Genomic DNA, 53481 nt, shown 5'->3' on the forward strand with positions numbered 1-53481 from the left:
GGCTGCTCAGGTCGGAAGCACCGCTGACGGTAACGACGCCGGCTTTTTGCAGATCGGCCGGTTGAGCGTTGACCAGTTCGGCGGCGAAGCTGCCGAAGGAGACGGAGGCTAGTGCGATGGCGGCGATGGTCATTTTCAGGTTTTTCATGGTCTTATTTCCTATCTGTGTTCTTTACGATGTTTGTTTTGTAAGGTCGTTAAATTAATTAACGATCGATAATTTAATGTTAGATGCCGGTTTGACGGATTGCAAGTATTTTTTTAATGCTCGTTAATTAATTTTTTTTGATGCCCTGGCATCGGGAGCAGAATTTCTCGCGATCCGCTGGTTTAATATCTTGTTATTGATAGATTTCTGCGGTGCCATGCAGCTGGTTGTTACCGCCGGCGCCGATGATGCGGAAGGATTTGGCACCCGCCTGATCGGCTTTGGCGGCCAGGCTGCTTTCCAGCGAGGTCAGATCGGATGCGCCGCTGACGGTGATGACGCCCACTTTCTGCTGGTCTGCCGGTTGGTTCTGGACTAAATCGGCGGCGAAGCTGCCGAAGGAAACGCTGGCCAGAGTGAGAGCTGCTAAGGTTAATTTTAAGTTTTTCATAATGTTAATTCCTTTCCGATAACGGTGAATAGAGGGTTTTAATCCGCTTCGCTAAATTATCTTAACGATCGATAACTAAATGCTAATCGGTTCTCGACGAAGGCGCAATATTTTTTTATAATGATCGTTAATTTATTTGTGCTAACCCTGCCGTGGAGCGGGATAGGAGAGGAACGATGAGCATCAATGAAGAGGTTTGCGGCAAGAAAAGCCGCGGCAGACCGAAACAATTTGATCGCGACCGGGCGCTGGAAAGCGCGCTCGATCTGTTCTGGCGGCACGGTTATGAAGCCACCTCGCTGGCCGATCTGGTGGAAGTGACCGGCGCCAAGGCGCCGACGCTGTATGCGGAATTCGGCAACAAGGAAGGAATGTTCCGCGCGGCGGTGGAACGCTATCTGCAAAAATACACCACCTGCACCAACCAACTGTTGGAGCAGGATCTGCCGGTGGCCGAGATCGTCGAGGCCTACGTGCGCTCTTCCGTCGAAGTGTTTACCGACCCCGATACGCCGTCAGGCTGCTTTATGGTGTGCGCCTCGGCCGCGCTGTCGTCCGCGTCCGACGACGTCGCCCAGATGCTGCGCAGGAAACATCATGCGCAGGAAGCGGCGCTGAAGGCCTGCTTCGATCGCAAGGTGCAGCAGGGCGAACTGCTGGCGAAAACCGACACCACGCTGCTGGCGAAATACGTGATTTGCACCATTGAAGGCATGTCGGTGCAGGCGCGCGAAGGGGCAAGCCGGAGCGATCTGCTGCGGTTGCTGGAGGCGTTGATGCTGGTGTGGCCGCGGCTCAGCCAGATCGGCAATAAGGTGTAACAACCGGCCCGGCTTTTACCGGGCCGTGTAACCGATTATTGATTGACCGGGATCACCGCGCCCTGATATTTCTCGCGGATAAAGTCCTGAATCGGTTTGGAGTGCAGCACCTTCACCAGCGCCACGATCTCCGGCTTGTTCACGTCGGCCTGGTGCACGGTGATGATGTTGGCGTACGGGTTGTTTTCGCCGCTTTCGACCGCGATCGGATCTTTGGTCGGGTTCAGCCCGGCGTCGATGGCGTAGTTGGCGTTGATCACCACCGCATCACCTTCGTCGTTGTTGTACATCTGCGGCAGCAGCGCGCCCTCAACGTTGGCCTGGAATTTCAGGTGTTTCGGGTTTTCCACCACGTCGGTGATGCGCGCGTCCACTTTGCTCACCCCCGGCTTCAGCTTGATCACGCCTTCCCGTTCAAAAATAGACAGGATGCGGCCTTCTTCCGCCACCGCGTCGCGCATGATGATTTTGCCGTTTTCCGGCAGATCTTTCAGGCTCTTGTACTTCTTCGAGTAGATGCCGATAGGCTCAATATGGATCGCGCCGGCGCTGACGAAGTCGTAGCTCTTGTCGTCGGCGTGGTCTTTCAGCACCGAGTTCAGATAAGGCACGTGCTGGAAGTAGTTGGCGTCGATGTCGCGGCTGGCCAAGGCGGTGTTCGGCAGGATGTAGTCCTGGAAGCGCTTGATCTGCAGGTCGATGCCTTCCTTCGCCAGTATCGGCTTGGCCTGTTCGAGGATCTCGGCGTGCGGCACGTTGGAGGCGCCGACCACCAGCTTGGTCGCCGCGGCGGCGCCGTAAGAGGCGAGGGTGGCGACGGAGGCGAAAGCCAACATCAGTAGGTGCTTTTTCATCATCATTTTCCTTGGTTAATTAACGTTTATCGAGCGTTCTTGTCAGGGTGTCGCCGATGAACTGAATGACGAAAACGATCAGCAGAATCGTCAGCGTCGCCACCAGCGTCACATCACTGTGGTTGCGTTGAAACCCTTCCAGATAGGCCAGGTTGCCCAGGCCGCCGGCGCCGATCACCCCGGCCATCGCGGTGTAGCTCACCAGCGCGATCAGGGTGACGGTGATGCCGGAAACCAGCGCCGGCGAGCTTTCCGGCAGCAATACGCGGAAAATCAGGGTGCGGTTTTTGGCGCCCATCGAGCGCGCCGCTTCGATCACCCCTTTGTCGACCTCGCGCAGCGCGATCTCCACCAGCCGGGCGTAGAACGGCGCCGCGCCGACGATCAGCGCCGGCAGGGCCGCATCCGCGCCGAGAATGGTGCCGATCAGCGATTTGGTAAACGGGATCAGCAGCACGATCAGAATGATGAACGGAATGGAGCGGAAGACGTTGACCAACACGGAGATCAGCGAGTAGACCGCCCGGTTCTGCCACAGCTGGCCCTTCGAGGTTAAAAACAGCAGCACGCCGAGCACGATGCCCAGCACCAGCGTGGCTAAACCGGCGATGCCGGTCATGTACAGCGTTTCCCAGGTGGCGTCCCACAGTTGGTCCAGACGCAGGTGGGGGAACAGGGATTCAATCATGTTGGATAACCTCGACGGCGATATCTCTTTCGTGCAGCAGGCTGAGCATGTCGGCGACTTGTTGTTCGTTGCCTTCGGCGTGAATGTACAGTTCGCCGAACGAACCGTTGAGGGTGTGGCTGATCTTGCCGTGCAGAATGTTGATGGTCAGGGCGTAGCGCCGGATCACTTCAGAGATCACCGCCTGATGGGTTTGCACGCCCATGAAGGTCAGCTTGAAAATCGCCCCCGGCAGATGAGCGGTGAGCAGCGGGTTGAAGCTCTCTTCGGTATCCGCATACTGCGACACCTGTTTGACGAACTGCCGGGTGATCGGTTGCTGTGGCCGGGTGAACACGTCGAGCACCGGGCCTTCTTCGACGATGCGGCCGTTTTCCATCACCGCCACGCGGTGGCAGATTTTGCGCACCACGTGCATCTCGTGGGTGATCAGCACGATGGTCAATTTCAGCTGGCGGTTGATGTCCAGCAGCAGGTCGAGAATGGCGTCGGTGGTCTGCGGGTCGAGCGCCGAGGTGGCCTCGTCGCACAGCAGCACGCTCGGGTTATTGGCCAGCGCGCGGGCGATGCCGACGCGCTGTTTCTGGCCGCCGCTGAGCTGCGAAGGGTAGGCGTCTTCACGCCCCTGCAGGCCGACCAGCGCGATCAGTTCCGCCACGCGCGGCGCAATCTGCGCCTTGGGCACGCCGGCGATCTGCATGGAAAATGCGATGTTTTGGCTGACGGTGCGCGACCACAGCAGGTTGAAGTGCTGAAACACCATGCTGATTTTCAGGCGCGCCTGGCGCAGATGGCTGCCTTTGGCGCGGGCGATATCGAAGCCGCCTACGTCAATGCGGCCGCTGGTGGGCGTTTCCAGGCCGTTAAGCAGGCGGATGAGCGTGCTTTTGCCGGCGCCGCTGTAGCCGATGATGCCGTAAATTTGCCCGGCCTCTACCGCCAGACTGACGTTGTCTACCGCCACGACGCGGCCCTGTGTGCTGTCAAAAGTTTTGCAAACGTTCGAAAGAACGATCATAGCGAAGCGGATCCTTATCGATACATCACAGCATTCCGTCCAGAGCGCGGTGCGCCGGACAGGGATCGTTCGGCTTTTCGGCGGGCACAACCCGGCGGGGAGTGGCGGACGGAACCTCTGTTGCGGGTGAATACCGGGCAATCCTACCGAGGGTTTATAGTGACAGGAAGAATGTAAATTCTATTACTTATTCTGATTTGATATATAAAACGGCGGGTGAAACAGGGGGGGAGAAAACCGGCCGCAGGGCGGCCGGCGGGAGGGCTAGCGTTTGTCCAGCTTCATGTGCAGCAGCGGGAACGGGTTGCCCTGGCCGTCGAGCGGCGAGCGGCCGGTGATGACAAACCCGTAGTGGCGATAGAAACCGCTGGCCTGCGGATTTTGCTCGTTCACGTCCAGCTGCAGCTCATCGTGCAGCGTTTCCGCATGGGTGAGCAGCGCTTTGCCCACCCCTTTGCCGCGCTGATCGGCGTCGATAAACAGCATCTCCACCTTGTTGCCGTTCAGGCCGATAAAGCCGCAGGGATGCCCCGGCTGCTCTTCGGCCACCCAAACGTTGACCGCCGGCAGGTAGTCGTTCAGCACCAGCGGGAACAGCTGTGCGATGTTGTCTTCGGTTAAAAAATGGTGAGTGGCGCGCACCGAACGCAGCCAGATATCTGCCAATTGCGCGTTGTCTTCCGCCGCGCGTGCTCTGATGGTAATCATCGAACTCTCTGCTATCTAAGTTGGAGGAAAAAAACTAGATAGAGGTTTTGTGGGGTTAGTGCCGAATTAACGTGGGTTAACGCCCTGCAAAGCGCCTCTGCAGTGGATCGAATAGGCCCGCCTTTCTGCCGGCGGTATAATAACTGTAATTCAGTAAGTTAATGCTTTCAACCGCCGCAGGGCGCAATGGGGCGCCCGCCGCGTGATACACTGGCCGCTGAATGAGCGAGAGGGCAGCAGGATGGAAACGGTGCGCGCAGCGATAGAAAAACAGGTGCTCAGCCTGACCGGGCTGGCGCTCGGCGGCGTCGATTTTGAGAACCCGCCGGGCGATCCGGGCTTGTTCGGCCCGCAGTCGGTCATTTGGCAGGTTCACCGCGATTTCACCCCGATGCTGTGCGGCGGCGTCAGCGCCTTGCTGCTGCAGATGCTGCACCCGCTGGCGCTGGCCGGGGTGTGGGATCACTCCAACTTCCGCGACGATATGATTGGCCGCCTGCGCCGCACCAGCCAGTTCGTGTCGGTCACCACCTTCGGCCCGACCGCCGAGGCGGAGCGGCTGATTGCCAAAGTCAAAGCCATCCATCTGCGGGTGACCGGCGTCGGCAGCGACGGCACGCCTTATGCCGCCAGCGATCCGGCGCTGCTGACCTGGGTGCACGTCGCGGAGAGCAGCCGTTTTCTGGCCAGCCACCTGCGCTACCGCAACCCCCATCTTTCCCGCGATTTGCAGGATCAATACTACCGCGAAGCGGCGCGCGTGGCCGCCGCGCTGGGGGCGACAGCAATTCCTCAGTCCTGCGCGGAGGTCGAAGAGTACCTGCAGGCGATGCGGCCGCAGCTGATCTGCGATGAACGCACGCAAGAGGTGGCGCGCATTCTGCTGAAGGCGCCGGCGCCGAGCGCATTGGCGCGCCCGCTCGGCGGGGTGGTGATGCAGGCGGGCATCGATCTGTTGCCCGATTGGGCGCAGCGGCAGTTCGGTTTTCATCCGGGCGCGCTGCGGCGGCGGCTGGTGCGAACGGGCGCCGCAGGCCTCGGCAAGGTGCTGGGCGCGTCGATGCGCAACGGCTCCTATCAGCGCGCGGTGCGGCGCATCACTCAGCCGTCATGAGCCACAGCCGCTATAATTAGTCTTTGTTTATCTTCGTTTACGGCCGCTTTTGAGACTTTTACGGGTGATCCGGCCAGTAATGCGTTTTACACTTGGGGGCAAAACCACATTCCATTTTTGGCGCGCAGCCGATTCTGCCGCGCCCTGACCCTATTGAGGTGATATGAACGAGTCATACGTACTTGCTGAAGTCAGCAATGAGAACCAGACGCTGGTTGCGGTGGTTCAGCAAGGGAGCAGGGCAGCCTATTTTTATATCTATCCCGCCGAAGCCTACAGCGATCGCTATCAGGTGCGCGCCTGCTGGCTGCGCAACCTGGCCGCCGCGCCGCTGCAGGAAGATCGCGCCGCGCTGGAACAAGGGCAGCCGCCGATGCTGGCGGCGGAGTATTGCCGCAACCTGGAAGGCGAAGCGCCGCTGAACCCGGAAGGGCTGATGGTGGTGTGGAGCGAAAGCGACGACGGCGCGGCCCTGTGGTATTACGGCCAACTGCTGGCGGTGATCCCCGGCTGGAGCCTGTATATCGACCATTCGGTGTGCTATTCCGCCAGCTGCATCAAGGAGAGCCCGCTGGCCTATCCGCTCGGCTCGGCCTCGACCAACACCCAGTATGCGCAGGCGGAGAGCACCCGCCAGTTCTGGCGCAGCTGGCAGCGTGAAGAGGGCAACCCGTGGCCGAAGATGCAGCGCGATTTTCAGGCGCGCTATGAGTCGCATTTCGGCCCTTCGGTGAAGTACTACGCCATCGATCAGGGCAAGTGGCCGCCGATGGCCATCACCCAGCACGAGCGCGACGGCATCTATTACTTCCTCACCATGGGGGTCAGCATCCGGCCGATGCCGTGGGTGGAGATCCTGTTCAACGACGAGGCTTCGCGCTATCGCCGTATGGAGATGGCGATCGCCATCGACAGCCAATACATGACCGAAGACAACGCGGTGCAGATGGCCAGCGCGCTGGCCGGTTTCGCGCATGCGCCGTGGGCGCGGCTGACCTGGATCGGCGAAGGGCATACGCTGGAGTCCGACGTGGCGCCGCTGGGCTACGAAGGCTATATTTTATCGTCGTCCTTCTACCCGCATAACGCGCACCTGACTCTGCCGCAGCAGTACGGCGATCCGGTGAACCTGTTTTGGGCCAGCCCGGTGTTTACCGCTGAGCGCCAGCTGGCGCACGCCACGCCGAACGGCGGGCACGATCTGGTGAACCGGCTGTGCGAGCAGGGCGTCGACCATATTTTCCGCCCGCGCCAGCCGGTGTGCTGACGCCACTTATCTTCTCTTCGGGAGCCGCCATGACCAGCGCGCTGTTGATTATCGATGTGCAGGAAGGATTGTTTACGCCGCCGCCGGCGGATGCCGCGGGCACCGTTGCGCGTATCAACCAACTGAGCGAGCGCGCCCGCCGGGCGGGCGTGCCGGTTGTCGTGATTCAGCACCATACGCCGGACGACGAACTGCCGCACGGCAGCGCCGCCTGGCAAGTGCTCGCGGCGCTGAAGGTGGCGCCGGGCGATCATCGGGTGGATAAAACCACGCCGGACTCGTTCCTGCGCACCTTACTGGGTGCGTTGCTGATCGCCAACGGCGTATCGCAGCTGGTGGTTTGCGGCTACTCCACGCCGTTTTGCATCGACACCACGGTGCGCAGCGCGGCGGCGCACGGCTATCCGGTGACGCTGGCGGCTGATGCCCACACCTGCCACGACAAACCCTATGCCGACGGTCTGCTGATCCGCACCCACCATAACGAGACGCTGTCGAATATCGACAGCTTCGGCGTGCCGATCCGTGCCGTGCCCACGGCGGACATCGTGTTCTGAGAACGGAAAAACGGGGGCTAACGCCCCCGTTCGTTATTTCAGGCCCGCCCGCCGCGCCGCCACCTTGGCCAGCGCCGCCCAGTCCAGATCCGCATCCCCCTGCGCCATCGCGTCGAGGAAGTTGTCTTTCAGCACCCCGGCGAACGGCATCGGCGTATGGCTGTCGGCGCCGGCGGCCAGCGCCAGCCCGACGTCCTTCAGCCCCAGCGCCAGCCGGAACCCGGCGGGGGAATACTTCTCGGCGGCGATCAGCGCGCCATAGCCCTGATAGGCCGGGGCGGCGAAGACGGTGCCGCCCAGCATCTGCAGGTAGTCGGCGCCGGACACGCCGTAGTTGCGCACCAGCGCGCTGCCTTCCGCCATCGCTTCAATGGCGCTGGCCAGCGTAAAGTTGGTGGCGATTTTGACCACGTTGGCCTGCGCCGGATCGGCGCCGAAGTGCCAGGTTTTCTGGCCGAGGGCATCGAACAGCGGCTGCGCTTGCTTCAGCCGCTCGCTATCGCCGGCCGCCAGAATATTCAGCTTGCCGGCGGCGGCCACGTCGACCCGCCCCAGCACCGGCGCGGCGAGATAGCCGATGCCGTGTTCCGCATGCAGCGCCGTCAAACGCTTGGCGAGTTCGACCGAGATGGTCGCCATATTGATATGCAGCGCGCCCGGTTTCATCCGTTGCAGCAACCCGCTGTCGACCACCACCTGTTGCGTGGCGGCATCGTCGGCCAGCATGGTGATCAGCACGTCGGCATCGGCCAGCTGTTCCGGCCGTTCTGCCTGCCGCGCGCCGGCGCTCACCAGCGGCTGCGCCGCCTGCGGCGAGCGGTTCCATACCGTTAAGGTGAAGCCCGCTTGCAACAGGTTCGCCGCCATGGCGCTGCCCATCCCACCCAGTCCGGCAAATCCGATCTTCATCATGCGCTCCTTTTTCAGGTTGAAGGTTTTACCCTAGCGCGCCAGGGCAGGAACGCAAATGCCGGAGTGTAACGCCGTCTTACGCGCTATTGACGCGTTGCCGCTGCGGGTATACCTTGATGCCATGAATATATCGATGCACTCCACCCACAATCAGTCATGGTGGCGCCTCTTCTGAGGCGGCACGAGTATTCACATCTCTTATTAATGCCGCCGGTTTGGCGGCATTATTTTTTGTGGCGTTGATCCGGCGGTCTACAGACCTTCAGGAGCACTGTCATGAGCTACACCATTCTTACCGGCGATCGCGCCACCGGCCCACTGCATTTAGGCCACTTCGTCGGCTCGCTGCGCCAGCGCGTCGAACTGCAGCACCAGCATAACCAAACGGTGATGGTGGCGGATCTGCAGGGCCTGACCGACAACGGTAACAACCCGCAAAAAATCAGCGCCAACGTGCTCAACGTCGTGGCCGACTATCTGGCGGTGGGCATCGATCCGCACAAGACCACGATCTGCCTGCAGTCGGCGCTGCCGGCGTTGGCCGAGCTGACGATGTACTACCTCAACCTGGTCAGCGTGGCGCGGCTGGAGCGCAACCCGACGGTGAAAAACGAAATCGCCGAGAAGGATTTCGCCCGCAGCCTGCCGGCCGGTTTTTTGATTTATCCGGTCAGCCAGGCGGCGGACATCACCGCCTTTGGCGCCACCCACGTGCCGGTCGGCGAGGATCAGCTGCCGATGCTGGAGCAAACCAATGAGATCGTGCGGCGTTTCAACCACATCGTCGGCCAACCGATATTAACGGAGTGCCGGCCGTTGTTGAGCAACGTCGGGCGTCTGCCGGGGCTGGACGGGCAGGGCAAGATGTCGAAATCACGCGGCAACGCCATTCAGCTTGGCGCCGGCGCCGACGAGGTGCACAAGGCGGTGATGAGCATGTTCACCGACCCCGGCCATCTCAACGTCAGCGATCCCGGCCGGGTGGAGGGCAACATGGTGTTCACCTACCTGGACGCCTTCTGCGAAGACGCCGCGCTGGTGGCGGATCTGAAGGCGCATTACCGCCGCGGCGGGTTGGGGGACGTGAAAATCAAACGGCTGCTGGAGGATTGCCTGCAGAGCCTGCTTGAGCCGATCCGCACCCGCCGCGCCGAATTCATCGCCGATAAAGGCGAGCTGACGCGCATCCTGCAGCACGGCACCCGCCGCGCGCATCAGGTCAGCCAGCAGACGCTGCAACAGGTCAAGACGGCGCTGGGGCTGGACTTCTTCACCCTGGCGTGAGGCGAACGCCGGGGCGGCACGCGTCACGCTCCGGCCATAAAACCATCATCCCACCGTCATAAACTTATCCGTTAATAGGTGCCCATAATGATTAGCCACTGAAACCAGAGAAATCATATGGCTCAGGCACTGTTAAAATTGGCACAGCACGACTTTCCAGGGCAGCACGCCGCCGCATCCCGCAAAGTATTATCGGTAAAGGGACTCGGCAAGGCCTACAAAGCGCAGCAGCGCGTGCTGGATGACATCAATTTCGATCTGCACGCCGGCGAATTCGTGGCGGTGATCGGCCGCTCCGGCGCGGGCAAGTCCACGCTGCTGCACACCCTGAACGGCACCATTCCTTCCAGCTGCGGCGAGATGCTGCACTTCGAAGACGATGGCGCGGCGCAGGATATCGCCCAGCTGGCCGGCCGCCAGATGCGCCAGTGGCGCGCGCGCTGCGGCATGATCTTCCAGGACTTCTGCCTGGTGCCGCGGCTGGACGTGATGACCAACGTGCTGCTGGGCCGTCTGAGCCACACTTCCACTCTGAAATCCTTCTTCAAACTGTTCGATGACGCCGACCGCGCTCGCGCCATCGAGCTGTTGCAGTGGCTCAACATGCTGCCGCACGCGCTGCAGCGCGCCGAGAACCTCTCCGGCGGCCAGATGCAGCGCGTCGCCATCTGCCGCGCGCTGATGCAAAACCCGCAAATCCTGCTGGCCGATGAGCCGGTGGCGTCGCTCGATCCGAAAAACACCCGCCGCATCATGGACGCGCTGCAAAAAATCAGCGAAGACGGCATCGCGGTGATGGTGAACCTGCACTCGGTCGAACTGGTGAAAGAGTATTGCTCGCGGGTGATCGGCATCGCCCACGGGAAGATCGTGTTTGACGGGCATCCTTCGCAACTGAACGAACGGATCCTGCACCAGCTGTATGGCGAAGAAGCCAATCAGATCCATTGAAGCACTTTTGACCTTTACCCTTTACACACAAGGCACACCTAATGAAAAAAGTATTGAGTCTGACCACCCTGATGGCCGGCGCGATGATGGTATTTAATGCTGCCGCAGCGGATGCGCCGAAAGAGCTGAACCTGGGCATTCTCGGCGGCCAGAACGCCACCCAGCAGATCGGCGATAACCAGTGCGTGAAGCAGTTCCTGGACAAAGAGCTGAACGTCGATACCAAGCTGCGCAACTCGTCCGACTATTCCGGCGTGATCCAGGGCCTGCTGGGCGGCAAGATTGACCTGGTGCTGAGCATGTCTCCGTCGTCGTTCGCCTCGGTCTACATCAAGGATCCGAAAGCGGTGGACATCGTCGGCATCGCGGTCGACGACGTCGACCAGTCGCGCGGCTACCACTCGGTGGTGGTGGTGAAGGCCGGCAGCCCCTACCAGAAACTGGAAGACCTGAAAGGCAAGGCTATCGGCTTCGCCGATCCGGATTCCACCTCCGGCTTCCTGATCCCGAACCAGGCGTTTAAAAAGCTGTTCGGCGGCACGGTCGACAACAAATACAACAACACCTTCTCCAGCGTCACCTTCTCCGGCGGCCACGAGCAGGACATCCTCGGCGTGCTGAACGGCCAGTTCGAAGGCGCGGTGACCTGGGCGTCGATGATCGGCGACTACAACACCGGCTACACCAGCGGCGCGTTCACCCGCATGATCCGCATGGATCACCCGGACCTGATGAAACAGATCCGCATCATCTGGCAGTCGCCGCTGATCCCGAACGGCCCGATCCTGGTGAGCAACTCGCTGCCGGCCGACTTCAAGGCCAAAGTGGTCACCGCCATCAAGAAGCTGGATAAAGACGATCACCAGTGCTTTATCAAAGCGATGGGCGGCAAGCAGCACATCGGCGACACCACCCTGGCGGAATACCAGACCATCATCGATATGAAGCGCGAGCTGACCAAAGGCGACCGTTAATTCCCGGCTGCCCTGGCCGTCAGAATGAAGGGGTTCAGCGTGCTGAGCCCCTTGTTCCATAAAGATGGAAGACCTCTTTTGAATACCGATTTCGCACACTATTACCAACGGATCCGCAGCAAGCAAAAGCGCGAAGCGCTGCTGTGGTCGCTCGGGCTGGTGGCGCTGTACCTGGGCGCCGGCAACCTCGCCGAGTTCAACCTGCACACCGTCTGGGTGTCTATTCCGCACTTCTTCGACTACCTGGCCGAAACCATTCCGACGCTGCACTGGCCTTTGCTGTTCGCCGACGGGCGCACCGAGGGCTCGCTGGCCTACTGGGGTTACCGCCTGAATATCCAGCTGCCGCTGATCTGGGAGACCCTGCAGCTGGCGCTGGCGGCGACCATTTTCTCGGTGCTGGTGGCGACCGTGCTGGCGTTTCTGGCGGCCGGCAACACCTATACCCCGGCCTCGGTGCGGCTGGCGATCCGCACGCTGGTGGCGTTCTTGCGCACCATGCCGGAGCTGGCGTGGGCGGTGATGTTCGTGATGGCGTTCGGCATCGGCGCTATTCCCGGCTTCCTGGCGCTGGCGCTGCACACCATCGGCAGCCTGACCAAGCTGTTCTACGAATCGATCGAAACCGCCTCCAACAAACCGGTGCGTGGGCTGGCGGCCTGCGGCGCCACGCCGCTGCAGCGCATGCGCTTCGGCCTGTGGCCGCAGGTGAAGCCGGTGTTTCTTTCCTACAGCTTCATGCGGCTGGAGATCAACTTCCGCCAGTCGACCATTTTGGGGCTGGTGGGGGCGGGCGGCATCGGCCAGGAGCTGATGACCAACATTAAACTCGACCGCTACGATCAGGTCAGCATGACGCTGCTGTTGATTATCGTAGTGGTTTCCGTGCTCGACTATGTGTCGGGCGAGCTGCGCAAGCGCGTGGTGGAGGGGGCAAAATGATAGCGGGCACTCCGGCGTCGGCGGAAACGCTGCGCCAGTTGAAACAGCAGCATCCGGCGATCTTCGCGCAGCAGGGGCGCTACCTGCGCACCGTCGGCCTGATAGCATTGGCGATCGTGCTGTACTACGTGTTCTTCTTCCTGGTGTTCGGCATTACCTGGCCGCAGTTTATCAACGGCTGCCAGCAGCTGGGGCGCTATTTCCTGCGCATGTTCGTCTGGCACGACTTCGTCAACTGGCCGTTCATGTACTACTTCCAGCAGATCGGCATCACCATCGCCATCGTGTTCGCCGGCACCATTACCGCGTCGCTGATCGCGCTGCCGCTGTCGTTCTTCGCCGCGCGCAACGTGATGTCGACGCCGCTGCTGCGGCCGATCTCCGTGCTGGTGCGCCGCTTGCTGGACGTGCTGCGCGGCATCGACATGGCGATCTGGGGGCTTATCTTCGTGCGCGCCGTCGGCATGGGGCCGCTGGCCGGGGTGTTGGCGATCGTGATGCAGGACGTCGGGCTGCTGGGCAAACTGTACGCCGAAGGGCACGAGGCGGTGGACAAGTCCCCCAGCCGTGGCCTGACGGCGGTAGGCGCCAACGGGTTGCAGAAGCACCGCTACGGCATCTTCACTCAATCGTTCCCCACCTTCCTGGCGCTCAGCCTGTACCAGATCGAGTCCAACACCCGCTCTGCGGCGGTGCTGGGCTTCGTCGGCGCCGGCGGCATCGGCCTGGTGTACGCGGAGAACATGCGGCTGTGGAACTGGGACGTGGTGATGTTCATCACCCTGATCCTGGTGGTGGTGGTGATGATCATGGATAAGGTCTCGTCGATGCTGCGCAACAAGTACATCATCGGCGAAGACATCCCGCTGTATCAGCAAAAAAGCCAAATCGATTGAGAAACCCCTTGCCGATCCCTATACTGCCGCACATTCAAGGTGTGTGGCAGTCATTTCGTTTCGCAATGTGCGCACGTCCCCGTTAGACAAATAAGGCAATGCAATCCCATGATGAACAACGACGTGCTGCGCAGCGTGCGCTATATGCTGAGCATTAACAACGCCAAAATGGTCGAGATTATCAAACTGGACGATTTCGAGGTGGCGGTGTCGGCGATGGACGCTTACGTGATCAAAGAAGGCGAGCCGGGCTACGAGAAGTGCCCGGACGAAGTGATGGCGCACTTCCTCAACGGCCTGGTGTTCTTCAAGCGCGGCAAGGACGACAAGTTCCCGGCGCCGGCGGTTGAGCTGCCGATCACCAATAACCTGGTGCTGAAAAAGCTGCGCGTGGCGTTTGAGCTGAAAGACACCGACATGCACCAGATCTTCACCGCGGTGGACTTCCGTATCTCCAAGCCGGAGCTGAGCGCGCTGTTCCGCAAAGAAGGCACCAAGAACTACCGTCCGTGCGGCGATCAGATGCTGCGCTACTTCCTCAAAGGGCTGGCGCAGCGCGTTCGCGGCGAGTAGCGCGCAGCGTTCATCGAACATCGGGCGCAATCGCAAGGTTGCGCCTTTTTTTTTGCCGCTCTCCCGCCCGCCGTTGTTGTACTGGCCCTCAGCCATCCGCCATCGATGGAGGGCGGGCCGCCCCTCCGGTTACTTTCTCATGGTCAATTCAATCCCCCCAACCATGAGGAAAGCAGGATGCCAACCATCACGAAAACCCAATCACTTTACACGTTGACCCGGCCGGTCTGGCTGGATGCGGCAGGCATGAGCAAGGGTATCGACCACGATCGCCAGCACCTGGGCATCATTCTCGCCGCCGGGCAGGTGCTGCGAGTGCGGCAGACCAACGCGGCGTTTACCGGCAAGCTCACGCTGCGCTTGCTGAATGACGACAGCAAAACGGAGGTTGAATTCAGCGTCGGCGCGAGCTGGGTCGAGGCCCAGGTCAATGCCGTCTCGGTGCCGTTTATCGATACGCCGTACGGGCAGGGCGAACCGGCGCTGGAGTTCGAGTATCCGGACACGGCGAAAGCGCTGCCGGTTTATCGCCGTGGCGAAAACGAAGCCGCATTCTTCGCCCGCTGGGACGATCGGGACGCCGAGTTTGCGCTGGTCGATGCGGAATACGCGGTATTGCTGGTGCCGAAAATCAGTAAACCGGCGCTGAAGTCGCTGGGCGAAGCGAAAAACATCGACGGGCTGATCGCCTACTATGACCGCATTTTCACCTTCTACAATGCGCTGACCGGCGTCTCGTTCGAGGCCGAACACGAATCCGATCGCAATATTCGCAACCGCTACTTTATGAAGGCCGATAAACACGGCGCCGGCGCCGCGTATTACGGCGGGCGCTGGACGGCGGAAACCAGCAACTCGGTCAGCAGCTTCTGGCTGACGCCGAAAGACAGCAACTGGGGCAGCCTGCATGAGATTGCGCACGGCTATCAGGGGCACTTTATGGGCGACAAATATTTCTCCACCGGTGAGATGTGGAACAATATTTACGCCGCTTGCTATCAGGACGTGATGCTGGGAGAGCGCAAATACCAGGAAGGGTGGCTGTATAACTACGGCAACGCGGCCGGCGTCGAGAAGAAAATCGTCGATCTGATCGCTCAGGGCACGCCGCTCAACCAGTGGGATCTGCGCTCCAAGCTGTTCTTCGCGATGCTGATGGTCGACAAGGCAGGCAAGAACGCCTTCACGCACTTTAACCAGCAGTATCGCCAAAGCTGCAATACGCCGGGTTTCGTGCCGTCCGAACATGCCTTGCTGGATCTGCTGTCGGCAAGCTTCGCCGCGGCCGGCGAGCAAATCGACGTGACGCCGTTCGTCGAGCTGACCGGCGGCGTGATCACCCAAACGCAGCGCGATCTCAACGCGTTCAGCCACGCCAAGGCGGTGTATCCGCTGTATCAACTGGTGGATGCGCAGAGTTTGCCGGCGGTGCAGGCACAGCTGAAGCTGGATTCCTCCCTGCGCCTGGTCGATTCCTCTCAGCTCAAGGCGAGCGGCCTGAAAGGCGATGTCGCCCTGAGTCTGGATATCGATGACTTTGCGCAGATCTACGGTGAGGATCTGGTGCTGATGGAAGGGGCGCGCTATGCCCACAAGGTCCGTATCGACGCGCCGACCCTGGCCCTGAATGCGTTGCCGATCGGCGTGTACACCCTGCGGTTACCGACCGGCAAGGATCGCAAATATCGGCCAACGGCGGGTTACCTGACGGTGAAGCAGGGGAAAAACGCGGTAACGCTTCGCTTCGAACGCAAAGCCGCTTCGCCGATCGTTTCACAGGAGATCGCTCTGTTGGGCCTGAGCGATGCGGTCTTCGCCACCGTGGTCGTCGATCGCGCCAAGGGCGCAGTGGTGGTTGACGTGACCAGTACCACGCCGCATTCCTACTTCCCCGGTGAAACCTATGCCCGAGTGACGCTGCGCGATCGGCAGGGCGCGGTGCGCTTCACTAAGGAGATTCAGGGCACTCAGGCTACGTTGAGCCACGACGAGCTGCCGTTTGCCGAGGGCGATGACATCGAGATTTACCATGTGGAGCCGAGCCGGGTGCGCTTGAATCCGGCGGCGGCCGGCGTCATCGACAACAAAAACAACACCAACGTGCTGCGTATCGAAAAAAGCGGGCTGAAAAATCCGGCGTTGCCCGGCGATCCCGAGCAAGCGCTGCTGGCGCGCCTGGAACAGGCGGCGCAGCGTTTGCGCCGCCTGCTGCCGGCTTACTACGCGCCGTCGTCGTTCAAGGACGATATTTATCTGGCGATCGGAACCTTCGCCGAGCCGCAGCGCGAGTCGCTGTTGGCGACCTATCGGGATTGCCTGCCCGCCGACAATACGCCGCCGGACGCTAACGTCGGCAATGCGTTTACCGTGGTTTGCAAAGGGATCGGCGATCGCCAGTTTCTGACCGGCGCCGTCGATCTGGTGAAGAAAACCGTGACCGTGACGCTGGCGGCGGGGATTGCCCACCACTACTTTGCCGACAGCTACGCCTTCCTCAGCGTGACGGATGCGGACGGTAACACCTTGCTCAGCTACGACGTCATCGGCAGCCAAAATCAGCCGGCTAAAACCTGGGTGCTGCCGCTGTCAGGCTATGGCGGTGAGGTGATCCATCTGCGGCATGAAGAGCCGGACAACCGTCTGGCGATCGTCAACGAGATGCAGCACGTGCGGTTGGCGGAGAAGGGCAAGCAACAGACCTACTGCATTACCTCGATCGGTTTGAAACGTATCAACGACTGATCCACATCCCCCTCCCGGAGCGGCGAGCGTCGTCGCCCCGGTTTTCCTCTGCATCATCCCCTTATTGCACTCTTTTTGTTCTCCCGCTGCGCGCCGCTGGTGCAGGTCGTTCGCCGTCGTCGTCATAAGTTTTAATTATAATTTATTGAAATCATGAGATTAAAAATTGGCACGCCGGTTGCTCTGTTGAATCCCATCTTGTGTACCAGATGGAATTCAGCCGATGAGCGACCCTGTTGAAACGTGCGGTTTTACCCTCAGTGAATGGCAGCACCATTATCAAACCCGTCCGGCGGGCGAGCGCCTCGCCTGCGTCAGCGCCACGATCGAAGCGCTGGTCGCCGATTTGGATTCAGACGACAACGCCTGGCTGTATCTCGCCACCCCGGCGCAGCGCGAGCGGCAGTATCGGCAACTGGCACAGAGGCTCGAAGCAGTCGCCGGCGATCTCAGCCGCCTGCCGCTGTTCGGCGTGCCCTTCGCCATCAAAGACAATATCGACGTCGGCGGCTGGCCGACCAGCGCCGCCTGCCCGGCGTTCACCTATCAGGCCGCGGCGGACGCCACCGTGGTCGCCAACCTGCGCGCCGCCGGGGCGATCGCCCTCGGTAAAACCAATCTCGACCAGTTCGCTACCGGGTTGGTGGGCACCCGCTCACCCTATGGCGCAGTGGTCAACAGCTTCGACAGCCGCTACGTCAGCGGCGGCTCCAGCTCCGGCTCCGCCTCGGTGGTGGCGCGCGGCCTGGTGCCGTTCGCGCTGGGCACCGACACCGCCGGTTCGGGCCGCGTGCCCGCCGGGTTCAACAACATCGTCGGGCTGAAGCCGACCAAAGGGCGGTTGTCCAACCGCGGCGTGGTGCCGGCCTGCCGGTTGAACGATACGGTATCGGTCTTCGCGCTGACGGTGGCCGATGCCGCGCAGGTGGCGGAACTGGCGAGCGGCTTTGACGAAGCAGATCCGTATTCCCGCCCCGATCCGCATACCGCGCCGGCGGATATCCCCGCCGCGCCGCGTTTTGCCGTTCCCGCCCAGCTGGAGTTTTTCGGTGACGTGCAGGCCGAGCGGGCGTTTCACCGCGCATTGGCGCAGCTGCAGGCGGGCGGCGCCACGCTGGAGCTCCTCGATTTCGCGCCGTTTCGCACCCTGGCGGAGCAGCTGTATTACGGCCCCTGGGTGGCGGAGCGCACCGTGGCGATTGAGCAGGTGCTGGAAGCGAACCCGCAGGCTATCGACCCGGTGGTGCGCGGCATCGTCGGCAACGGCCTGGGCTACAGCGCCTGCGACGCCTACAAGGCGGAATACCTGCGTGCCGAATTGGCGCGGCAGATCGCTCAGCGGCTGGCGCCGTTCGACGCGCTGGTGGTGCCGACCGCGCCCACTATTCGCACCCTGGCGGAGATGGCGCAGGAGCCGGTGCTGTTCAATTCGCAGTTCGGCACTTACACCAATTTCACCAACCTGGCCGATCTGAGCGCGCTGGCGCTGCCGGGGCCGCTGCGCGAAGACGGGCTGCCGGCGGGCATCACCCTGATTGCGCCCGCCTGGCATGACCGGGCGCTGGCGGCGTTTGGCCTGCGCTGGCAACGGCAAAGCGCCTTGCCGCTCGGCGCAACCGGCCGGGCATTGCCGCCGCAGCCCGCGCCGGCGCCGTCTTCGGGACACGTGCGTCTGGCGGTAGTGGGCGCTCACCTCAGCGGTATGCCGCTCAACGTCCAGCTGACGCAGCGCGACGCGGTGCGGGTGGAGCAAACCGTCACCGCCCCCTGTTACCGCCTGTACGCGCTGGCCGATACCGAGCCGCCGAAGCCGGGGCTGGCGCGCGCGGCGCAGGGAGCGGCGATCCGTCTTGAGCTGTGGGACATTCCGCTGGCCCGTTTCGGCGAGTTTGTGGCGGAAATTCCGGCGCCCTTGGGTATCGGCACGCTGCTGCTGGCGGACGGCCGGCGGGTGAAGGGGTTTATTTGCGAAGCCTGGGCGCTGGAAGGTGCCACGGATATTACCGAGTTTGGCGGCTGGCGCGACTATCTCGCCGGCGTTAAGGGGGCATGAACATGTTTACTACCGTACTGATCGCTAACCGCGGCGAAATCGCCTGCCGCGCCATTCGCACCCTGAAACGCCTGGGCGTCACCAGCGTGGCGGTTTATTCCGACGCCGACCGCAATGCGCCGCACGTCACCGAAGCCGACAGGGCGGTGGCGCTCGGCGGCGACAAGGCCGCCGACAGCTACCTGAGCATCGACAAGATCCTTGCGGCGGCGGCAGCCACCGGCGCGCAGGCGATCTACCCCGGCTACGGCTTTTTGTCCGAGAGCGCCGAGTTTGCCGACGCCTGCGAGGCGGCGGGCATCGCCTTTATCGGCCCGACGGCGGCGCAGATGCGCGAGTTCGGTCTCAAGCACCGGGCGCGCGAGCTGGCGGCGTTGGCCGGGGTGCCGATGACGCCGGGCACCGGCTTGCTGGAGAGCGTGGAGCAGGCGGTTGCCGCCGCCGAGCGCATCGGCTACCCGGTGATGCTGAAAAGCACCGCCGGCGGCGGCGGCATCGGCCTGACGCGCTGTGACGACGAGGCGGCGCTGCGCGAGGCTTACGACAGCGTCAAACGGCTGGGAGAGCAGTTCTTCCGCGACGCCGGCGCGTTTATCGAACGCTTCGTCGATCGGGCGCGTCACGTCGAGGTGCAGATTTTCGGCGACGGCCAGGGGCGGGTGGCGGCGCTCGGCGAGCGCGACTGCTCGCTGCAGCGCCGCAACCAAAAAGTGGTGGAGGAAACCCCGGCGCCACACCTGCCGGCGGCGACCCGCCAGGCGCTGCATCGGGCAGCGGTGGCGCTGGGCGAGTCGGTGAACTATCGCAGCGCCGGCACCGTGGAATTTATTTACGACGCCGCGCGCGACGAGTTTTACTTCCTCGAAGTGAACACCCGCTTACAGGTCGAGCACCCGGTCACCGAGATGGTCACTGGCCTGGATCTGATCGCCTGCATGCTGCAGGTGGCGGCGGGCGATGCGCTGGATTGGGCGGCGTTGCAACGCGCGCCGCAGGGCGCGGCGATCGAAGTGCGCCTCTATGCCGAAGATCCGCTGAAGAACTTCCAGCCCAGCCCCGGCGTGCTGACCGAGGTGCATTTCCCCGCCGACGTGCGCCTCGACGGTTGGGTGGCGACCGGCAGCGAAGTCTCGGCGTTTTACGACCCGATGATCGCCAAGCTGATCGTACACGGCGCTGACCGCGCGCAGGCGCTGGAAAAACTGCGCGTGGCGCTGGCGGCGACCCGTTTGCACGGCATCGCCACCAACCTCGATTATCTGCGGCAGGTGATCGCCACGCCGCAATTTCAGCGCGGCGACGTTTGGACGCGCCTGCTGGACGATTTGCATTACCAGCCGCACTGCCTCGAAGTGCTGCAACCCGGCACCTACAGCAGCGTGCAGGACTATCCCGGCCGCCTCGGCTATTGGGACATCGGCGTGCCGCCGTCCGGCCCGATGGACGACTTCGCGTTCCGGCTGGCCAACCGCATCGTCGGCAACCACCCGGCGGCCGCCGGGCTGGAGTTCACCCTGCAGGGGCCGACGCTGCGCTTTCACTGCGACGCCACCATCGCGCTGACGGGTGCCAGCTGCCCGGCCGATCTGGACGGCGAAGCGGTCACCTACTGGCGGCCGATCGCGGTGCGGGCCGGGCAGGTGCTGACGCTGGGGCGCGCCACGCACGGCTGCCGCACCTATCTGGCGGTACGCAACGGCTTCGACGTGCCGGTGTATCTCGGCAGCCGCTCCACCTTCGCGCTCGGCCAGTTCGGCGGCCACGCCGGGCGCACCTTGCGCGTGGCGGACATGCTGGCGATCGCTCAACCGGAATTGGCCGCCAGCACCACGCCGGCGCCGATCGCCGCGCCGCAGGCGATGGACGACAGCCTGATCCCGCACTACGGCGACCAGTGGCACATCGGCGTGCTGTACGGGCCGCACGGCGCGCCGGACTTTTTCACCGCCGAATCGATAGACGCCTTCTTCGCCACCGACTGGCAGGTGCATTACAACTCCAATCGCCTCGGCGTGCGCCTGGCGGGGCCGAAGCCCGAGTGGGCGAGAGAGGACGGCGGCGAAGCCGGTTTGCATCCTTCCAACGTGCACGACTGCGAGTACGCCATCGGCGCGATCAATTTCACCGGCGACTTCCCGGTGATCCTGACCCGCGACGGGCCGAGCCTCGGCGGCTTCGTCTGCCCGGTGACCATCGCCAAGGCCGAGCTGTGGAAAGTGGGGCAGGTGAAGCCGGGCGACCGCATCCGGTTCCATCCGATCGGTTTTCGCCAGGCGCAGTCGCTGGAACAGGCGCAGCTCGGCAGCATCGAAGCGCTGGCGGCGGTGAAGGCCATCACCCTGCCGCCGCCGGATCTGGCCCCGGCGGAGACCGTTTCCGCCGCGGTGCTGGCGGCGCTGCCGGCGGCGGAAGGGCGCCCGGCGGTGGCGTATCGCCAGGCGGGAGACGGCTACATCCTGATGGAGTACGGCGACAACGTGCTCGATCTGGCGCTGCGGCTGCGCATTCATCTGCTGATGCAGTCGCTGCGGCAGGAGGCGATACCGGGCGTGGCGGAGCTGGCGCCGGGCGTGCGTTCGCTGCAGATCCGCTACGACAGCCGGCTGATAAGCCAGGCCGATCTGCTGCAGCGCCTGCTGGCGCGCGAACGGGCGCTGGGGGACGTCAGCCGCCTGAAGGTGCCGACGCGCACCGTCTGGCTGCCGATGGCGTTCGAGGATTCGGCCACGCTGGGGGCGGTCGATCGCTATCAGCAGACGGTGCGCGCTTCGGCGCCCTGGCTGCCGAACAACGTCGATTTCATTCAGCGCATCAACGGCCTGAGCCGACGCGAGCAGGTGCGCGACATCCTGTTCGACGCCAGCTACCTGATCCTCGGGCTGGGAGACGTCTACCTCGGCGCGCCCTGCGCGGTGCCGCTCGATCCGCGCCATCGCCTGCTGAGCTCCAAATACAACCCGGCGCGCACCCACACCGCCGAAGGGACGGTCGGCATCGGCGGCATGTACATGTGCATCTACGGCATGGATTCGCCGGGCGGTTACCAGCTGGTGGGGCGCACGCTGCCGATCTGGAACAAATTCCTCAAAAACCCGCAGTTCACCGCCGGTGAACCCTGGCTGCTGCGCTTCTTCGATCAGGTGCGCTTCTACCCGGTCAGCGAGCAAGAACTGGACGAGCAGCGCGAAGCGTTCCGCGAAGGGCGCATGCAGGTGCGCATCGAAGAGAGCGAATTCGACTTCGCCGCCTACACCGATTTCCTGGCCGACAACGCCGGGGCGATCGCCGACTTCCAGCATCGCCAGCAGCAGGCGTTCATCGCCGAAGTGGCGCGCTGGCGCAGCGATGACGACGAGGCCGAGGCGCAGCTGTTGCCGCCGGTTGAAGAAGACGCGATCGATGGCGATCTGGTCAGCGCCGATCTGAACGGCAGCGTGTGGAAGATCCTGGTGGAACCGGGGCAGGCGGTGGCGGCCGGGCAGCCGCTGATCGTGGTCGAGGCGATGAAGATGGAATTGGCGGTCACCGCGCCGCGCGCCGGGATCGTCAAACGCATCAGCTGCCGGCAGGGGCGGCCGGTCGGGCCGGGCGACGCCCTGCTGTGGCTGGAAAAAGCGATCTGAACGGAGGGGCGAAGATGCAAATCACCAACGGAGAGCACAAGGCGCGGCCGGAGGGGCTGGCGGAGCGCATTTATCTGCAGCTCAAGGCCGACATCTTCGAGTTTCGCCTGCTGCCGGGCGATCGCTTCAGCGAAAGCGACGTGGCGCAGCGCATGGCGGCCAGCCGCACGCCGGTGCGCCAGGCGCTGTTTCGACTCGAGCGCGAAGGCTATGTCGAGGTGCTGTTTCGCAGCGGCTGGCAGGTGCGGCCGTTCGATTTTGCCTACTTCGAAGAGCTGTACGACCTGCGCATCGTGCTGGAACAAGAGGCGGTGAAACGGCTGTGCGAATGGCCGGCCGGGGAAACGCCGGCCGCGCTGGCGGCGCTGAACCGTTTTTGGACCGAAGCGCCGCGTCTGGCGGACGGCCAGGCGGTGTCGCAGCACGACGAGCAGTTTCACCAGGCGTTGGTGGCCGCGGCGGGCAACGGCGAAATGGCGCGCATCCACCGCGAGCTGACCGAAAAGATCCGCATCATTCGCCGGCTGGATTTCACCCAGCAGGCGCGGGTGGACGCCACCTACCGCGAACACGCCGCCATTTTGCAGGCGATCCTGCAGCGGCAAAGCGGGGCGGCGCAAGCGCTGCTCGGCGAGCATATCGCCGTCAGCAAGGCAGAGGTACGAAAAATAACGCTGCACATGTTGCACCAGGCGCGGGCCCAGCAGCCGGCGCGCTCGGCGTAACGATTTTGATTTCACACACATCAGGAGTTTGAACTATGCAACGTCGTCGTTTTATCAAAGCTTTTGCGCTGTCCGCCGCCGCTGTCGGCCTGGGCCTGGCCTGGAGCGCGCAGGCCGCCGACACCATCAAGGTCGGCATTCTGAGTTCGCTTTCCGGCACCATGGCGATTTCCGAGACGCCGCTGAAGGATGTGGCGCTGATGACCATCGACGAGATCAACGCCAAAGGCGGGGTGCTCGGCAAAAAGCTGGAGCCGGTGGTGGTGGATCCGGCCTCCAACTGGCCGCTGTTCGCCGAAAAGGCGCGCCAGCTGCTGAGCCAGGACAAGGTGGCGGCGGTGTTCGGCTGCTGGACTTCAGTGTCGCGCAAGTCGGTGCTGCCGGTGTTTGAGGAGCTGAACGGGCTGCTGTTCTACCCGGTGCAATACGAGGGCGAAGAGATGTCGCCGAACGTGTTCTATACCGGCGCGGCGCCGAACCAGCAGGCGATCCCGGCGGTGGAATACCTGCTGAGCGAGGACGGCGGCGGCGCCAAGCGCTTCTTCCTGCTGGGCACCGATTACGTCTATCCGCGCACCACCAACAAGATCCTGCGCGCCTTCCTGCACAGCAAAGGCGTACAGGACAAGGATATCGAAGAGGTCTACACGCCGTTCGGCTACAGCGATTACCAGACCATCGTCGCCAACATCAAAAAATTCGCCGCCGGCGGCAACACGGCGGTGATCTCCACCATCAACGGCGACTCCAACGTGCCGTTCTACAAAGAGCTGGCCAACCAGGGCGTCAAGGCCACCGACGTGCCGGTGATCGCCTTCTCGGTCGGCGAGGAAGAGCTGCGCGGCATCGACACCAAACCGCTGGTGGGCAACCTGGCGGCCTGGAACTACTTCGAATCGCTGGATAACCCGACCAACAAGCAGTTTGTCAGTCAGTGGAAAGCCTACGCCAAGGCGCACAACCTGCCGAATTACGCCACCGCGGTGACCAACGATCCGATGGAGGCCACCTACGTCGGCCTCCACATGTGGGCGCAGGCGGTGGAAAAGGCCGGCACCACCGACGTCGATAAGGTGCGCGCGGCGATGGCCGGGCAAACCTTCGCCGCGCCGTCGGGCTTCACGCTGACCATGGACCAGACCAATCACCACCTGCACAAGCCGGTGATGATCGGCGAGATCGAGGGCAACGGCCAGTTCAACGTGGTATGGCAGACCGAGGCACCGGTGCGCGCGCAGCCGTGGAGCCCGTATATCGCCGGCAACGACAAAAAACCGGATTACCCGGTGAAAGGCGGAAATTAACGTCACTCAGCGCCGGCGCGGCCCAGCGCCCGCCGGCCCAACAGAAGAGGCAGCTGATGCAATCTCCGTTTTTATCCTCTCTGCGCGTCGGGCTGTGGCTGCTGTGCGCCTGGCCCCTGCTGGCGCAGGCCGGGCCGGCCGATGAGTTCGCGGCGGCCAACCGTGCGCAGCAGGCCAAGTTGCTGCAGGCCTGGGCGGCCGAGCCGGACGCCGCGCGCCTGCCGCTGCTGCAGGGGCTGCAGCAGGAAACCGTGGCGATCGACGGGGCGAAGCGCGCCTTTATCCGCCAGGGCGATCGCTATCTGCCGCTCGAGGGCGAGGCGGCCCCGGTTGGCGAACCGAAGAAGGTGTGGCTGAACAACCGGCTGCGCATTCTGATCGCCAACGCGTTGTCGGCGCAGCGGCTGGTCAGCGCGGACGCGGCGGTGCGGCTGCAGGCGGCGACCGCGCTGCAGCGCGAAGCGCAGGGCGAGCAGTTGCCGCTGTTGACCCGGCGGTTGGCGCAGGAGAAAGACCCGCAGGTACGCGACGCGCTGAGCATTGCGCTGGCGAACCTGCAATTGACCGACGCCAGCCCGCAGGTGCGCTTCAATGCGGTGCGGCTGCTGGGGGAATCGGGCGAGCCGGAAACCCGCGCGCGGCTGCAGGCGTTGACCGACGCCGCTCACGAGCCGGACGCCGCGGTGCGCGCCGAGGCGCAACGCAGCCTGCAGCGGGTGCAGCATCGCCTGATGATCGGCGATCTGCTCGGCCAGGCGTTCAGCGGCCTGTCGCTCGGCTCGATCCTGCTGCTGGCGGCGCTCGGGCTGGCGATCACCTACGGCCTGCTCGGCGTCATCAATATGGCGCACGGCGAAATGCTGATGCTCGGCGCCTATTCCGCTTACCTGGTGCAGGGGCTGTTTCAGCAGTTTGCGCCGCAGTGGCTGGCGCTCTACCCGCTGGCGGCGCTGCCGGTGGCGTTCGCCATCACCGCCGGGATCGGCATGCTGCTGGAGCGCACGGTGATCCGCCACCTGTATGGCCGGCCGCTGGAAACCCTGCTGGCTACCTGGGGCATCAGCCTGGTACTGATCCAGCTGGTGCGGGTGCTGTTCGGCGCGCAGAACGTCGAGGTCGCCAACCCGGCGTGGCTGTCGGGCGGCGTGCAACTGCTGCCGAACCTGGTGCTGCCGTGGAACCGCATCGCGGTGATCGCGTTCGTGCTGTTGGTGCTGGCGCTGACCTGGCTGCTGCTGAACAAGACCCGGCTCGGCATGAACGTGCGCGCGGTGACGCAAAACCGCGCGATGGCAGCCTGCTGCGGCGTGCCCACCGGTCGGGTGGACATGCTGGCCTTCGGGCTGGGATCCGGCATCGCCGGGCTCGGCGGGGTGGCGCTGTCGCAGTTGGGCAACGTCGGGCCGGAGCTGGGGCAAGGTTACATCATCGATTCGTTCCTGGTGGTGGTGCTCGGCGGCGTCGGCCAGCTGGCGGGGACGGTGGCGGCGGCCTTCGGCCTCGGCATTGTCAACAAGATCCTCGAGCCGCAGATCGGCGCCGTGTTGGGCAAGATCCTGATCCTGGTGCTGATCGTTCTGTTTATTCAAAAGCGTCCGCAGGGGCTGTTCGCCCTCAAGGGCAGGGTGATTGACTGATGAGCCAACCATTGACCGTAACCGGCGTGCAGAAAGCGCCCCGGCTGGCGTTGAGCATCGGCGCTCTGGCGTTGCTGGCGCTGCTGGTGATGCCGTTCATGACGCTGTTGCCGGCGGATCATCCGCTGGCGGTGTCCACCTATACCCTGACGCTGGCGGGCAAGATCCTGTGCTACGCGGTGGTGGCGGTGGCGCTCGATCTGGTGTGGGGCTATGCCGGGCTGCTGTCGCTCGGCCACGGGCTGTTCTTCGCGCTCGGCGGCTACGCCATGGGCATGTACCTGATGCGGCAGGCGGCGGGCGACGGGCTGCCGGCGTTTATGGCGTTCCTCTCCTGGAATGAGCTGCCGTGGTTCTGGAGCGGCACCCAGCATTTCGCCTGGGCGCTGTGCCTGATCGTGCTGGTGCCGGGTCTGCTGGCCTTCCTGTTCGGCTACTTCGCCTTCCGCTCAAAAATCAAAGGGGTGTATTTCTCGATCATGACCCAGGCGCTGACCTATGCCGGCATGCTGCTGTTCTTTCGCAACGAGACCGGCTTCGGCGGCAATAACGGCTTTACCGGTTTTACCACGCTGCTCGGCTTTCCCATCACCGCCCCCGGCACGCGGGTGGCGCTGTTCCTGGCGACGGTGCTGCTGCTGGCCGCCAGCCTGGCCATCGGCTTTGCGCTGGCGCGCAGCAAGTTCGGCCGGGTGCTGACCGCGGTGCGCGATGCGGAAAACCGGCTGACCTTCTGCGGCTACGATCCGAAGGGCTTCAAGCTGTTCGTCTGGACGCTGTCGGCGGTGCTGTGCGGGCTGGCCGGCGCGCTCTATGTGCCGCAGGTCGGCATCATCAACCCCGGCGAAATGTCGCCGACCAACTCGATCGAGGCCGCCATCTGGGTGGCGCTCGGCGGGCGCGGCACGCTGGTGGGGCCGCTGCTCGGCGCCGGCATCGTCAACGGCGCCAAGAGCTGGTTCACCATGGCCATTCCCGAATACTGGCAGTTCTTCCTCGGCCTGATGTTTATCGTCGTCACGCTGTTTCTGCCCAAAGGGGTGATCGGCCTGCTGCGCCGGAGGAAAACCTCATGAAAGCGATGCAAGTGACCGACGAGCTGTTTACCCACCCGCTGCCGGCGGATAAATACCGGCAGCAAACCGATCCGGTGCTGCAGCTCGACAACGTCAACGTCAGCTTCGACGGTTTTCGTGCGCTGACCGATCTGTCGCTGCGCATTGGCGTCGGCGAACTGCGCTGCGTGATCGGCCCCAACGGCGCCGGCAAGACCACGCTGATGGATGTGATCACCGGCAAGACCCGGCCGGACAGCGGCAAGGTGTTTTACGATCAGACCGTCGATCTGACCCGGCTGGCGCCGATGCAGATCGCCCACGCCGGCATCGGCCGCAAGTTTCAAAAACCGACGGTGTTCGAGGCGCTGACGGTGTTCGAAAATCTGGAGATCGCGCAGAAAACCCGCAAGTCGGTGTGGGCCTGCCTGCGCGCCCGCCTGAGCAGCGAACAGCGCGACCGCATCGACGAGATGCTGAAGACCCTGCGGCTGGGGCATGAACGCCACCGGCCCGCCGGGCTGCTGTCCCACGGGCAGAAACAGTTTCTCGAGATCGGCATGCTGCTGGTGCAGGAGCCGCACCTGCTGCTGCTCGACGAACCGGCGGCCGGCATGACTGACGCCGAAACCGACTACACCGCCGAACTGTTCCGCGAGCTGGCGGGCAAGCATTCGCTGATGGTGGTGGAACACGACATGGGGTTTGTGGAAACCATTGCCGATCGCGTGACGGTGCTGCATCAGGGGCAGGTGCTGGCGGAAGGATCGCTGGCGCAGGTGCAGGCCGATGAACGGGTGATTGAGGTATATCTGGGGCGCTGAGGAGGCGTAATCATGCTGCAGGTAGAAGAATTGAATCAATATTACGGCGGCAGCCACATTCTGCGCGGCCTGTCGTTCGAGGCGCGCATCGGCGAGGTGACCTGCCTGCTGGGGCGCAACGGCGTGGGCAAGACCACGCTGCTGAAATGCTTGATGGGATTGGTCCCGGCGCGCAGCGGCAGCGTGCGTTGGCAGGGCGAAACCATCACCGGTAAAAAGCCGCATCAGCGGGTGCGGGCGGGCATCGCCTATGTGCCGCAGGGGCGGGAGATTTTCCCGCGCCTGACGGTGGAGGAAAATCTGCTGATGGGGCTGGCGCGCTTTTCCGGCGCCGCCGCGCGCACGGTGCCGGATCCGATCTATGAACTGTTTCCGGTGCTGCGGCAAATGAAGGATCGGCGCGGCGGCGATCTCTCCGGCGGGCAGCAGCAGCAGTTGGCGATCGGCCGGGCGCTGGCCTGCCGGCCGCAGCTGCTGATCCTCGACGAGCCGACGGAAGGGATCCAGCCTTCGGTGATCAAGGAGATCGGCGCGGTGATCAAACAGCTGGCGGCGAAGGGCGATATGGCGATCCTGCTGGTGGAACAGTTCTATGACTTTGCCGCCGACCTGGCGGATAGCTATCTGGTGATGTCGCGCGGCAGCATCGTGCAGCGCGGCGCCGGCAGCAATATGGAACAGGACGGCGTACGCGGGCTGGTGGCGATTTGACGTTGGATCAGCTGAAAAAGGATCGGCTGAGCGGATCGCGGGAATGATTCAGCACTCTGATGATATTCACCTCCCGCCTGTGCTGACGAAAATAAATCAGGTGGTTGGCGACGGGCAATACCCCTAGGCCGGGGCCGATTGCATCGCTGTTTCTGCCGAGTTGGGGGTGGCTAAGGTTATCGAAAGCCTGATGCAGGTGGCGCAGATAATCTTCGGCCACCTGTAAGCCAAAGTGCGCCAATCCGTAAAAATAGATCTCTTCCATATCGCCAAGGCTTTTGGGCGGACGGTTACTTTCCTGCGCATCCTTTTGCTTTGCTCCGTATTCTTTCCATGAACACATCACGATCCCATTCGACGGCTTCGCCGCTGTGCTCTCCTTCGGCAATCAGGCGCCTAAGCTCTTCCAGTTTTGAGGCGGCGGTACGTTCGCGCAAAGTGCGCACGGATTCGCGGATGACTTCGCTGGGCGTGCGGTAATCGCCGCTGGCCACCAGGTCTTCGACGAAGCTACGCAGTTCGTCACCCAGATCAACCGTTAATGTTCTGCCCATTGTTCCCCCTCACTTTCGGCTATGCTGCGTCATTGTAAGATTAGTTCTTACATTGTGCACGTCAAACTCTCAGGATCTCGACTGCGGCACCGCCATGAGGGCGGAAGCCGCAAGTTTATTAATTAAGGATAACCCATGAACGAAATCACTGTGTCACGCCTCGGCTGCATCGTCCTGTCCCTGTTTCCGGCCCTGTGGGGGCTGTTCAGCCTGTTGAACAATACGGCGGATTTCGCCGGCACCGCGCGCAATGCGGTGGGCCCGCTGCTCGCCATGCAGGATACCTATCAGACGCCGGGGTTGATGTGGCGCGCGATCGGCGCCGACTGGGCCTGTATGTTGGGGTTGGCTGTCATCACCACGCTGGAAACGCTGGCCGGCCTATTCGCGGCCGCAGGCGTGGTGCTGATGATCGGGCGATTTAAAGGCCCTTACGCCGCCTTCGCCAAGGGCAAAATCTGGGCGATGCTGGGGGCGCTTTGCGCGATCGCGGTGTGGGGCGTCGGCTTTATGGTGGTCGCCGGCGACTGGTTTATGGCCTGGCAGGCCAAGCAGGATCCGCTGGCGGTGCAGCTGGGGGCACTGATCTACCTGGCGCCCAATGCGTTTGCCTTGCTGTTCCTGATGCTGCAGCGGGAGCCGCGCTAAACGAAGGCGGAGCGGGGCGCGGTTACAGCGCCTTGCTCATATACCAGATGCCTATCGAGCCCTGGGCGCTGGTGTAGCAGGTCTCGCCACAAATGCTCAATCCCTGGCGCCGATAAAAGCGTTGGGCGCCGGTGTTGCGTTGCAGCACCTCCAGCCACAGCGTCTTCTGCCGGCGCTCGATGGCCCGCTGCTGCACCTGTTCGAACAGGCGCGGGCCATAGCCGTTGCCGGCATGGCCCGGCAGGAAATAGATTTTCTGCAGCTCTGCGCCGCGGGTTTGCGTTGGCGCCAGCAAGCTGTCGACGTTGAGCCGCGCATAGCCGACCAGGGCGTCATCCTCATAGGCCAACAGCCAGCACACGTCGGGATCGCGCAGCGTCCGTTCCAGCGCGGAGACGGCAAAATCCTCGGCCAGAAAGGCCTCCAGCTCGTGCGGGTAGCGCCACAGCTCACCGAAGTGCGCGCGATAGGTGCGGATGCCGATATCGCGTACCTGCGTTAAATCTTCCAGCAATGCCTGACGGACGGTGAACATCTGTGCCCCTTTGAGTAAGAAAAATTACAGCCGTTGTTCCAGATGCCGGTGGGGCACCATCGCCTGATGCAAAATGGCAAGAACGGTGATGCCGGCAGGGCGGCTGCGGTAGTAGATCCTATGGCTGGCGTAAGGAAAACTGCGTATCTCTTCGCCCAGATCGTGAAAGTGGGCTTTACCCGCTTCCGGCATGTCCGCCAGATGATGCATGATCTCTCTCAACTGCTCAAGATAGCGGCGAGATTGCGTTTGGCCCCAGTGCTCGACGGTGAAATGGCGAATAGCCAGCAGATCTTGTTGGGCTTGCGGGGTGAGGCGAAACGCGGGCATATCAGTCGGTTTCATCGGTGAGCAGACGGTTGAAGAAGGCATCACCGTCTACCGCCTTACCGGCGTCTTCCTCGGCGGTAGCCTGCGCGATTTTTTGCTGCAGTGCGCGTAGTTTGAGATCTTCCAGCGCCTGGTAGTCTTCTACCGACATGACGACGGCGACCGGTTTGCCGTTGCGATTGATTTGCACCGGCTCACGCTGCGCCTTGAGCAGCAAATCGCCGAATTGGGTTTTGGCCTCGTTCGCGCTGAGTGCGTACATTTAATCGCTCCAGTTAATTAAATCGTTCGATTTAACCATTATACGGTGCGATGAAAAAAGCACCAATGTTATTCCGGCGGGCAGGTTTCGTTGGACAGATGCCGCGGCGTTTCGCGGCGAAAACCCAGGCCGATGATGCGGCCGAACAGGCGCGGCAGCCAGCGGCTGTTGCCGACGCGGGCGATCAGGCGCGAACCGCCCGCCGCGCGGCGTTCGCCCGGCTTGCGCTGGCTCATTTTGATCTGCAAAAACTGGATGGCTCGGGTGGGGAATTCGCGCCGGCGCTGCACGCTCAGCAGATGCTTCAGCTGCAGCCGATGCTGGCGCAGCGGCGGGATCAGGGCGTTGGCGGCGGCCACCGCGTCCTGAATCGCCAGGTTGACGCCCACGCCGCCGATCGGCGACATGGCGTGCGCGGCGTCACCGATGCACAGCACCCCCGGTTTGGCCCAGCGATCCAGACGATCGATGCGGATGCTCAGCAGCTTCACCTGATCCCACTCGACGATCTCCTGCAGGCGATCGTCCTGGAATGGCGCCACCTCGGCGAGGTGCAGCAAAAATTTCTCCAGGCCGCTGCGGCGGATCGCGTCGAAGCTGCCTTTATCGATCGAGTAGCCGCACTGCCAGTAGTCGCCGCGATCGATCATGATGAAGTTCTGCTTCGGCCCGGTATGGCCCATCGACCAGGCCGGATCGCCCGGTTGCTTGCTGAGCTTCATCCACAATACGTCGCGCGGGGCGCCGAAGGAGCGGCTGCTGAGCGCCGCCTGCTCGCGTACCACCGAGTTGCGGCCGTCGGTGCCGATCACCAGCTGGCTGCGTACGCGGATCGGGCCTTCCGGCGTGTCGGCCAGCACGCCGCATACCTGGCCGCGGTCGTAGAGCAGCTTATGAACCTGCGTCGAGGTGAGCAGCCTGAAATGGGGGAACGCGGCGGCCTGCTGTGCCAAAAAGTTGAGGAACTCCCACTGCGGCATAAAGGCGATAAATTTGCAGCGCGTCGGCAGGCGGGTGAAATCCGCCAGCTTGATGTCGCGCCCGGCGACTTCGGCGTGCAGGGATTCGGCGCGCTGGTGCGGCAGCGCCAGCAGTTCGTCGAGCAGGCCCAGCTGGTGCATGACTTCCAGCGTCGACGGGTGAATGGTGTCACCGCGAAAATCGCGCAGGAAGTCGGCGTGCTTCTCCAGCACCGTCACGTCGATCCCCGCCCGCGCCAGCAGATAACCGAGCATCAGCCCGGCGGGGCCGCCTCCCACGATGCAGCAGGTGGTGGCGTAAGGTGTGATCGGTGATGACGGCATGGCGGTTGACCCCGGAGAGCGGCCCGCATCCCGCGAGCCGCAAGTGAATGTTTAATGTTGATAATGATTATCAATATCAAGTTTGGCTGTCAACCCGCGGCGCAGTGTGGTCAAAGGGGGCGGACAGATGGCCGACGCGGAACAGCTGGCCGTTGTGCGGCTGCGCCTGCGGCGGTTCACGCCATAAATCCAGCCGCACTAACCGCCACTTGGCGGGCTGCGTGCATCGCGAGCATAAGGATTCTCCGCAAAGACGTTGACCGGGAGAGCGTGACACGCCATCTTTATCAGTAAAATCGGTATTATTTTTATCGATGGTTCAGAAAATCAGGATGGTCAGCATGAGGCGAATAACGTTCGATCTCGAGGATTTGCGCAGCTTCGTCACCGGCGTCGAGCTGGGCAGCTTCGCCAAGGCGGCTGAACGGCTGGGGCGTTCGACGTCGGCGGTCAGCGCTCACCTGAAAAAGCTGGAACAGCAGCTCGGCGCGCCGATCCTGCGCAAGGCCGGGCGCGGCATGGTGATGACCGAGGCGGGGGAAACGCTGCTCGGTTACGCGCGCCGCCTGCTGGAGCTCAATGACGAAGCCGCCGCCGCGGTGCGCGGGTTGGATTTGCAGGGCACGGTGCGGCTGGGGCTGCAGGAGGATTTCGGCGAGACGTTTCTGCCGCAGGTGTTGGGCAGCTTCGCGCGCGCCAATCCGAAGGTGCGCATCGAGGCGCGCATCGCGCGCAATGCCGAGCTGATCGACTGGGTGTTGAAAGGCCAACTGGATCTGTCGCTGGCGTGGGATGGCGGTTTGAGCACGCCGTTTCATCAGGCGCTGGGGCAGCGGCAGCTGCACTGGATCGCCTCGCCCGGCTTCGCGCTGGCGCCCTGGCGAGAAGGGGATGAGCCGTTGCCGTTGGTGATGTTCGACGCGCCTTGCCTGATGCGCAGCGCGGCGACGCAGGCGCTGGATCGTGCCGGCATACCCTGGCGCATCGCCTTTACCAGCCGCAGCCTGAACGGCGTGTGGGCGGCGGTGAGCGCTGGATTGGGCGTCACGGTGCGCACGGCGGCGGGTTTGCCGCCCGGCCTGGCGCCGCTGGCCCCCGATCTGCTGCCCGCTCTCGGCCAGCTCGGCGTGGTGCTGCACCGCGCCGAGGATCAGCCTTCGGCCGCCGTGCAGCGGCTGGCGCAGATCGTGGTCGAGCGGATCGAAACTTAATCTTGGGCGATCGGCTGCTTGCCGCTCAGCTGGCCCCATTCGCTCCAGGCGCCGTCATACAGCTTGACCTGCGGCGCGCCGAGCGACAGCAGGCCGAACGCCAGCACCGCCGCCGTCACGCCGGAGCCGCAGCTGGTGATGATCGGGCCGTTGATATCCACCCCCTTGTCGTTGAAGGTTTGGCGCAGCACCTCCAGCGATTTGAAGCGGCCGTTTTCCAGCAGCTCGCCGTACGGAATGTTGATGCTGCCGGGAATATGGCCGCGGTGCAGGCCGGGGCGCGGCTCCGGCGCTTCGGCATAAAAGCGCGGCGCGGCGCGCGCGTCGAGAATTTGCACCGGCGTGCCTAACGCCTGCTCCACTTGCCGCATATCCACCACCGCGTCGGCGTTGAACCGGGCGTTGAACGTCTGCGGCTCAGGCTGCGCCGGGCCGGTTGCCAGCGCCTGGCCCTGCGCGATCCAGCCGTTCAGCCCTTCGTCCAGCACGTAAACGCGCTCGGCGCCGAAATTGCGGAAAGTCCACCAGCCGCGCGGCGCGGAGAACTGGTTGCCCTCGTCGTAAATCACCAGGGTATCGCGTTCGCTGATGCCCAATTGGCCCGCCGCCGCGGCGAATTCCGCCGCCGTCGGCAGCATATGCGGCAGCGCGGTGCTTTTGTCCGCCACCTCGTCGATATCGAAATAGACCGCGCCGGGGATATGGCCGCGTTCGAACTCGGCAAGCATATCTTTCTTCGGCGTCAGCCCCACCGGCGACATCCGGACGTCGATCACCACCAGATTTTCATCGTTGATATGTTGCGCAAGCCATTGAGGGGTCACCAGAAACGGAGAATTCATCGTATTGTTCGCCTGTTGTGAAAACGGATTTTCACTATACACCAGGCCGTGCCGGGATGGAGTATGATGTTCAGGCAACGGTATGGGCGGGAGACGGAAAACATGACGGATCGGGCGTTTGGCGGGGCTAAGATCGCGCTGCTGTGCGACGGCCGCCTGCTGGTTTACCAACGGGACGACAAGCCGGGCATTCCGTGGCCCGGGATGTGGGATCTGCCCGGCGGCGGGCGGGAAAACGGCGAGACGCCGCTGCAGTGCGTGCTGCGGGAAACGCAGGAAGAGTTTGGGGTGTTGCTCGCCGAACGCCAGGTTGTCTGGCAGCGGCGTTACGACGGTATTCAGCCCGGCTACCCGCCGACCTGGTTTATGGCCGGGGTGATCACCCCGGCACAGATCGCCGCCATTCGCTTTGGCGATGAAGGGCAGCGCTGGCGAATGATGCCGGTAGAGCAGTTTATTCATCACCCGCAGGGCATCGGTCATCTGCGCCGCCGGGTGGCGGAGTATTGGCTTCAGTCCGCCTGAGGTTGCAGCACGCCGCTCGGCATCAGTGCCTGGATGGTGGCGCCGACCCGCTGCACCGCCTGTTCGATCTCCGCCGTCAGCTTCGGCGCATAGTTGATGCGCAGGCAGTTGCGGTATTTGCCGGCGGCGGAAAAGATGCTGCCGACGGCGATCTGCACGCCCTGCTGCTCGAGATGGCGGTTCAGCCGCAGGGTGTCGAACGCCTCGTCCAGTTCGATCCACAGCATAAAGCCGCCGCGCGGCCGGCTGACGCGGGTGCCGGCCGGGAAGTGTTTCAGGATAAGGTCGGTCATGCGATCGCGGTTCTGCTGGTAGCGGGCGCGCATGCGCCGCAGGTGCTGCAGATAGTGCCCGCCGCGGATAAATTCGGCGATCGCCAGCTGCGGCTGGGTGGCGGTGGCGCCGGAGCCGATGAACTTCATGTGCAGCACCCGTTCCAGGTAGCGGCCGGGCGCGATCCAGCCCACCCGCAGCCCCGGCGCCAGCGTTTTGGAAAACGAGCTGCACAGCAGCACGCGGCCGTCTTCGTCGAACGACTTGATGGTGCGCGGCCGCGGGTAGTGATAGGCGATGTCGCCGTAGACGTCGTCCTCGATGATCGCCGCGTCGTGGCGCTGCGCCAGCGTCAGCAACCGCTGTTTGTGGGCGTCGGGCATGATGTAGCCCAGCGGATTGTTGCAGTTGGGCGTCAGCAGAATGGCTTTGATCGGCCACTGTTCCAGCGCCATCTCCAGCGCCGCCAGGCTGACGCCGGTGAGCGGATCGGTGGGGATTTCCAGCGCCTTGATGCCCAGGCCCTTCAGCGTCTGCATGGTGCCGTGGAAGCAGGGCGAATCGACCGCCACGATGTCGCCGGGTTGGCAAACGGCGCGCAGCCCGGCGGAGATCGCTTCCTGGCAGCCGGTGGTGATCAGCAACTGATCGGGGCCGATTTGGCAGCCGGAATCCAGCAGCAGGCGGGCGACCTGCTCGCGCAGCGCGGCCACGCCCTGAATGCTGTCGTAATACAGGCTGCGCAGATCGCCGTGGCGGGCGGCGTTGCGCAGGGCGACGATCAGCGGTTTCATCGTCGGCTCGGCGATATCCGGCATGCCGCGCCCCAGCTGGATCAGGCCCTCGCGCGGCCGGCTGCGCACCAGCTCCAGCACCTGCTCCCATTGCGAAATGTCCACCGGCCGCTGCACCGGCGCCGTCATGGCGGGCAGCTCGGCCTGCGCGCGCCGCGTATGCACGAAGTAGCCCGACTTCGGCCGCGCCTCCACCAGGCGCTGTTCCTCGAGCAGCCGGTAGGCTTGCTGCACCGTGCTGATGCTGACGCCGTGGTCCTGGCTCAGCGCGCGCACCGAAGGCAGGCGATGGCCGGCGGGATACAGCCCTTGCTGAATGCGTTGGCTGAGAATGGCGGCCAGAGTGGCGTAGCGTGTCATACAGAGGCCTCTTATCGGGATGCAGGATTAAAAAACCGGTACAGATGCTTTCAAAGTAAACCATTCAGCGGTTTTTTTGGCGCAGCTGTATGAAAAAAATAGCGCCAGCGTGAATCTGTATTGTTTTTCTCCCGGCGAGCATGATGGCTGCAACGCAAAAACAGCAGGGAGAATAACAACATGGCACTGTTTGATGGCATGACGACGTGGCGACGGGTAGGCTGGTCACGCTGGCGTTGGTATTTGTTGCGCCGCAGTACGCGCAGAGAGTTACTGCTGCTGAACGACAGGCAACTGGCGGATATCGGCCTGACGCGGGCGGATGCGCGGCGCGAAGGCGATAAACCGTTCTGGAGAGGGTAAGGAAAGCGAATGCTGAAATTATTGGGCAAAGCCTCATCGATCAACGTGCGCAAGGTATTGTGGACCTGCCAGGAGCTGGGGTTGCCGCTGGTGCGGGAGGACTGGGGCAGCGGCTTTCGCTCCACGCAGGAGCCGGCGTTTCTGGCGCTGAATCCCAACGGCCTGGTGCCGGTGCTGATCGACGGCGAGCGGGTGCTGTGGGAGTCGAACACCATCTGCCGCTACCTGGCCGGACGGGAAGGGCGCCGCGATCTGCTGCCGCAGGAACCCGGCGCGCGCGCGGCGGTGGAGATGTGGATGGACTGGCAGGCCACCGATCTGAACGGCGCCTGGCGCTATGTGTTCATGTCGCGGGTGCGCGGGCATGCGGATTATCAGGATGCCGCCAGCCTGGCCGCCGCCGAGCGTGAGTGGAATCGGCTGATGGGGCTGCTGGACAAGCATTTGGCGCAGCACGGCCCTTATGCCGCCGGCGCGGCCTTCACGCTGGCGGACGTGGTGCTGGGGCTGTCGCTGAATCGCTGGCTGATGACGCCGTTCGAGCGGCCGAATTATGCGGCGCTGGCGGCCTATCAGCAGCGCCTGCTGCAACGCCCTGGCTACGTGCAGCATGGCGCCAACGGTTTACCTTGATATGAAATAAACGGTTCATTTTATCTCACCCGGATACGGCAAGCCGTGTCTGGGCTTTCTGCGTTGCATCATCCCGTCAACGTTTCATGAACGGCATCACGAATATGAACTTTATTTTCCCGCGCGCTTGTTATTGAAATTTATATTCCATATAAACCCGTTATCAGACGGCGCGTTTCATTGAACGGCGCCTGGTTCTACGCAGGATTTCGATCACGGGAGAAAATAATGAAACAGGTACGCGTTGGGTTAATCGGCACCGGTTATATCGGGCGTTGTCACGCCATCGCCTATGCGCAGGCCCCCACGGTCTTTCCTCTGAAAGGGGAACTGGTGCTGGAGATGCTGGCGGAAGTGACGCCCGAGCTGGCGGCGCAGCGCGCAACCGAGTTCGGCTTTGCGCGCTCGACCGGCGATTGGCGGCAGCTGGTGGCCGATCCGGCGATCGACGTGGTGGACATCTGCGCGCCCAATTTCTTGCACAAAGAGATGGCGCTGGAGGCGATCCGCCACGGCAAGCACGTGTATTCGGAAAAGCCGCTGGCGCTGGATGCCGCCGACGCGGCGGAGATGGTGCAGGCCGCCCGCGCCAAGGGCGTGAAAACGTTGGTCGGTTTCAACTACATGAAGAACCCGACCAGCCAGCTGGCGCGTGAGATCATCGCCAACGGCGAAATCGGCGAGGTGGTGCATTTTTACGGCACCCACAATGAGGATTATCTGGCCGACCCGCGCACGCCGCTTGACTGGCACTGCCGCCGCGCCAGCGCCGGGCTGGGCGCGCTGGGGGATCTGGCGGCGCACATCGTCAACATGGCGCACTATCTGGTGGGCGACATCGTGGCGGTCTGTGGCGATATGCAAACCGTGATCAAACAGCGCCCGGATCCGCAAGACCCGGCGCGCCTGCTGCCGGTGGAAAACGAAGATCAGGCCGGCGCGCTGCTGCGCTTCGCCGGCGGGGCGATGGGCACTCTTGAAACCTCGCGCATCGCCTGCGGGCGCAAGATGGGGCTGACCTATGTGGTCACCGGCACCAAGGGCACGCTGAGCTATACCCAGGAACGGATGGCGGAGCTGAAGCTGTATCGGCACGATGAGCCGGCGGAGCGGCAAGGGTTCAAAACGCTGTTGGTAGGGCCGAAGCACCCGGACTACGCGGCGTTCTGCATCAGCGCCGGGCACGGCATCGGCTTTAACGATCAGAAGACGGTGGAGATCCGCGATCTGGTCAACGGCATCGCCGCGGGCGATCGCATGTGGCCGGACTTTGAAGAAGGCTGGAAGGTGTCTTGCGTGCTGGATGCGATAGCCGCCTCCGCCGAGCAGCGGCGCTGGCTGGAGATCAACCGCGATTGAAAATGAAATGGCGCTCTCCCGTGGGCAGCGCCATTAATTTGTTGTGTTGCTAGCTTAATATCTTATTAAGCTAGTTGCATAATAAGTTGCTTGCCTGGCAACTTAGAACGAGAAGCATGAACAGCCGAACGCGCCCCAGAAGGCGTTTTCATCCGACACCGGGATGCTGGAGCGGCGCGCGATGTCATGCTGGTGCGCGTGTACGCCGCACGGGCCGCAGCATTGGTGCGCCTGGCTCAGCACGCCGACTTTGGCCGCCGCCGACGGCGGCGCGGAACGGTAGTGGCCCGGCACCTGGGTGACCGGCGACCACTCCGGCAGTACCGGCAGCGGCGGCGGCGCCAGCGGCGAGAAGCTGCCGGCGGCGTAGACCACCTTGCCGTCCACCACCGTCATTACCGACTCAATGCCTTTGATCTGCTCTTCCGGCACGCTGAAATAGTCCTGCGACAGCACCGCCACATCCGCCAGTTGGCCGACCTTGATCTGGCCTTTCTTGCCTTGCTCGGTGGAGAACCAGGCGCTGCCTTGCGTCCACAGCATCAGCGCCGTTTCGCGATCCAGCCGGGCGCTGTCGTCGTACATCGCCATGCCGCCGACGGTGCGGCCGGAGACCAGCCAGTACAGCGCCGTCCACGGGTTGTAGCTGGCGACGCGGGTGGCGTCGGTGCCCAGCCCGACCGGCAGCTCGGCCGCCAGCATTTTCGCCACCGGCGGCGTATGTTTGGTGGCTGCGATGCCGTAGCGGTCAGCGAAATATTCGCCCTGGAATGCCATGCGGTGCTGCACCGCAATACCGCCGCCCAATGCCTTGACCCGTTCGATATTGCGTTCGGTAATGGTTTCGGCGTGGTCGAACAGCCAGTGCAGCCCGTTGAACGGAATGTCGCGGTTCACCTTCTCGAACACGTCCAGCATGCGGCTGATGGATTCGTCATAGGTGGCGTGCAGGCGGAACGGCCAGCGGTGCTCGACCAGATGGCGCACCACCCGCTCCAGCTCGTCCTCGGTGCCCGGCGGCAGATCCGGGCGCGGCTGCAGGAAGTCTTCGAAGTCGGCGGCGGAGAACACCAGCATCTCGCCGGCGCCGTTGTGGCGATAAAAGTCGGTGCCCTGGCCCGGCTTGAGCATGTCGGTCCACAGCTCGAAGTCTTCCAGCTCCTGCTTCGGCCGCTGGGTGAACAGGTTATAGGCGATGCGAATGGTCAGCTGCTTTTTCTCGTGCAGCTCGGCGATCACCTGATAATCCTCCGGGTAGTTCTGGAAGCCGCCGCCGGCGTCGATGGCGCTGGTGAGGCCCAGACGGTTCAGCTCGCGCATAAACTGGCGGGTGGAGTTGACCTGCTGCTCCAGCGGCAGCTTCGGCCCTTTCGCCAGCGTGGCGTACAGGATCATGGCGTTGGGCTTGGCGATCAGCATGCCGGTCGGGTTGCCGTTGGCGTCGCGCTGGATCTCGCCGCCCGGCGGGTTCGGCGTGTCTTTGGTGTAGCCGACCACCTTCAGCGCCGCGCGGTTGAGCAGCGCGCGATCGTAGAGGTGCAGAATGAACACCGGCGTGTCCGGCGCCGCCTGGTTGATTTCGTCCAGCGTCGGCATTCGGCGCTCGGCGAACTGGAATTCGGTCCAACCGCCGACCACCCGCACCCATTGCGGGCTCGGTGTGCGCAGCGCCTGTTCTTTCAACATGCGCAGCGCGTCGGCCAGCGAAGGCACGCCTTCCCAGCGCAGCTCCAGGTTATAGTTCAGGCCGCCGCGGATCAGGTGCAGGTGCGAGTCGTTCAGGCCCGGAATGGCGGTGTGGCCGTGCAGGTCGATCACCTGGGTTTCCGGCCCGGCGTGCTGCATGACTTCGCTTTCGCTGCCGACCGCCAGAAATTTGCCGTCGCGGATGGCGACCGCCTGTGCGGTGGGATTTTGGCGATCGACAGTGTGAAACTTGCCGTTGGTGATGATCAATGAAGCGTGGTGGTTCATAACATTCTCCCGGCGAACCGCCTAGCGGCGGGTCAGCCATTGATGAAAAACGCGGGTCACGATAGGCATCCACAGGTACACCACCAGGGCGACCACGGTGGCGTCATTGAGAAAATGGCCGAGCAGCGTGCCGTTCAGCTGCGGCAGCGCCAACCCCCAAAACCAGGGCACCAGATTGGTGGAAGGGAAGATCACCAGCAGGGTGATGATGAACTGCTTCCACTGGGGCGGCTGGCGCACGCCGGGGCTGGGCGGGGTAAACCAGAACTCCGCGCCGGGGCGGATCTCGATATGGTCGCTCTCCAGCAACAGCGGGGTGACTTCTTCGATGTATTGCTTGCGCAGCGGCGAGTGGATCCAGCGGTACAGATTGTCGAGGTTGTCGAAGCGGACCAGCACCGTATAGGCCTGCTCGTCGCCGGAAGGGCGAATCACGTTGACGCCCAAATGGCCGGTGAAGCCCGCGGCGTCCGGCATGATGCGGTTCAGCCAGGCCTCATAGGCCTGCTCGTTCCCCGGCGCCAAACGGTGGGTGATCACCAGCGTGACATGCTGCGGATGGGCCATAAAACCGACTCCTGAAAATACCCCGGCGCGGAGCCGGGGCAAGGGGAATTATTTCAGCGTGCGGGCCGGTGCGTGGTGCACCATGGTGTAAGCGTAGTCGACGCCCATGCCGTACGCGCCGCTGTGCTCGCGCACCAGCGCCATCACCGCGTCGTAGGTGTCTTTGCGCGCCCAGTCGCGCTGGTACTCCAGCAGCACCTGCTGCCAGGTCACCGGCACGGCGCCGGCCTGCACCATGCGATCGATCGAACGCTCATGCGCATCGACGGAGGTGCCGCCGGAGGTGTCGGTCACCACATACACTTCATAGCCGGCTTCCAGCGCCATCAGCGCCGGGAAGGTCAGGCACACTTCGGTCCACAGCGCGGAGATCACCAGCTTTTTGCGGCCGGTGGCTTCCACGGCTTTAACGAAGGCCGCGTCTTCCCAGGAGTTCATCGAGGTGCGTTCAATCGGGGTGATTTCCGGGTGTACCGCCAGCAGTTCCGGCCAGATATAGCCGCTGAAGCTTTCGGTTTCTACCGAGGTGAAAAGGGTTGGCACGTTGAAAATCTTGCCCGCCTTCGCCAAACCAACAACGTTGTTTTTCAGTTGCTGACGATCAATATTAGCCACGCCGAAGGCCATTTGCGGTTGATGGTCGATAAAAATCAGTGCGGAGTTGTCTTTATCAAGCAGTTGAAACTTGGACATAATTTACCTTCCCAGTGATATTTCGGTTGAACATCTGATGAGTGTAACGCCGATAAAACGCATGGTAGGCAGAGGGCGATTTCAAAGATACCGCAGAATTTTTGCCGACTTGTTGAGTTTTTTTATACACGGGAGAAAGCATGAGATTAAACCTGGAAGCGCTGCTGATTTTGGACGCGCTGGACCGGCACGGATCTTTCGCCGCCGCGGCCGCCGCACTGTTTAAAACCCCTTCGGCACTCAGCTATATGGTGCAAAAGCTGGAGAACGATCTCGACATCACCCTGCTGGACCGCTCCGGCCACCGGGCGAAGTTCACCGATACCGGCAAGCTGATGCTGGAAAAAGGGCGGGTGCTGCTGCGGGCGGCGCAGGATCTGGAGCAGCAGGCGCGCTACGTGGAGAACGGTTGGGAAAGCGAGATCACGCTCGGGATCGACGCCTCCTTCCCGTTTGCCCGCCTGTTGCCGCTGATCGACGAGTTCTATCGGCAGCATCATCATACCCGGCTGCGTTTCAGCCACGAGGTGCTGGCCGGCTCCTGGGAATCGCTGGTTTACGGCTGCGCCGACATTATCATCGGCGCCATCTGCGAGCCGCCGTCGCGGGTGGGCTATGCGTTCAGCCGGCTGGGGCAGCTGGATTACGTGTTCGCCGTCGCGCCACAGCATCCGCTGGCGGCGCTGCCGGAACCGTTGCCGAAAGATGAGATCCGTCAGCACCGGGCGGTGGTGGTGCGCGATACCTCGCGGGTCAACGCGCCGCAGAGCCTGAACCTGCTCGAAGAGCAGGATACGCTGACGGTCTTCGGCTTCGACGCCAAGCTGCAGGCGCAGTTGGCCGGGCTGGGCTGCGGCTATCTGCCGCGTTCTCTGGCGGAACCTTACCTGAACAGCGGCGAACTGGTGGCGAAACGCGTGGAATCTGAACGCTGCAGCGACGTTGCCTATTTCGGCTGGCGGGAAAGCGCCAGCGGTCTGGCGGCTAAGTGGTGGCGCGAGCGGTTGCAGCGTTACGCGGATGACGGCGAGGCTTACCCGGCGGCGCAGTGAGGGCCGCGCAATAAGGATAAATCCCCCCAATAAGGACATCGGGAATGAAAAAGACGCTAAGCCTGTTGGCGCTGTTGCTGCTGAGCGGCTGCGGCGCCGGGCATCAGGCCGGCATTCCGTTGCCGGAGCCGCAGGCTGAGACGCAGGCCACGGCGCCGCTCAGCTATCCGGTGCGGGTGCATAACGCGGTGAGCCGCGAGCTGCGTTTGCCTGAACGCGCGCGCGGCCAACGCTGCACCATCAGCATTCGGTTGCGGCCGGACGGCAAGCTGGCGAGCAGCAAGATCGTAAGAGGTGACGCGCCACTGTGCGCGGCGGCGAGCGCGGCAGTGCAGCGCGCGCAGTTTCCGCCGATGGCCACCGCCACCGAGTACGCGCTGTTCAACGCCGTGGTGCTCGATTTCGTTCCCTGAAGGGAGGTAACGGACGGGCCGCCTGCGCGGCCCATTTTTTCGCTTTTACGCGTACGCAACCCGCTGAATTTTCACTTAGCTTTGCCATTTTCGTTATTTTGAATGCCGCTACGGCTCACGGATACTGGGAGAAAATCTCTTACCGCGAGCCGCAGCATGTCCCACGCCCACTATTTGCACCCCGAACAGCGCGAACGAATCAGGCAGCTTTATCGGCGCCGGCATTGGCGGCTGGAGCTGCCCACCTGGGGGATCATGGCGGCGGTGTACGGCGGCTGGTTCGGCGTGGCGCTGGGCTGGCAAACGCTGGGCCCGTGGCTTGGCGCGCCGCTGCTGATCCTGCTGACCACCTGGTACATGTCGTTACAGCACGAGCTGATCCACGGCCATCCTACGCGCTGGCCGCGCGTCAATCAGCTGTTCGGCCTGTTGCCGCTGGCGGTGTGGTATCCCTACGGGCTGTATCGCGATTCGCATCTGCGCCACCACCGCAACGACCACCTGACCGATCCGCACGAAGATCCCGAAAGCTATTACTTCAGCGCCGCGCAGTGGCGGCGCTATCCCCGGCTGCTGCCGCTGCTGGCCGCCGTGCGCAATACGCTGATAGGCCGGGTGCTCCTCGGCCCGGCGCTGGATATCGCCGCGACCCTGGTCGGGGCGGTGAAAGCGCTTGCCGCCGGGGAGTGGCGCGTCTGGGCGAGGTGGTTGGTGCACCTGTCGCTGTTGGCGATGCTGCTCGACTGGCTGCAGGCACAGAGTATCGGCGCGGCGTTTTACCTGCTGGCCATCAGCTACCCGGCGCTGGCGCTGACCAAGGTAAGATCGTTTTTTGAGCATCGCGCCGTGGACGCACCGCAGGCACGTTCTATTATTAATGAGGCGGGTTGGCCGTGGCGGCTGCTGTTTCTCAATCTGAACTACCATTTAGTGCATCACGATCTGCCCGGCCTGCCCTGGTATGGTTTGCGCGAAGTCTATCTGGCGGAGCGCGAGGCGTACCAGCGCCGCAGCCAGGGATTTGTCGCGCAAGGCTACGGCGAGTGGCTGCGCGATTACGCCCTGACGCCGATCGACGTCGGCGTGCATCCGTTGCGCGCCGGTGAACCGCAGGGGGAGGGCGATGCCCTGCCGACGGAAAAATTTATTGCGCGCTGGAAGCGCGTTTCTCAGGATTTTCCAACCTAACCGGCCCATGAGCCGGAAAACGTATAACCAGAGGAAAAGTATGGCAATCACCTTATCACGCGGACGTTCCTTTGCCGTCGCGCTGGCCCTGCTGGCCACCGGCGGTCTGGCGCAGGCGGCCGACTCGGTGCGCGTCGGCTCCAAGATCGACACCGAAGGTTCGCTGCTCGGCAACATCATCGTGCAGGTGCTGGAAGCCAACGGCATCCAGACCACCAACAAGCTGCAGCTCGGCACCACCAAGGTGCTGCGCGGCGCCATCACGTCCGGCGAGATCGACATCTATCCGGAATACACCGGCAACGGCGCGTTTTTCTTCTCCGATGAGAAAGATCCGGCGTGGAAGAACGCCCAGGCCGGCTTCGAGAAGGTGAAGCAACTCGACTACGACAAAAACAAAATCGTCTGGTTGGACGCGGCGCCGGCCAACAACACCTGGACCATCGCCATTCGCCAGGACGTGGCGGAGGCCAATCACCTGAAGACGCTGTCGGATCTCGGCAAGTGGATCAACGGCGGCGGCAAGTTCAAGCTGGCGGCCTCGGCGGAATTTATCGAGCGGCCGGATGCGCTGCCGGCGTTCCAGAATGCCTACGGCTTCAAGCTGAATCAGGATCAACTGCTGTCCCTGGCCGGCGGCGATACGGCGGTGACCATCAAGGCGGCGGCGGAGCAGACCTCCGGCGTCAACGCGGCGATGGCCTACGGCACCGATGGCCCGGTGGCGGCGCTGGGGCTGCAGACGCTGGCGGATCCGAAAGGCGTACAGCCGATCTACGCGCCGGCGCCGATCGTGCGCGAAGCGGCCCTGAAGGCGCACGCCAATCTGCCTGAGCTGCTGAAGCCGGTGTTCGCCTCGCTGGACGGGCCGACGCTGCAAAAACTCAACGCGCAGATCGCCGTGGAAGGCCAGGACGCCAAACAGGTGGCGGCCGCTTACCTGAAAGAGAAAGGGTTTGTTAAGGGATAATGCCGAGGTGCCCCCTCTGCCGTCGGGAGAGGGGGTAAACCGAGGGAACCGGAGCGTTTCTTTGACTATCGCCGTAAAACATCGCGTCTTGTTGACGCTGTTCATGCTGTTGCTGCTGGCCGCGTTCGGCCTGCCGTTCCTCAGTTATGCCCCCAATCGCCTGTTGTCGGGCAAAAGCCTCTCCTTGTTCTCCCTGCTGCACGGCCCGGCGCTGTGGCTGCTGTTGCCGCTGGCGGCATTGGCGATCCTCAGCCTGTTGCCGCCGACGCGGGGACGGGCGCTGCTGGCGGCGCTGGCCGCCTGCGGGGTGCTGACGCTGGCCTTCTGGATCAGCGGGCAGGCCGCCGGGCGTCTGGCGCAGGAGGGATCGCGCCTGGCGCGCACCTCCTGGGGCAGCGGATGCTGGCTGACGATGGCGCTGAGCCTGCTGATCGCCGCCGACGCCATGGCGCGCATCACCGCGTCGCATCTGTGGCGCATGCTGGGCAACGCGCTGGTGCTGGTGCCGCCGGCGCTGCTGCTGTTCGGGCATCAGCTCGATCAGCTGTCGCTGCTGAAGGAGTACCACAATCGCCAGGAGGTGTTTGACGCCGCGCTGCTGCAGCACCTGACCATTCTGCTGGCGACGATGGCGCCGGCGCTGGCGATCGGCGTGCCGCTCGGGGTGCTGTGTTTTCGCTCCGAGCGCTGGCAGCGGCCGATTTTCTCCGCGCTGAACATTATCCAGACCGTGCCGTCCATCGCACTGTTCGGCCTGCTGATCGCGCCGTTGGCGGGGCTGGCGACGGCGGTGCCCTGGCTGGCGGAACACGGCGTCAGCGGCATCGGCATGGCGCCGGCGATCGTGGCGCTGGTGCTGTACGCGCTGTTGCCGCTGGTGCGCAGCGTGGTGGCGGGGCTGCAAAGCGTGCCGGCGGGGGTGATCGAATCCGCCACCGGCATGGGGCTGACGCGCGGGCAGATCTTCCTGCGCGTGCAGCTGCCGTTGGCGCTGCCTCTGTTCCTGACCGGCGTGCGCATTCTGGCGGTGCAAACCGTCGGCATGGCGGTGGTGGCGGCGCTGATCGGCGCCGGCGGCTTTGGCGCCATCGTCTTTCAGGGGCTGCTCAGCAGCGCGCTGGATCTGGTTCTGCTGGGGGTGATCCCGGTGGTCATGATGGCGGTCATCGTCGATTCGCTGTTTAAATTTTGGGTTTCAATCCTGGACGTATCGCGCCGATGATTCACTTTGAGCAAGTCAGCAAAATTTTTCAGGGCAAGCCGGCGGTAGACGATCTCACGCTGCACATCGCCGAGGGCGAATTCACCGTGTTGATCGGCACCTCGGGTTCCGGCAAGTCCACGACGTTAAAAATGATCAATCGCCTGATCGAGCACGATCGGGGCAAGATTCTCTTTGCCGGCGAAGAGATCCAGTCGTTCAAACCGCAGGATCTGCGGCGGCGCATGGGTTATGCGATCCAATCGATCGGCCTGTTTCCGCACTGGACGGTGGAGGAAAACATCGCCACCGTGCCGCAGCTGCTGAAATGGCCGCGCGCGCGCATTCGCGATCGGGTAACCGAACTGCTGGAGCTGTTGCATCTGGAGCCGGATCTGTTTCGCCGTCGCTATCCGCACCAGCTGTCCGGCGGGCAGCAGCAACGGGTAGGGGTGGCGCGCGCGCTGGCCGCCGATCCCGAGGTGTTGCTGATGGACGAACCGTTCGGCGCGCTGGATCCGGTCACCCGCGCGGCGTTGCAGGCGGAGATCGCGCGCATCCATCAGCTCTCCGGCCGCACTATCGTGTTGGTGACGCACGACATCGACGAGGCGCTGGGCTTGGCGGATCGCCTGGTGCTGCTCGATCAGGGGCGGGTGGTGCAACAGGGCACGCCGCTGGCGCTGCTGACCGCGCCGGCCAATGACTTCGTGCGGGACTTCTTCGGGCGCAGCGATCGCGGCATCAAGCTGCTGTCGCTGGGAACGGTGGCGGAGCGAGTGCGGCCCGGCGCCGCCGAGGGCGAGCCGATCGCCGCCGCCATGAGCCTGCGGGAGGCGCTGTCGGTGTTTGTGGCGCGCGGCAGCGACTGCCTGCCGGTGGTGGATGAACGGGGCGAAGCGTTGGGGGTGTTGCACTTCAACGATCTGATCGCCGGGCAGGCGTTGTCATGAGCGGGCGCATCTGGCGCCTGCTGCGCGATCCGCTGCCCTGGACGCTGGCGCTGCTGTTGGCGCTGGTGTTCGGCATGGATCATCTGCGCGGCCTGTTTGCCGCCTGGTTCCCCGATCTGGAGCGGCCCATTTATCAGCAGGACAGCTTTATTGCGCTGGTGGGGGCGCACCTGTCGCTGGTGGCGATCTCCAGCCTGATCGCGGTGGCTCTCGGCGTGGCGGCCGGCGTGGCGGTAACCCGGCGCAGCGGCCGGGAGTTTCGTTCGCTGGTGGAAACGGTGGTGGCTGTGGGGCAGACCTTCCCGCCGGTAGCGGTGCTGGCGGTAGCGGTGCCGGTGATGGGCTTCAGCGAACAGCCGGCGATCATTGCGTTGGTGCTGTACGGCCTGCTGCCGATCCTGCAGGGCACGCTGGCGGGCATTGAATCGGTGCCGCCCGCCACGCGCGAGATTGCCCGCGGCGTGGGGATGAGCGCCTGGCAAATTCTGTGGCGGGTCGAATTGCCGCTGGCGGCGCCGGTGATCGTCGCCGGGATCCGCACGTCGGTGATCATCAACATCGGCACGGCGGCCATCGCTTCCACCGTCGGCACCAAGACCCTCGGCTCGCCGATCATCATCGGTCTGAGCGGCTTTAACACCGCCTATGTGATCCAGGGCGCGGCGGTGGTGGCATTGTTGGCTATTATCACCGATATGCTGTTCGAACGTTGGGTGCGTTATCTCACCGCCTGGCGTCAGCAGACGCTGGCGACCACTCCGGCGGGGTAAGGGGGAAATGATGCAGGTGTCTCTACCGATGTACGGCGTTGGCCGGGAGCAGGCCGAATCTTTCTGGCAGGTATTGCGCGACAAGCTGCTGCGCCTGGGGCTGCCGGCGGCGCCGGAGCGGCTCAGTTGGCCGGACGATTTGGCGCAGCACTGGCGGCGCGACGATCTGCTGCTCAGCCAAACCTGCGGTTATCCGTTGGTCAGCACTCTGCCGCAGGTGCAGCTGATCGGCACCTACCATTATCGGGTTGAGGGGTGCGACGGGCCGAATTACCGCAGCTGGCTGGTGGTGCGCGCGGGCGACCCCGGCGAACGGTTGGCGGATTTTCGCGGCCGGACGGCGGCCTATAACAGCACCGATTCCCAATCCGGCTACAACGGCCTGCGCGCGCTGATCGCGCCGCTGGCGCAGGACGGGAAATTCTTCGGTGCGGCGATTGCCTCCGGCGCGCATTATCAGTCGCTGAAGCTGATCCGCAGCGGGCAGGCGGATATCGCCGCCATCGATGCGATCAGCATGGAACTGCTGCGCCGGGCGCAGCCGCAGGCGCTGGAGGGGCTGAAAATCATCGGCCGCACGGCGGCGGTGCCCGGTCTGCCGCTGATCACCGCGGCGGGTACGCCGCCGGAACAGGTGGAAATCCTGCGCGCCGGCGCCCGAGCGATGCTGGATGAGGCGGTCAGCGATCGCCTGCTGATCGGCGATTTCAGCCTGGTGCCGCGTTCGGCCTACCAGATTATCACCGTGCTGGAACAGCAGGCCGCCGCGCAGGGCGTGACGGCGCTCTAGCCGCCGTTACAGCAGGGCGTCGCCGTCGATGTCGATCGCGCTGCCGGTGACGAAGCCGTTCTCCATCGCCAGCAGGTAACCCGCCGCGCGTCGGCCTGCATCAGGCGCAGCGCGTCGTTTTTCTCCCCGGCGTGGGGAAGGCGGCTATGGCGCGGTGAGGAACTGCTCGAAATGCCTGGTGCCCGCATCGCTCGCAGGTGTCGGAACGCGTCAGGCGGCCGCAGCGCTTTTTACAGCTGCGCTGCCAGCGCTGGCTGGACGATCACTTGGCCTGAAGGGTTTCGGTTTGCGCCGGCGTGGCGGCGGCATCCCCGGCAGGCGCGCTTTCTTCGTGCGGGGTGGTGGAACGGGTGTAGATGTTCAGCCCGGCGAGGAATACGCCGCCCAAAGAACCGAAGGCGCACAGGGCGATGACGATGACGAACGCTTTTTTCAGCATAGGAATAATTTCGCAGGTTGCTTGGAACAGCGGGAATTATAGCCCCTTCGCCGGGTGAAACAAGAATCGTTTTTAACGGCGGCCCGCAGACCGCCCTTTGCGATCGCTACCGTTCGCTGTCGATGGCCTGCACGCGGGCCGGGCGGGCGAACAGGTATTTTCCCAGCGTCACCAGCACCACCGCCGCCACGATGATCACCAGCGCCAGCCACTCGCGCGGCGCCAGCGATTCGCCGGCAAAGCCGATGCCGAGCAGCACCGCCACCACCGGGTTGACGTAGGCGTAGCTGGTGGCGACCGCCGGGCGCACGTTCTTCAACAAGAACATATAGGCGCTGATCGCCAGCATCGAGCCGAAGACGATCAGATAGCCCAGCGCCAGAAAGCCGCCGGTGTTCGGCATCTGAGTCAGACGCTCGCCGCTCAGCTGACTGGCTGCCAATAACACCACGCCGGCGACCAGCATTTCCGCCGCGCCGGCCATCGGCCCGGCCGGCAGCGAGATGCGCGATCCCAGTACCGACCCGAAGGCCCAGCTGGCCGACGCCAGCAAAATCAGCAGCGCGCCGGTCGGGTTGCCCACCAGGTTGTTGCCGGTATTAAGCAGCACGATGCCCACCAGACCGAGCGCGATGCCGGCCCATTCCAGTTTGGTGTTGCGCATCCCCCACAGCAGGCTGAAGCAGAGGGTGAACAGCGGCACCGTCGCCACCATCACCGCGGCGATGCCGGACGGCACGTGTTGGTGCTCCGCCACCGTCACCAGGCCGTTGCCCACCGCCAGCAGCAGAATGCCGATGGCGCCGGCGGCCAGCCACTGCTTCGGCGTCGGCAGCGCGTGGCCGCGCCAGGCCAGGAAACTGAACAGCACGATGCCGGCAACCAGAAAGCGAATGCCGGCCATCATCAGCGGCGGCCACTGCGCGACGCCGAGGCGAATGACGAAATAGGTGGAACCCCAAACGATATATAACGTGAACAACGCCCCGATCAACGGCAGGACGCTACGGCTTTGTTGGCTAAGCATAGGGATATGTTTTTGCAGGGGTGATTATTATTAGAACGCTCAGTAAACCCGATCGGGCAACCGATAAGCAATGGCTTTCGGCATTATTTTTCCCGGCCGCCGCCCGCCGTTCAGCTGTCCCGCCGCTTCCACTGCAGCCAGCTGACGGCCGGCAGGTAAATTGACCAGCCGACGGCCAGCAGCAGCAGCATGAAATCCGGCGGCACGCCGGGCAGCAACGCGTCCAGCTTCCAGGACACGGCGTAGGCGAAGGGGCCGACGGTGGCGCCCAGTACCGCCAGCGGCCAGGGGGCCGCTCTGACCACGTCCAGCAGCCAATACCACCAGCAGCCGAAGCCGATCCACAGCGCGATGGTCCAGAGCGGCAGGCCGTGTTGCCCGCTGTAGTGCAGCACGCCGCTGTAGCTCCACAGCCCATCCATGCCGATACCGCCCAGGGCGGCCAGGGCCGCGCCTTTGCGGCGGGCGGCCGGGGTAAAGATCAGCGCCAGCGCCGCGCCGGCCAGCAGGATGCCGTTGAGCCGATCGCGAGTCAGCAGCGCCAGCAGCCAGCAGACGCCCAGTCCCAGCGTCGCCAGCCAGAATCCGGCATGCGGCTTCTTCATCGTTCAACTCCCGTGGGGTTACTCTGCCGCTGCGCGCCAGGCGCCGACGGATTTGCCAGAGCGGGCGCGAGGCCCGCTGTTGGTCTGAATATGCGTTAATTCAACCTTAGAAGGGAAGGTGCGGGATGCACAAGCAGAATAATCTGTACCGGTTGAAAACGTGGGCAAAAACCGGCGTTACAGGAGAGAAATCCGGTAGGCGCAGCGGCGCGAGCCGGCCAGAATGTGTTCGGCGCGCTCCACCTGCGCCTGCAGCACTTCGGTGAAGATGCTCAGCTCCGCCCGGCAGAAGCCCTGGCAGACGGTGGCGGCGGCGCAGATCGGGCAGTGGTTTTCCACCAGCAGATAGGAACCGTCCTCCTCCTGACGCCATTCGGCCATATAGCCTTCGCGGCAGCGGATTTCGGTCAGGCGCGCCACGCGCTCCTGCAGATCGGCGGCGCCGATCATCGCCTGCTTGTAGTTGATGCGGTTTTCCTGCTCGCGGGTCTCGATCAGCACGTCGAGCGCCTGTTCGCCCAGCTTGTCGCGCACGGTGCGCAGCAGCTGCACCGTCAGATCCGCATGGGTGTCGGGAAAGCGCGCGTTGCCGGCCGAGGTCAAATGCCACAGCTGCACCGGGCGGCCCACGCCGCGCGTTTCCGCCACCGCTTCGACCAGCCCCTCTTTCGCCAGCTTGACGAACTGCTGGCGGGCCGCCTCACCGGTGGTGCCGAGCACCTTTCCTGCGTCAGAAGCTTGCTGCGGGCCGCGGGTTTTCAATAGCGTCAGCAAGCGGTCACTGACCGATTGTGCGGTGCCGCCGCTATTTTCCAAGTTTGTTCTTGACATATTTCTCCGCCTCGCCCTAACTTATTCCAAGATAACTCTTGTTAAATTTAACGCAATCTTATGACCAACTCAATGCCATTCCTCTGAAAACAGGACGACAACCGTGATAACCCATGACGATAGCCGCTGGAGCGACCTTTTCTCCGGCAAAAATGCGGCCAGTGCGATCGCGCTTTCGCTCGGCGTGGCGCTGCATGCCATCAATATTCTGGTCGCCACCACCATTCTGCCCTCGGTGGTGCAGGATATCGGCGGTCTGGATCTCTACGCCTGGAACACCACGCTGTTCGTGGTGGCGTCGATCCTCGGTTCCGCGCTGTCGGCCCGGCTGCTCAGCGGCTACGGCGCGCGCAGCGCCTATCTGGTGGCTTCGCTGTTCTTCATCGCCGGGGCGGCGCTGTGCGCGCTGGCGCCGAGCATGCCGGTGATGCTGATCGGCCGTACGGTGCAGGGCTTCGGCGGCGGGCTGATCTTTGCGCTCTCCTACGCGATGATCAACCTGGTGTTCGAGCAACGATTGTGGCCGCGCGCCATGGCGCTCATCTCGGCGATGTGGGGCATCGCCACCCTGGTGGGGCCGGCGGTGGGCGGCATTTTCGCCGAGCTGAACGCCTGGCGTTGGGCCTTCGGCATTCTGCTGCCGATCATGGCGCTGTACGCCGCATTTACCTTCCTGATTCTGCCCAAGGGCAAAGCGCAGCAGGCGGCCGCGCCGTTGCCGACCACGCAGCTGCTGTTGCTGACCGTGGCGGTGCTGGCGGTGTCCGCCGGCAGTCTGGCGCACAGCGCCTGGATCAACCTGGCGGGCATCGCGCTCTCGCTGGTGCTGATGGCCTGGCTGCTGAAGCGCGAAGCGCACTCGCGCGCCCGCCTGTTGCCGCACGGCGCGCTGCGGCGCGGCTCATCGCTGGCGGCGCTCTACATCACGACCGCGTTGCTGGTGATCGGCATGACCAGCGAGATCTTCGTGCCCTATTTTCTGCAGCTGCTGCACGGCCAGTCGCCGCTGATCTCCGGCTATATTGCCGCCGCCATGGCCGCCGGCTGGACGCTGTCCGAGATCCTCAGCTCCGGTTGGCGCGGGGCGGGCATTCGCCGGGCGATCGTCAGCGGGCCGCTGTTTGTGCTGGTGGGGCTGCTGGCGCTGGCGATCCTGATGCCGGTGCCGTCCGGCGGCCACTGG

The 53481-nt window shown here is 63.5% G+C and carries 56 protein-coding genes and 3 pseudogenes (2 of these 59 cut by a window edge); 35 read left to right on the top strand and 24 right to left on the bottom strand.

Annotated elements, in window-relative coordinates; genetic code table 11:
- Together bhsA (ACJ8IN_RS07625) and bhsA (ACJ8IN_RS07630) are read right to left on the bottom strand one after the other, a co-directional pair.
- A protein-coding gene (gene bhsA, locus ACJ8IN_RS07625; protein WP_004939517.1) for a multiple stress resistance protein BhsA crosses the window boundary here: on the bottom strand, nt 1-148 show its 5' portion. It extends 110 nt beyond the left edge of the window; the window shows 148 of its 258 coding nt (coding positions 1-148); its start codon is at nt 146-148; the stop codon falls past the left edge of the window.
- Nucleotides 149-341: 193 nt separating this feature from the next.
- On the bottom strand, nt 342-599 hold the full coding sequence (gene bhsA, locus ACJ8IN_RS07630; RefSeq protein WP_033637578.1) for a multiple stress resistance protein BhsA: 258 nt from the start codon (nt 597-599) through the stop codon (nt 342-344).
- A gap of 176 nt (nt 600-775) precedes the next feature.
- On the opposite strand from bhsA (ACJ8IN_RS07630), the gene ACJ8IN_RS07635 reads away from it, so the two are divergent.
- Complete coding sequence (locus tag ACJ8IN_RS07635) at nt 776-1420, top strand: TetR/AcrR family transcriptional regulator (RefSeq protein ID WP_033637579.1); 645 nt, start codon at nt 776-778, stop codon at nt 1418-1420.
- Nucleotides 1421-1455: 35 nt separating this feature from the next.
- Here ACJ8IN_RS07635 and ACJ8IN_RS07640 read toward each other — a convergent pair whose 3' ends face one another.
- The 4 genes from ACJ8IN_RS07640 to ACJ8IN_RS07655 form a co-directional block, all read right to left on the bottom strand.
- Complete coding sequence (locus ACJ8IN_RS07640; RefSeq protein ID WP_033653453.1) at nt 1456-2274, bottom strand: MetQ/NlpA family ABC transporter substrate-binding protein; 819 nt, start codon at nt 2272-2274, stop codon at nt 1456-1458.
- Between the two features lie 19 nt (nt 2275-2293).
- The gene (locus tag ACJ8IN_RS07645; protein ID WP_033637581.1) at nt 2294-2962 is read right to left on the bottom strand and encodes a methionine ABC transporter permease; all 669 of its coding nucleotides are present in this window, start codon (nt 2960-2962) and stop codon (nt 2294-2296) included.
- Nucleotides 2955-3980: a methionine ABC transporter ATP-binding protein gene (locus tag ACJ8IN_RS07650; RefSeq protein WP_060428971.1), complete on the bottom strand. Its 1026-nt coding sequence runs from the start codon at nt 3978-3980 to the stop codon at nt 2955-2957. Before ACJ8IN_RS07650 ends, ACJ8IN_RS07645 begins: the two co-directional genes overlap by 8 nt.
- A gap of 264 nt (nt 3981-4244) precedes the next feature.
- Nucleotides 4245-4688, bottom strand: a complete 444-nt coding sequence (locus ACJ8IN_RS07655) for an acetyltransferase (RefSeq protein WP_060428973.1) — start codon at nt 4686-4688, stop codon at nt 4245-4247.
- Nucleotides 4689-4929: 241 nt separating this feature from the next.
- On the opposite strand from ACJ8IN_RS07655, the gene ACJ8IN_RS07660 reads away from it, so the two are divergent.
- The 3 genes from ACJ8IN_RS07660 (at nt 4930) to ACJ8IN_RS07670 (ending at nt 7626) form a co-directional block, all read left to right on the top strand.
- A complete protein-coding gene (locus tag ACJ8IN_RS07660; RefSeq protein WP_060428975.1) occupies nt 4930-5802 on the top strand; it encodes an oxygenase MpaB family protein in 873 nt (290 codons plus the stop codon).
- A 163-nt stretch (nt 5803-5965) separates the two neighbouring features.
- Complete coding sequence (locus tag ACJ8IN_RS07665; RefSeq protein WP_047568708.1) at nt 5966-7069, top strand: suppressor of fused domain protein; 1104 nt, start codon at nt 5966-5968, stop codon at nt 7067-7069.
- Between the two features lie 29 nt (nt 7070-7098).
- On the top strand, nt 7099-7626 hold the full coding sequence (locus tag ACJ8IN_RS07670) for a cysteine hydrolase family protein (RefSeq protein ID WP_060428979.1): 528 nt from the start codon (nt 7099-7101) through the stop codon (nt 7624-7626).
- A 33-nt stretch (nt 7627-7659) separates the two neighbouring features.
- Here the strand turns inward: ACJ8IN_RS07670 and ACJ8IN_RS07675 are convergent, their stop codons facing one another.
- Nucleotides 7660-8535: an NAD(P)-dependent oxidoreductase gene (locus ACJ8IN_RS07675; RefSeq protein WP_047568704.1), complete on the bottom strand. Its 876-nt coding sequence runs from the start codon at nt 8533-8535 to the stop codon at nt 7660-7662.
- A gap of 279 nt (nt 8536-8814) precedes the next feature.
- On the opposite strand from ACJ8IN_RS07675, the gene trpS reads away from it, so the two are divergent.
- The 15 genes from trpS to urtE all read left to right on the top strand — a co-directional run bounded on the left by trpS (nt 8815) and on the right by urtE (nt 28832).
- The gene (trpS, locus tag ACJ8IN_RS07680; protein WP_047568702.1) at nt 8815-9822 is read left to right on the top strand and encodes a tryptophan--tRNA ligase; all 1008 of its coding nucleotides are present in this window, start codon (nt 8815-8817) and stop codon (nt 9820-9822) included.
- Nucleotides 9823-9939: 117 nt separating this feature from the next.
- Entirely contained in the window at nt 9940-10773 is an 834-nt protein-coding gene (gene phnC / locus ACJ8IN_RS07685; RefSeq protein ID WP_038880081.1) for a phosphonate ABC transporter ATP-binding protein, read from the top strand.
- Between the two features lie 41 nt (nt 10774-10814).
- Nucleotides 10815-11747 (top strand): phosphonate ABC transporter substrate-binding protein, encoded by a 933-nt coding sequence (gene phnD / locus ACJ8IN_RS07690; protein WP_025302014.1) that lies wholly within the window; start codon nt 10815-10817, stop codon nt 11745-11747.
- A gap of 78 nt (nt 11748-11825) precedes the next feature.
- Nucleotides 11826-12689: a phosphonate ABC transporter, permease protein PhnE gene (phnE, locus tag ACJ8IN_RS07695; protein ID WP_033637590.1), complete on the top strand. Its 864-nt coding sequence runs from the start codon at nt 11826-11828 to the stop codon at nt 12687-12689.
- Nucleotides 12686-13585 (top strand): phosphonate ABC transporter, permease protein PhnE, encoded by a 900-nt coding sequence (gene phnE / locus ACJ8IN_RS07700; protein ID WP_033637591.1) that lies wholly within the window; start codon nt 12686-12688, stop codon nt 13583-13585. Before phnE (ACJ8IN_RS07695) ends, phnE (ACJ8IN_RS07700) begins: the two co-directional genes overlap by 4 nt.
- Nucleotides 13586-13693: 108 nt before the next feature.
- A complete protein-coding gene (locus tag ACJ8IN_RS07705) occupies nt 13694-14158 on the top strand; it encodes a DUF1456 family protein (protein ID WP_004939471.1) in 465 nt (154 codons plus the stop codon).
- Between the two features lie 177 nt (nt 14159-14335).
- Nucleotides 14336-16900: a putative mucin/carbohydrate-binding domain-containing protein gene (locus tag ACJ8IN_RS07710; protein WP_442519492.1), complete on the top strand. Its 2565-nt coding sequence runs from the start codon at nt 14336-14338 to the stop codon at nt 16898-16900.
- Between the two features lie 223 nt (nt 16901-17123).
- A complete protein-coding gene (gene atzF / locus ACJ8IN_RS07715; protein WP_308325537.1) occupies nt 17124-18953 on the top strand; it encodes an allophanate hydrolase in 1830 nt (609 codons plus the stop codon).
- A gap of 2 nt (nt 18954-18955) precedes the next feature.
- Nucleotides 18956-22576, top strand: a complete 3621-nt coding sequence (uca, locus tag ACJ8IN_RS07720; protein WP_308325538.1) for an urea carboxylase — start codon at nt 18956-18958, stop codon at nt 22574-22576.
- A gap of 14 nt (nt 22577-22590) precedes the next feature.
- Nucleotides 22591-23301 (top strand): GntR family transcriptional regulator, encoded by a 711-nt coding sequence (locus ACJ8IN_RS07725; protein ID WP_033637595.1) that lies wholly within the window; start codon nt 22591-22593, stop codon nt 23299-23301.
- Nucleotides 23302-23336: 35 nt separating this feature from the next.
- On the top strand, nt 23337-24605 hold the full coding sequence (gene urtA, locus ACJ8IN_RS07730; RefSeq protein WP_103772525.1) for an urea ABC transporter substrate-binding protein: 1269 nt from the start codon (nt 23337-23339) through the stop codon (nt 24603-24605).
- Nucleotides 24606-24661: 56 nt separating this feature from the next.
- Complete coding sequence (gene urtB / locus ACJ8IN_RS07735; protein ID WP_041034052.1) at nt 24662-26242, top strand: urea ABC transporter permease subunit UrtB; 1581 nt, start codon at nt 24662-24664, stop codon at nt 26240-26242.
- Nucleotides 26242-27318: an urea ABC transporter permease subunit UrtC gene (gene urtC, locus ACJ8IN_RS07740; RefSeq protein ID WP_060443432.1), complete on the top strand. Its 1077-nt coding sequence runs from the start codon at nt 26242-26244 to the stop codon at nt 27316-27318. Before urtB ends, urtC begins: the two co-directional genes overlap by 1 nt.
- The gene (gene urtD / locus ACJ8IN_RS07745) at nt 27315-28121 is read left to right on the top strand and encodes an urea ABC transporter ATP-binding protein UrtD (RefSeq protein WP_049212850.1); all 807 of its coding nucleotides are present in this window, start codon (nt 27315-27317) and stop codon (nt 28119-28121) included. Before urtC ends, urtD begins: the two co-directional genes overlap by 4 nt.
- Before the next feature lie 12 nt (nt 28122-28133).
- The gene (urtE, locus tag ACJ8IN_RS07750; RefSeq protein WP_033653440.1) at nt 28134-28832 is read left to right on the top strand and encodes an urea ABC transporter ATP-binding subunit UrtE; all 699 of its coding nucleotides are present in this window, start codon (nt 28134-28136) and stop codon (nt 28830-28832) included.
- 7 nt (nt 28833-28839) lie between these two features.
- Here the strand turns inward: urtE and ACJ8IN_RS07755 are convergent, their stop codons facing one another.
- Entirely contained in the window at nt 28840-29175 is a 336-nt protein-coding gene (locus ACJ8IN_RS07755; protein ID WP_230200660.1) for a type II toxin-antitoxin system RelE/ParE family toxin, read from the bottom strand.
- Nucleotides 29123-29386, bottom strand: a complete 264-nt coding sequence (locus ACJ8IN_RS07760) for a type II toxin-antitoxin system ParD family antitoxin (protein ID WP_033646967.1) — start codon at nt 29384-29386, stop codon at nt 29123-29125. Before ACJ8IN_RS07760 ends, ACJ8IN_RS07755 begins: the two co-directional genes overlap by 53 nt.
- Before the next feature lie 135 nt (nt 29387-29521).
- On the opposite strand from ACJ8IN_RS07760, the gene ACJ8IN_RS07765 reads away from it, so the two are divergent.
- Complete coding sequence (locus tag ACJ8IN_RS07765) at nt 29522-30034, top strand: DUF2165 family protein (protein WP_049233831.1); 513 nt, start codon at nt 29522-29524, stop codon at nt 30032-30034.
- A 22-nt stretch (nt 30035-30056) separates the two neighbouring features.
- Here the strand turns inward: ACJ8IN_RS07765 and ACJ8IN_RS07770 are convergent, their stop codons facing one another.
- The 5 genes and pseudogenes from ACJ8IN_RS07770 to ACJ8IN_RS07790 form a co-directional block, all read right to left on the bottom strand.
- Nucleotides 30057-30569, bottom strand: coding sequence for a GNAT family N-acetyltransferase (locus ACJ8IN_RS07770; protein ID WP_308325540.1), 513 nt, complete (start codon nt 30567-30569; stop codon nt 30057-30059).
- A 24-nt stretch (nt 30570-30593) separates the two neighbouring features.
- Entirely contained in the window at nt 30594-30899 is a 306-nt protein-coding gene (locus ACJ8IN_RS07775; RefSeq protein WP_033637605.1) for a type II toxin-antitoxin system RelE/ParE family toxin, read from the bottom strand.
- 1 nt (nt 30900) lies between these two features.
- Entirely contained in the window at nt 30901-31161 is a 261-nt protein-coding gene (locus ACJ8IN_RS07780) for a type II toxin-antitoxin system Phd/YefM family antitoxin (protein WP_033637606.1), read from the bottom strand.
- Between the two features lie 68 nt (nt 31162-31229).
- Nucleotides 31230-32465, bottom strand: a complete 1236-nt coding sequence (locus ACJ8IN_RS07785; protein WP_041034061.1) for an FAD-dependent oxidoreductase — start codon at nt 32463-32465, stop codon at nt 31230-31232.
- A 76-nt stretch (nt 32466-32541) separates the two neighbouring features.
- Nucleotides 32542-32682: pseudogene (locus ACJ8IN_RS07790) on the bottom strand (DUF4865 family protein); the annotation flags it as partial.
- Nucleotides 32683-32806: 124 nt separating this feature from the next.
- On the opposite strand from ACJ8IN_RS07790, the gene ACJ8IN_RS07795 reads away from it, so the two are divergent.
- Nucleotides 32807-33676 (top strand): LysR substrate-binding domain-containing protein, encoded by an 870-nt coding sequence (locus ACJ8IN_RS07795; protein ID WP_033646956.1) that lies wholly within the window; start codon nt 32807-32809, stop codon nt 33674-33676.
- Here the strand turns inward: ACJ8IN_RS07795 and sseA are convergent.
- Nucleotides 33673-34518, bottom strand: coding sequence for a 3-mercaptopyruvate sulfurtransferase (sseA, locus tag ACJ8IN_RS07800; RefSeq protein WP_308325541.1), 846 nt, complete (start codon nt 34516-34518; stop codon nt 33673-33675). The two genes, ACJ8IN_RS07795 and sseA, sit on opposite strands and share 4 nt — an antisense overlap.
- Nucleotides 34519-34620: 102 nt before the next feature.
- On the opposite strand from sseA, the gene ACJ8IN_RS07805 reads away from it, so the two are divergent.
- Nucleotides 34621-35043 (top strand): NUDIX hydrolase, encoded by a 423-nt coding sequence (locus ACJ8IN_RS07805; protein ID WP_033646950.1) that lies wholly within the window; start codon nt 34621-34623, stop codon nt 35041-35043.
- Here the strand turns inward: ACJ8IN_RS07805 and ACJ8IN_RS07810 are convergent.
- On the bottom strand, nt 35031-36470 hold the full coding sequence (locus tag ACJ8IN_RS07810) for an aminotransferase-like domain-containing protein (protein WP_308325542.1): 1440 nt from the start codon (nt 36468-36470) through the stop codon (nt 35031-35033). The two genes, ACJ8IN_RS07805 and ACJ8IN_RS07810, sit on opposite strands and share 13 nt — an antisense overlap.
- A gap of 180 nt (nt 36471-36650) precedes the next feature.
- On the opposite strand from ACJ8IN_RS07810, the gene ACJ8IN_RS07815 reads away from it, so the two are divergent.
- From ACJ8IN_RS07815 to ACJ8IN_RS07825, 3 genes are all read left to right on the top strand, one after another.
- On the top strand, nt 36651-36833 hold the full coding sequence (locus ACJ8IN_RS07815; protein WP_033637613.1) for a DUF1127 domain-containing protein: 183 nt from the start codon (nt 36651-36653) through the stop codon (nt 36831-36833).
- 9 nt (nt 36834-36842) lie between these two features.
- Entirely contained in the window at nt 36843-37466 is a 624-nt protein-coding gene (locus ACJ8IN_RS07820) for a glutathione S-transferase family protein (RefSeq protein ID WP_197846876.1), read from the top strand.
- 228 nt (nt 37467-37694) lie between these two features.
- Nucleotides 37695-38825: a Gfo/Idh/MocA family protein gene (locus ACJ8IN_RS07825; protein ID WP_101427934.1), complete on the top strand. Its 1131-nt coding sequence runs from the start codon at nt 37695-37697 to the stop codon at nt 38823-38825.
- Nucleotides 38826-38927: 102 nt separating this feature from the next.
- Here the strand turns inward: ACJ8IN_RS07825 and ACJ8IN_RS07830 are convergent, their stop codons facing one another.
- From ACJ8IN_RS07830 to ACJ8IN_RS07840, 3 genes are read right to left on the bottom strand one after another with little or no spacing between them, the layout of a single operon-like run.
- Nucleotides 38928-40799: an amidohydrolase gene (locus tag ACJ8IN_RS07830; protein ID WP_103773791.1), complete on the bottom strand. Its 1872-nt coding sequence runs from the start codon at nt 40797-40799 to the stop codon at nt 38928-38930.
- A 21-nt stretch (nt 40800-40820) separates the two neighbouring features.
- A complete protein-coding gene (locus ACJ8IN_RS07835) occupies nt 40821-41366 on the bottom strand; it encodes an antibiotic biosynthesis monooxygenase (protein ID WP_033637617.1) in 546 nt (181 codons plus the stop codon).
- A 48-nt stretch (nt 41367-41414) separates the two neighbouring features.
- Nucleotides 41415-42059, bottom strand: coding sequence for a hydrolase (locus ACJ8IN_RS07840; protein WP_033637618.1), 645 nt, complete (start codon nt 42057-42059; stop codon nt 41415-41417).
- Between the two features lie 140 nt (nt 42060-42199).
- Here ACJ8IN_RS07840 and ACJ8IN_RS07845 point away from each other — a divergent pair, with 140 nt between their 5' ends.
- The 8 genes from ACJ8IN_RS07845 to ACJ8IN_RS07880 all read left to right on the top strand — a co-directional run bounded on the left by ACJ8IN_RS07845 (nt 42200) and on the right by ACJ8IN_RS07880 (nt 49396).
- A complete protein-coding gene (locus ACJ8IN_RS07845) occupies nt 42200-43111 on the top strand; it encodes a LysR substrate-binding domain-containing protein (RefSeq protein ID WP_033646934.1) in 912 nt (303 codons plus the stop codon).
- 44 nt (nt 43112-43155) lie between these two features.
- Nucleotides 43156-43524 carry a cell envelope integrity TolA C-terminal domain-containing protein gene (locus tag ACJ8IN_RS07850; protein ID WP_060437320.1) on the top strand — a complete coding sequence of 123 codons (369 nt, stop codon included), beginning with the start codon at nt 43156-43158 and terminating at the stop codon, nt 43522-43524.
- Nucleotides 43525-43680: 156 nt separating this feature from the next.
- Nucleotides 43681-44712, top strand: a complete 1032-nt coding sequence (locus tag ACJ8IN_RS07855) for a fatty acid desaturase (protein ID WP_103773792.1) — start codon at nt 43681-43683, stop codon at nt 44710-44712.
- A gap of 40 nt (nt 44713-44752) precedes the next feature.
- Entirely contained in the window at nt 44753-45682 is a 930-nt protein-coding gene (gene osmF / locus ACJ8IN_RS07860; RefSeq protein WP_033637621.1) for a glycine betaine ABC transporter substrate-binding protein OsmF, read from the top strand.
- Nucleotides 45683-45743: 61 nt separating this feature from the next.
- On the top strand, nt 45744-46904 hold the full coding sequence (locus ACJ8IN_RS07865) for an ABC transporter permease (RefSeq protein WP_033637622.1): 1161 nt from the start codon (nt 45744-45746) through the stop codon (nt 46902-46904).
- Nucleotides 46901-47836: an ABC transporter ATP-binding protein gene (locus tag ACJ8IN_RS07870; RefSeq protein ID WP_033637623.1), complete on the top strand. Its 936-nt coding sequence runs from the start codon at nt 46901-46903 to the stop codon at nt 47834-47836. Before ACJ8IN_RS07865 ends, ACJ8IN_RS07870 begins: the two co-directional genes overlap by 4 nt.
- Nucleotides 47833-48606: an ABC transporter permease gene (locus ACJ8IN_RS07875; protein WP_033637624.1), complete on the top strand. Its 774-nt coding sequence runs from the start codon at nt 47833-47835 to the stop codon at nt 48604-48606. Before ACJ8IN_RS07870 ends, ACJ8IN_RS07875 begins: the two co-directional genes overlap by 4 nt.
- A 28-nt stretch (nt 48607-48634) precedes the next feature.
- A complete protein-coding gene (locus ACJ8IN_RS07880; RefSeq protein WP_077791439.1) occupies nt 48635-49396 on the top strand; it encodes a phosphate/phosphite/phosphonate ABC transporter substrate-binding protein in 762 nt (253 codons plus the stop codon).
- A gap of 6 nt (nt 49397-49402) precedes the next feature.
- Here ACJ8IN_RS07880 and ACJ8IN_RS07885 read toward each other — a convergent pair.
- Nucleotides 49403-49483 (bottom strand): annotated as a pseudogene (locus tag ACJ8IN_RS07885) (SDR family oxidoreductase); the annotation flags it as partial.
- 83 nt (nt 49484-49566) lie between these two features.
- Here ACJ8IN_RS07885 and ACJ8IN_RS07890 point away from each other — a divergent pair.
- Nucleotides 49567-49671, top strand: a pseudogene (locus ACJ8IN_RS07890) (LysR family transcriptional regulator); the annotation flags it as partial.
- Here the strand turns inward: ACJ8IN_RS07890 and ACJ8IN_RS07895 are convergent.
- From ACJ8IN_RS07895 to ACJ8IN_RS07910, 4 genes are all read right to left on the bottom strand, one after another.
- Nucleotides 49659-49835, bottom strand: a complete 177-nt coding sequence (locus ACJ8IN_RS07895; RefSeq protein ID WP_016928550.1) for a hypothetical protein — start codon at nt 49833-49835, stop codon at nt 49659-49661. The pseudogene ACJ8IN_RS07890 and the gene ACJ8IN_RS07895 overlap by 13 nt on opposite strands.
- 106 nt (nt 49836-49941) lie before the next feature.
- Entirely contained in the window at nt 49942-50862 is a 921-nt protein-coding gene (gene yedA, locus ACJ8IN_RS07900) for a drug/metabolite exporter YedA (protein WP_060421395.1), read from the bottom strand.
- A 110-nt stretch (nt 50863-50972) separates the two neighbouring features.
- Nucleotides 50973-51467 (bottom strand): DUF2878 domain-containing protein, encoded by a 495-nt coding sequence (locus tag ACJ8IN_RS07905; RefSeq protein ID WP_060421398.1) that lies wholly within the window; start codon nt 51465-51467, stop codon nt 50973-50975.
- A gap of 177 nt (nt 51468-51644) precedes the next feature.
- A complete protein-coding gene (locus ACJ8IN_RS07910) occupies nt 51645-52298 on the bottom strand; it encodes a helix-turn-helix transcriptional regulator (RefSeq protein WP_060421400.1) in 654 nt (217 codons plus the stop codon).
- Between the two features lie 103 nt (nt 52299-52401).
- On the opposite strand from ACJ8IN_RS07910, the gene ACJ8IN_RS07915 reads away from it, so the two are divergent.
- Nucleotides 52402-53481 carry the 5' portion of an MFS transporter gene (locus ACJ8IN_RS07915; RefSeq protein ID WP_060421402.1) on the top strand. 375 nt of this gene lie beyond the right edge of the window, so 1080 of the gene's 1455 nt are visible here — the first part of the coding sequence; its start codon is at nt 52402-52404; its stop codon lies beyond the right edge, outside the window.

The organism is Serratia sp. CY31944 (assembly GCF_052169175.1).
Classification (GTDB): domain Bacteria; phylum Pseudomonadota; class Gammaproteobacteria; order Enterobacterales; family Enterobacteriaceae; genus Serratia; species Serratia sarumanii.

Bases quoted from the DNA above. Each gene is read 5' to 3' on its own strand.
- ACJ8IN_RS07825 (WP_101427934.1), top strand. From the start codon at position 37,695: ATGAAACAGGTACGCGTTGGGTTAATCGGCACCGGTTATATCGGGCGT.
- sseA (WP_308325541.1), bottom strand. From the start codon at position 34,518: ATGAATTCTCCGTTTCTGGTGACCCCTCAATGGCTTGCGCAACATATC.
- ACJ8IN_RS07840 (WP_033637618.1), bottom strand. From the start codon at position 42,059: ATGTCCAAGTTTCAACTGCTTGATAAAGACAACTCCGCACTGATTTTT.
- ACJ8IN_RS07810 (WP_308325542.1), bottom strand. From the start codon at position 36,470: ATGACACGCTACGCCACTCTGGCCGCCATTCTCAGCCAACGCATTCAG.
- ACJ8IN_RS07850 (WP_060437320.1), top strand. From the start codon at position 43,156: ATGAAAAAGACGCTAAGCCTGTTGGCGCTGTTGCTGCTGAGCGGCTGC.
- ACJ8IN_RS07780 (WP_033637606.1), bottom strand. From the start codon at position 31,161: ATGTACGCACTCAGCGCGAACGAGGCCAAAACCCAATTCGGCGATTTG.
- ACJ8IN_RS07765 (WP_049233831.1), top strand. From the start codon at position 29,522: ATGAACGAAATCACTGTGTCACGCCTCGGCTGCATCGTCCTGTCCCTG.
- ACJ8IN_RS07855 (WP_103773792.1), top strand. From the start codon at position 43,681: ATGTCCCACGCCCACTATTTGCACCCCGAACAGCGCGAACGAATCAGG.
- ACJ8IN_RS07760 (WP_033646967.1), bottom strand. From the start codon at position 29,386: ATGGGCAGAACATTAACGGTTGATCTGGGTGACGAACTGCGTAGCTTC.
- ACJ8IN_RS07670 (WP_060428979.1), top strand. From the start codon at position 7,099: ATGACCAGCGCGCTGTTGATTATCGATGTGCAGGAAGGATTGTTTACG.
- ACJ8IN_RS07805 (WP_033646950.1), top strand. From the start codon at position 34,621: ATGACGGATCGGGCGTTTGGCGGGGCTAAGATCGCGCTGCTGTGCGAC.
- ACJ8IN_RS07725 (WP_033637595.1), top strand. From the start codon at position 22,591: ATGCAAATCACCAACGGAGAGCACAAGGCGCGGCCGGAGGGGCTGGCG.
- urtB (WP_041034052.1), top strand. From the start codon at position 24,662: ATGCAATCTCCGTTTTTATCCTCTCTGCGCGTCGGGCTGTGGCTGCTG.
- ACJ8IN_RS07870 (WP_033637623.1), top strand. From the start codon at position 46,901: ATGATTCACTTTGAGCAAGTCAGCAAAATTTTTCAGGGCAAGCCGGCG.
- ACJ8IN_RS07635 (WP_033637579.1), top strand. From the start codon at position 776: ATGAGCATCAATGAAGAGGTTTGCGGCAAGAAAAGCCGCGGCAGACCG.
- ACJ8IN_RS07830 (WP_103773791.1), bottom strand. From the start codon at position 40,799: ATGAACCACCACGCTTCATTGATCATCACCAACGGCAAGTTTCACACT.
- osmF (WP_033637621.1), top strand. From the start codon at position 44,753: ATGGCAATCACCTTATCACGCGGACGTTCCTTTGCCGTCGCGCTGGCC.
- ACJ8IN_RS07835 (WP_033637617.1), bottom strand. From the start codon at position 41,366: ATGGCCCATCCGCAGCATGTCACGCTGGTGATCACCCACCGTTTGGCG.
- urtE (WP_033653440.1), top strand. From the start codon at position 28,134: ATGCTGCAGGTAGAAGAATTGAATCAATATTACGGCGGCAGCCACATT.
- phnE (WP_033637591.1), top strand. From the start codon at position 12,686: ATGATAGCGGGCACTCCGGCGTCGGCGGAAACGCTGCGCCAGTTGAAA.
- ACJ8IN_RS07770 (WP_308325540.1), bottom strand. From the start codon at position 30,569: ATGTTCACCGTCCGTCAGGCATTGCTGGAAGATTTAACGCAGGTACGC.
- yedA (WP_060421395.1), bottom strand. From the start codon at position 50,862: ATGCTTAGCCAACAAAGCCGTAGCGTCCTGCCGTTGATCGGGGCGTTG.
- bhsA (WP_033637578.1), bottom strand. From the start codon at position 599: ATGAAAAACTTAAAATTAACCTTAGCAGCTCTCACTCTGGCCAGCGTT.
- urtD (WP_049212850.1), top strand. From the start codon at position 27,315: ATGAAAGCGATGCAAGTGACCGACGAGCTGTTTACCCACCCGCTGCCG.
- ACJ8IN_RS07785 (WP_041034061.1), bottom strand. From the start codon at position 32,465: ATGCCGTCATCACCGATCACACCTTACGCCACCACCTGCTGCATCGTG.
- ACJ8IN_RS07905 (WP_060421398.1), bottom strand. From the start codon at position 51,467: ATGAAGAAGCCGCATGCCGGATTCTGGCTGGCGACGCTGGGACTGGGC.
- urtC (WP_060443432.1), top strand. From the start codon at position 26,242: ATGAGCCAACCATTGACCGTAACCGGCGTGCAGAAAGCGCCCCGGCTG.
- ACJ8IN_RS07705 (WP_004939471.1), top strand. From the start codon at position 13,694: ATGATGAACAACGACGTGCTGCGCAGCGTGCGCTATATGCTGAGCATT.
- ACJ8IN_RS07650 (WP_060428971.1), bottom strand. From the start codon at position 3,980: ATGATCGTTCTTTCGAACGTTTGCAAAACTTTTGACAGCACACAGGGC.
- ACJ8IN_RS07895 (WP_016928550.1), bottom strand. From the start codon at position 49,835: ATGCTGAAAAAAGCGTTCGTCATCGTCATCGCCCTGTGCGCCTTCGGT.
- ACJ8IN_RS07675 (WP_047568704.1), bottom strand. From the start codon at position 8,535: ATGAAGATCGGATTTGCCGGACTGGGTGGGATGGGCAGCGCCATGGCG.
- ACJ8IN_RS07820 (WP_197846876.1), top strand. From the start codon at position 36,843: ATGCTGAAATTATTGGGCAAAGCCTCATCGATCAACGTGCGCAAGGTA.
- ACJ8IN_RS07795 (WP_033646956.1), top strand. From the start codon at position 32,807: ATGAGGCGAATAACGTTCGATCTCGAGGATTTGCGCAGCTTCGTCACC.
- ACJ8IN_RS07755 (WP_230200660.1), bottom strand. From the start codon at position 29,175: ATGTGTTCATGGAAAGAATACGGAGCAAAGCAAAAGGATGCGCAGGAA.
- ACJ8IN_RS07640 (WP_033653453.1), bottom strand. From the start codon at position 2,274: ATGAAAAAGCACCTACTGATGTTGGCTTTCGCCTCCGTCGCCACCCTC.
- ACJ8IN_RS07710 (WP_442519492.1), top strand. From the start codon at position 14,336: ATGCCAACCATCACGAAAACCCAATCACTTTACACGTTGACCCGGCCG.
- ACJ8IN_RS07655 (WP_060428973.1), bottom strand. From the start codon at position 4,688: ATGATTACCATCAGAGCACGCGCGGCGGAAGACAACGCGCAATTGGCA.
- phnD (WP_025302014.1), top strand. From the start codon at position 10,815: ATGAAAAAAGTATTGAGTCTGACCACCCTGATGGCCGGCGCGATGATG.
- ACJ8IN_RS07875 (WP_033637624.1), top strand. From the start codon at position 47,833: ATGAGCGGGCGCATCTGGCGCCTGCTGCGCGATCCGCTGCCCTGGACG.
- ACJ8IN_RS07665 (WP_047568708.1), top strand. From the start codon at position 5,966: ATGAACGAGTCATACGTACTTGCTGAAGTCAGCAATGAGAACCAGACG.
- ACJ8IN_RS07910 (WP_060421400.1), bottom strand. From the start codon at position 52,298: ATGTCAAGAACAAACTTGGAAAATAGCGGCGGCACCGCACAATCGGTC.
- atzF (WP_308325537.1), top strand. From the start codon at position 17,124: ATGAGCGACCCTGTTGAAACGTGCGGTTTTACCCTCAGTGAATGGCAG.
- trpS (WP_047568702.1), top strand. From the start codon at position 8,815: ATGAGCTACACCATTCTTACCGGCGATCGCGCCACCGGCCCACTGCAT.
- urtA (WP_103772525.1), top strand. From the start codon at position 23,337: ATGCAACGTCGTCGTTTTATCAAAGCTTTTGCGCTGTCCGCCGCCGCT.
- ACJ8IN_RS07880 (WP_077791439.1), top strand. From the start codon at position 48,635: ATGTACGGCGTTGGCCGGGAGCAGGCCGAATCTTTCTGGCAGGTATTG.
- uca (WP_308325538.1), top strand. From the start codon at position 18,956: ATGTTTACTACCGTACTGATCGCTAACCGCGGCGAAATCGCCTGCCGC.
- ACJ8IN_RS07845 (WP_033646934.1), top strand. From the start codon at position 42,200: ATGAGATTAAACCTGGAAGCGCTGCTGATTTTGGACGCGCTGGACCGG.
- ACJ8IN_RS07775 (WP_033637605.1), bottom strand. From the start codon at position 30,899: ATGCCCGCGTTTCGCCTCACCCCGCAAGCCCAACAAGATCTGCTGGCT.
- ACJ8IN_RS07815 (WP_033637613.1), top strand. From the start codon at position 36,651: ATGGCACTGTTTGATGGCATGACGACGTGGCGACGGGTAGGCTGGTCA.
- ACJ8IN_RS07660 (WP_060428975.1), top strand. From the start codon at position 4,930: ATGGAAACGGTGCGCGCAGCGATAGAAAAACAGGTGCTCAGCCTGACC.
- phnC (WP_038880081.1), top strand. From the start codon at position 9,940: ATGGCTCAGGCACTGTTAAAATTGGCACAGCACGACTTTCCAGGGCAG.
- ACJ8IN_RS07645 (WP_033637581.1), bottom strand. From the start codon at position 2,962: ATGATTGAATCCCTGTTCCCCCACCTGCGTCTGGACCAACTGTGGGAC.